At 63.3% G+C, this 57,671-nt stretch carries 51 protein-coding genes (2 of these 51 only partly in view); 35 read left to right on the forward strand and 16 right to left on the reverse strand.

From position 1 onward, the window contains the following. The 7 genes from mutM to DOM57_RS04280 all read left to right on the forward strand — a co-directional run. On the forward strand, positions 1–748 hold the 3' portion of the coding sequence (gene mutM / locus DOM57_RS04250; protein ID WP_110647989.1) for a bifunctional DNA-formamidopyrimidine glycosylase/DNA-(apurinic or apyrimidinic site) lyase. It extends 68 nt beyond the left edge of the window; the window shows 748 of its 816 coding nt (coding positions 69–816); its start codon lies off the left edge, out of view; the stop codon is at positions 746–748. Between the two features lie 244 nt (positions 749–992). Beyond that, a complete protein-coding gene (locus tag DOM57_RS04255) occupies positions 993–2,183 on the forward strand; it encodes a class I SAM-dependent rRNA methyltransferase (RefSeq protein WP_110647990.1) in 1,191 nt (396 codons plus the stop codon). A gap of 179 nt (positions 2,184–2,362) precedes the next feature. After that, entirely contained in the window at positions 2,363–2,797 is a 435-nt protein-coding gene (locus DOM57_RS04260; protein ID WP_110647991.1) for an acyl-CoA thioesterase, read from the forward strand. A gap of 159 nt (positions 2,798–2,956) precedes the next feature. Continuing rightward, positions 2,957–4,075 carry an alanine dehydrogenase gene (ald, locus tag DOM57_RS04265; RefSeq protein ID WP_110647992.1) on the forward strand — a complete coding sequence of 373 codons (1,119 nt, stop codon included), beginning with the start codon at positions 2,957–2,959 and terminating at the stop codon, positions 4,073–4,075. A gap of 108 nt (positions 4,076–4,183) precedes the next feature. After that, a complete protein-coding gene (locus DOM57_RS04270; protein WP_110647993.1) occupies positions 4,184–5,197 on the forward strand; it encodes a tryptophan--tRNA ligase in 1,014 nt (337 codons plus the stop codon). A 194-nt stretch (positions 5,198–5,391) separates the two neighbouring features. Further along, complete coding sequence (locus DOM57_RS04275; RefSeq protein WP_110647994.1) at positions 5,392–6,606, forward strand: YeeE/YedE family protein; 1,215 nt, start codon at positions 5,392–5,394, stop codon at positions 6,604–6,606. Between the two features lie 280 nt (positions 6,607–6,886). Next, entirely contained in the window at positions 6,887–8,569 is a 1,683-nt protein-coding gene (locus DOM57_RS04280) for an NAD-dependent malic enzyme (RefSeq protein WP_110647995.1), read from the forward strand. A gap of 65 nt (positions 8,570–8,634) precedes the next feature. On the opposite strand, the gene DOM57_RS04285 is transcribed toward DOM57_RS04280, so the two are convergent. From DOM57_RS04285 to DOM57_RS04305, 5 genes are read right to left on the reverse strand one after another with little or no spacing between them, the layout of a single operon-like run. After that, positions 8,635–9,567 carry an SMP-30/gluconolactonase/LRE family protein gene (locus DOM57_RS04285; protein WP_110647996.1) on the reverse strand — a complete coding sequence of 311 codons (933 nt, stop codon included), beginning with the start codon at positions 9,565–9,567 and terminating at the stop codon, positions 8,635–8,637. Continuing rightward, the gene (locus tag DOM57_RS04290) at positions 9,564–10,502 is read right to left on the reverse strand and encodes an ABC transporter permease (RefSeq protein WP_110647997.1); all 939 of its coding nucleotides are present in this window, start codon (positions 10,500–10,502) and stop codon (positions 9,564–9,566) included. The genes DOM57_RS04285 and DOM57_RS04290 overlap by 4 nt, the downstream gene beginning before the upstream one ends. Beyond that, entirely contained in the window at positions 10,499–11,458 is a 960-nt protein-coding gene (locus tag DOM57_RS04295; RefSeq protein WP_110648172.1) for an ABC transporter permease, read from the reverse strand. Before DOM57_RS04295 ends, DOM57_RS04290 begins: the two co-directional genes overlap by 4 nt. A 39-nt stretch (positions 11,459–11,497) precedes the next feature. After that, positions 11,498–12,922 (reverse strand): sugar ABC transporter ATP-binding protein, encoded by a 1,425-nt coding sequence (locus DOM57_RS04300; protein ID WP_110647998.1) that lies wholly within the window; start codon positions 12,920–12,922, stop codon positions 11,498–11,500. After that, positions 12,919–13,998, reverse strand: coding sequence for an ABC transporter substrate-binding protein (locus DOM57_RS04305; protein WP_110647999.1), 1,080 nt, complete (start codon positions 13,996–13,998; stop codon positions 12,919–12,921). The genes DOM57_RS04300 and DOM57_RS04305 overlap by 4 nt, the downstream gene beginning before the upstream one ends. Before the next feature lie 211 nt (positions 13,999–14,209). On the opposite strand from DOM57_RS04305, the gene DOM57_RS04310 reads away from it, so the two are divergent. Beyond that, positions 14,210–15,418 (forward strand): GAF domain-containing sensor histidine kinase, encoded by a 1,209-nt coding sequence (locus DOM57_RS04310; protein ID WP_204352855.1) that lies wholly within the window; start codon positions 14,210–14,212, stop codon positions 15,416–15,418. After that, positions 15,415–16,134, forward strand: a complete 720-nt coding sequence (locus tag DOM57_RS04315) for a response regulator transcription factor (protein WP_110648000.1) — start codon at positions 15,415–15,417, stop codon at positions 16,132–16,134. The genes DOM57_RS04310 and DOM57_RS04315 overlap by 4 nt, the downstream gene beginning before the upstream one ends. A 97-nt stretch (positions 16,135–16,231) precedes the next feature. Here the strand turns inward: DOM57_RS04315 and acnA are convergent, their stop codons facing one another. Further along, positions 16,232–18,976 carry an aconitate hydratase AcnA gene (acnA, locus tag DOM57_RS04320; RefSeq protein ID WP_110648001.1) on the reverse strand — a complete coding sequence of 915 codons (2,745 nt, stop codon included), beginning with the start codon at positions 18,974–18,976 and terminating at the stop codon, positions 16,232–16,234. 346 nt (positions 18,977–19,322) lie between these two features. On the opposite strand from acnA, the gene DOM57_RS04325 reads away from it, so the two are divergent. From DOM57_RS04325 to trxB, 3 genes are all read left to right on the forward strand, one after another. Then, complete coding sequence (locus DOM57_RS04325) at positions 19,323–19,529, forward strand: zinc ribbon domain-containing protein (RefSeq protein WP_239496111.1); 207 nt, start codon at positions 19,323–19,325, stop codon at positions 19,527–19,529. Between the two features lie 134 nt (positions 19,530–19,663). After that, on the forward strand, positions 19,664–20,266 hold the full coding sequence (locus tag DOM57_RS04330) for a peroxiredoxin (RefSeq protein ID WP_110648003.1): 603 nt from the start codon (positions 19,664–19,666) through the stop codon (positions 20,264–20,266). A gap of 164 nt (positions 20,267–20,430) precedes the next feature. Beyond that, positions 20,431–21,381: a thioredoxin-disulfide reductase gene (trxB, locus tag DOM57_RS04335; protein WP_110648004.1), complete on the forward strand. Its 951-nt coding sequence runs from the start codon at positions 20,431–20,433 to the stop codon at positions 21,379–21,381. 157 nt (positions 21,382–21,538) lie between these two features. On the opposite strand, the gene DOM57_RS04345 is transcribed toward trxB, so the two are convergent. Then, positions 21,539–21,817 (reverse strand): SlyX family protein, encoded by a 279-nt coding sequence (locus DOM57_RS04345; protein ID WP_110648005.1) that lies wholly within the window; start codon positions 21,815–21,817, stop codon positions 21,539–21,541. Between the two features lie 111 nt (positions 21,818–21,928). On the opposite strand from DOM57_RS04345, the gene DOM57_RS22515 reads away from it, so the two are divergent. After that, positions 21,929–22,411, forward strand: coding sequence for a cold-shock protein (locus DOM57_RS22515; protein ID WP_110648006.1), 483 nt, complete (start codon positions 21,929–21,931; stop codon positions 22,409–22,411). Positions 22,412–22,494: 83 nt separating this feature from the next. On the opposite strand, the gene DOM57_RS04355 is transcribed toward DOM57_RS22515, so the two are convergent. The 7 genes from DOM57_RS04355 to map all read right to left on the reverse strand — a co-directional run bounded on the left by DOM57_RS04355 (position 22,495) and on the right by map (position 30,213). Beyond that, positions 22,495–23,433 (reverse strand): cation diffusion facilitator family transporter, encoded by a 939-nt coding sequence (locus DOM57_RS04355; RefSeq protein WP_110648007.1) that lies wholly within the window; start codon positions 23,431–23,433, stop codon positions 22,495–22,497. Positions 23,434–23,494: 61 nt separating this feature from the next. Next, complete coding sequence (locus tag DOM57_RS04360) at positions 23,495–23,887, reverse strand: hypothetical protein (protein WP_110648008.1); 393 nt, start codon at positions 23,885–23,887, stop codon at positions 23,495–23,497. Between the two features lie 7 nt (positions 23,888–23,894). Further along, entirely contained in the window at positions 23,895–25,052 is a 1,158-nt protein-coding gene (gene dapE / locus DOM57_RS04365) for a succinyl-diaminopimelate desuccinylase (protein ID WP_110648009.1), read from the reverse strand. A gap of 23 nt (positions 25,053–25,075) precedes the next feature. Further along, positions 25,076–26,101, reverse strand: coding sequence for a 2,3,4,5-tetrahydropyridine-2,6-dicarboxylate N-succinyltransferase (gene dapD, locus DOM57_RS04370; RefSeq protein ID WP_110648010.1), 1,026 nt, complete (start codon positions 26,099–26,101; stop codon positions 25,076–25,078). Between the two features lie 44 nt (positions 26,102–26,145). Then, positions 26,146–26,493: an ArsC family reductase gene (locus DOM57_RS04375; RefSeq protein WP_110648011.1), complete on the reverse strand. Its 348-nt coding sequence runs from the start codon at positions 26,491–26,493 to the stop codon at positions 26,146–26,148. 214 nt (positions 26,494–26,707) lie between these two features. Next, the gene (locus DOM57_RS04380) at positions 26,708–29,383 is read right to left on the reverse strand and encodes a [protein-PII] uridylyltransferase (RefSeq protein WP_110648012.1); all 2,676 of its coding nucleotides are present in this window, start codon (positions 29,381–29,383) and stop codon (positions 26,708–26,710) included. Positions 29,384–29,421: 38 nt separating this feature from the next. After that, positions 29,422–30,213 carry a type I methionyl aminopeptidase gene (map, locus tag DOM57_RS04385; RefSeq protein ID WP_110648174.1) on the reverse strand — a complete coding sequence of 264 codons (792 nt, stop codon included), beginning with the start codon at positions 30,211–30,213 and terminating at the stop codon, positions 29,422–29,424. A gap of 343 nt (positions 30,214–30,556) precedes the next feature. Between map and rpsB the strand changes: the two genes are divergently transcribed. The 18 genes from rpsB to tilS all read left to right on the forward strand — a co-directional run bounded on the left by rpsB (position 30,557) and on the right by tilS (position 51,627). Further along, positions 30,557–31,291: a 30S ribosomal protein S2 gene (gene rpsB / locus DOM57_RS04390; protein WP_110648013.1), complete on the forward strand. Its 735-nt coding sequence runs from the start codon at positions 30,557–30,559 to the stop codon at positions 31,289–31,291. A 168-nt stretch (positions 31,292–31,459) separates the two neighbouring features. Continuing rightward, the gene (gene tsf / locus DOM57_RS04395; RefSeq protein ID WP_110648014.1) at positions 31,460–32,329 is read left to right on the forward strand and encodes a translation elongation factor Ts; all 870 of its coding nucleotides are present in this window, start codon (positions 31,460–31,462) and stop codon (positions 32,327–32,329) included. 161 nt (positions 32,330–32,490) lie between these two features. After that, entirely contained in the window at positions 32,491–33,237 is a 747-nt protein-coding gene (gene pyrH / locus DOM57_RS04400) for a UMP kinase (RefSeq protein ID WP_110648015.1), read from the forward strand. A 10-nt stretch (positions 33,238–33,247) separates the two neighbouring features. Continuing rightward, positions 33,248–33,805, forward strand: coding sequence for a ribosome recycling factor (gene frr, locus DOM57_RS04405; RefSeq protein ID WP_110648016.1), 558 nt, complete (start codon positions 33,248–33,250; stop codon positions 33,803–33,805). Positions 33,806–33,854: 49 nt separating this feature from the next. Beyond that, the gene (gene uppS / locus DOM57_RS04410; RefSeq protein WP_110648017.1) at positions 33,855–34,616 is read left to right on the forward strand and encodes a polyprenyl diphosphate synthase; all 762 of its coding nucleotides are present in this window, start codon (positions 33,855–33,857) and stop codon (positions 34,614–34,616) included. Further along, the gene (locus tag DOM57_RS04415) at positions 34,609–35,409 is read left to right on the forward strand and encodes a phosphatidate cytidylyltransferase (RefSeq protein ID WP_110648018.1); all 801 of its coding nucleotides are present in this window, start codon (positions 34,609–34,611) and stop codon (positions 35,407–35,409) included. The genes uppS and DOM57_RS04415 overlap by 8 nt, the downstream gene beginning before the upstream one ends. Positions 35,410–35,428: 19 nt before the next feature. Continuing rightward, the gene (gene ispC, locus DOM57_RS04420) at positions 35,429–36,628 is read left to right on the forward strand and encodes a 1-deoxy-D-xylulose-5-phosphate reductoisomerase (protein ID WP_110648019.1); all 1,200 of its coding nucleotides are present in this window, start codon (positions 35,429–35,431) and stop codon (positions 36,626–36,628) included. Between the two features lie 33 nt (positions 36,629–36,661). After that, the gene (gene rseP, locus DOM57_RS04425; protein WP_110648175.1) at positions 36,662–38,014 is read left to right on the forward strand and encodes a sigma E protease regulator RseP; all 1,353 of its coding nucleotides are present in this window, start codon (positions 36,662–36,664) and stop codon (positions 38,012–38,014) included. Between the two features lie 171 nt (positions 38,015–38,185). After that, positions 38,186–40,522 carry an outer membrane protein assembly factor BamA gene (gene bamA / locus DOM57_RS04430; protein WP_204352856.1) on the forward strand — a complete coding sequence of 779 codons (2,337 nt, stop codon included), beginning with the start codon at positions 38,186–38,188 and terminating at the stop codon, positions 40,520–40,522. A gap of 114 nt (positions 40,523–40,636) precedes the next feature. Next, the gene (locus tag DOM57_RS04435) at positions 40,637–41,140 is read left to right on the forward strand and encodes an OmpH/Skp family outer membrane protein (RefSeq protein WP_110648020.1); all 504 of its coding nucleotides are present in this window, start codon (positions 40,637–40,639) and stop codon (positions 41,138–41,140) included. A gap of 23 nt (positions 41,141–41,163) precedes the next feature. Then, positions 41,164–42,204 carry a UDP-3-O-(3-hydroxymyristoyl)glucosamine N-acyltransferase gene (lpxD, locus tag DOM57_RS04440; protein WP_110648021.1) on the forward strand — a complete coding sequence of 347 codons (1,041 nt, stop codon included), beginning with the start codon at positions 41,164–41,166 and terminating at the stop codon, positions 42,202–42,204. Positions 42,205–42,366: 162 nt separating this feature from the next. Next, positions 42,367–42,810 (forward strand): 3-hydroxyacyl-ACP dehydratase FabZ, encoded by a 444-nt coding sequence (fabZ, locus tag DOM57_RS04445; RefSeq protein WP_110648022.1) that lies wholly within the window; start codon positions 42,367–42,369, stop codon positions 42,808–42,810. Beyond that, entirely contained in the window at positions 42,807–43,574 is a 768-nt protein-coding gene (gene lpxA, locus DOM57_RS04450) for an acyl-ACP--UDP-N-acetylglucosamine O-acyltransferase (RefSeq protein ID WP_110648023.1), read from the forward strand. Before fabZ ends, lpxA begins: the two co-directional genes overlap by 4 nt. Before the next feature lie 10 nt (positions 43,575–43,584). After that, complete coding sequence (gene lpxB, locus DOM57_RS04455; RefSeq protein WP_110648024.1) at positions 43,585–44,751, forward strand: lipid-A-disaccharide synthase; 1,167 nt, start codon at positions 43,585–43,587, stop codon at positions 44,749–44,751. An 11-nt stretch (positions 44,752–44,762) separates the two neighbouring features. After that, positions 44,763–45,425 (forward strand): ribonuclease HII, encoded by a 663-nt coding sequence (gene rnhB / locus DOM57_RS04460; protein WP_110648025.1) that lies wholly within the window; start codon positions 44,763–44,765, stop codon positions 45,423–45,425. A 140-nt stretch (positions 45,426–45,565) separates the two neighbouring features. Then, the gene (gene dnaE / locus DOM57_RS04465; protein ID WP_110648026.1) at positions 45,566–49,075 is read left to right on the forward strand and encodes a DNA polymerase III subunit alpha; all 3,510 of its coding nucleotides are present in this window, start codon (positions 45,566–45,568) and stop codon (positions 49,073–49,075) included. Between the two features lie 109 nt (positions 49,076–49,184). After that, entirely contained in the window at positions 49,185–50,138 is a 954-nt protein-coding gene (locus DOM57_RS04470; protein ID WP_110648027.1) for an acetyl-CoA carboxylase carboxyltransferase subunit alpha, read from the forward strand. Positions 50,139–50,361: 223 nt separating this feature from the next. Further along, complete coding sequence (tilS, locus tag DOM57_RS04475; RefSeq protein ID WP_110648028.1) at positions 50,362–51,627, forward strand: tRNA lysidine(34) synthetase TilS; 1,266 nt, start codon at positions 50,362–50,364, stop codon at positions 51,625–51,627. 172 nt (positions 51,628–51,799) lie between these two features. Here tilS and DOM57_RS04480 read toward each other — a convergent pair whose 3' ends face one another. After that, complete coding sequence (locus DOM57_RS04480; protein WP_110648029.1) at positions 51,800–53,308, reverse strand: Ppx/GppA phosphatase family protein; 1,509 nt, start codon at positions 53,306–53,308, stop codon at positions 51,800–51,802. Positions 53,309–53,484: 176 nt separating this feature from the next. Between DOM57_RS04480 and DOM57_RS04485 the strand changes: the two genes are divergently transcribed. Further along, a complete protein-coding gene (locus DOM57_RS04485) occupies positions 53,485–53,814 on the forward strand; it encodes a thioredoxin family protein (RefSeq protein ID WP_110648030.1) in 330 nt (109 codons plus the stop codon). A gap of 26 nt (positions 53,815–53,840) precedes the next feature. On the opposite strand, the gene DOM57_RS21715 is transcribed toward DOM57_RS04485, so the two are convergent. Next, entirely contained in the window at positions 53,841–54,212 is a 372-nt protein-coding gene (locus DOM57_RS21715; protein WP_162619443.1) for a hypothetical protein, read from the reverse strand. Here DOM57_RS21715 and rho point away from each other — a divergent pair. The 3 genes from rho to DOM57_RS04505 form a co-directional block, all read left to right on the forward strand. Beyond that, entirely contained in the window at positions 54,189–55,448 is a 1,260-nt protein-coding gene (gene rho, locus DOM57_RS04495) for a transcription termination factor Rho (protein ID WP_110648177.1), read from the forward strand. The two genes, DOM57_RS21715 and rho, sit on opposite strands and share 24 nt — an antisense overlap. A 221-nt stretch (positions 55,449–55,669) precedes the next feature. Continuing rightward, positions 55,670–57,187, forward strand: a complete 1,518-nt coding sequence (ubiD, locus tag DOM57_RS04500) for a 4-hydroxy-3-polyprenylbenzoate decarboxylase (RefSeq protein ID WP_110648178.1) — start codon at positions 55,670–55,672, stop codon at positions 57,185–57,187. A 20-nt stretch (positions 57,188–57,207) separates the two neighbouring features. Beyond that, positions 57,208–57,671, forward strand: the 5' portion of a protein-coding gene (locus DOM57_RS04505) for an FAD-binding oxidoreductase (protein ID WP_110648179.1). 343 nt of this gene lie beyond the right edge of the window; 464 of the gene's 807 nt are visible here — the first part of the coding sequence; it begins with the start codon at positions 57,208–57,210; its stop codon lies off the right edge, out of view.

Genomic DNA, 57,671 nt, shown 5'->3' on the forward strand with positions numbered 1-57,671 from the left:
CGTCGAGGTGATCGTGCGTCACCGCGGCCTGCGGGTGCCGGTGCCGGCGGATCTCGAGACATCGCTGATCGGCCGGCGACTCGGCGAACTGGGGCGGCGCGCCAAGTATCTGCTGCTGCCGCTGGGTGAGCGCACGCTGCTGTGGCACCTGGGAATGTCCGGTAGCTTGCGTATTGCCCGGGTGGGCGATCTCCCCAGGAAGCACGATCATATCGATGTGGTATTCGAGGGCGGCAATGTTCTGCGCTATCACGACCCGAGGCGGTTCGGTTTCGTCGACTGGCTGGCCGGCAGCGCCGAGACGGACATCAGGCTCTCGCGCCTGGGGCCGGAGCCGCTGTCGCCCGCATTCGACGGGGAGCGGCTCTTTCGTCTCTCCCGCGGGCGCCGCGCGGCGATCAAGCCGTTCATCATGGATAACGCCGTGGTGGTCGGGGTGGGCAACATCTACGCCACCGAGGCGCTGTTTCTCGCCGGCATCGACCCCCGTCGGGTCGCCGGGCGTATCTCCCGGGAGCGTTACGACCGCCTGGCCGAGGCGATCAAGGCCGTACTGGCCGCGGCGATCACCCAGGGCGGCACCACGCTGCGTGACTTCGTCAGCGGCACCGGCGAGCCGGGCTACTTTGCCCAGCGGCTCAACGTCTACGGTCGCGCCGACCAGCCCTGCCATCAATGCGGCCGCGAGCTGCGCCTGATCGTACTCGGCCAGCGGGCCAGCGTTTACTGTCCGGGGTGTCAGACTTGAAAAGAGAGAGTAAGCGCGGCTACGCCGCTATAAGGCGCAAGCGCCGCTTCGCGGCTGGAAGAGGGAAGAAAGACCAAGAGCCAAACCATTTGTTTGGATAGAAGAGGAAGATTGTATTTCTTCCTTCTTCCTTCTTCCTTCTTCCCCCTTAATCCCGGTTTACATAGGCATTCCTCCGGTGTTTCCTTAAAATGCGCGCCGGAAAGCCTCTATTGCCGACGGAACCCTGCCCATGGAGTCCCCTGTGACCCAGACCCTGCGCCTCAAGAAAAACGCCGATCGCCGCCTCAAGGCAGGCCACCTCTGGCTCTACTCGAACGAGATCGATGTCCAGGCCACGCCGCTCAAGGAGATGGAGCCCGGCGCCCAGGCGGTCATCGAGGCAGCCAACGGCAAGCCATTGGGCGTGGCCTACGTCAATCCGCATTCGCTGATCTGCGCTCGCGTGGTGTCCCGCGATGCCGATGTCAGGCTGGACCGCTCGTTGCTGGTGCACCGCTTCAATCAGGCGTTGGCGCTACGCGAGCGACTCTTCGCCAAGCCGTTCTACCGTCTGATCCATGGCGAGGGCGACCTGTTGCCGGGGCTGATCGTCGATCGCTTCGATAGCGTGCTGGTGGTGCAACTCAATACGCTGGGCATGGAAACGGTGCGCGATGAAGTCATCGCGGCGCTGGACAAGGTGCTGTCGCCAAGCGCGATCGTATTCAAGAACGACTCCAGCGGTCGCCGGCTCGAGCAGCTCGAGTCCGAAGTGGAAGTGGTGCACGGCGAACTGCCCGACGAAGTACTGCTGGAGGAGAACGGCGTGCGCTTCGTCGTTCCGGTCATCGAGGGGCAGAAAACCGGCTGGTTCTACGACCACCGCGCCAACCGTGCCTGGCTCAACGGTCTGGTCGCCGGCAAGCGCGTGCTCGACCTGTTCAGCTACGTCGGTGGCTGGGGCGTGCAGGCGGCGGCACATGGCGCCAGTGAAGTGCTCTGCGTCGATGCCTCCGAAGCCGCGCTGGATCGGGTCGCCGAGAATGCGGCCCTCAACGGATTGCACGAGCAGGTGGCGGTGGGGCACGGCGATGTATTCGAGGCGCTCACCGCGCTGCGCGCCGAGGGTGAGCGCTTCGACGTGGTGGTGCTCGATCCGCCGGCGTTCATCAAGAAGCGCAAGGATATCGCCAATGGCGAGCGCGCCTACGCGCGGCTCAATCGCGAGGCGATGCGTCTGCTCGGACGCGATGGTCTGCTGCTCTCGGCTTCCTGCTCGATGCATTTGAGTGAGGAGCGGCTGGTCGAGTGCGTGCGCGGCGCGGTGCGCCACCAGGATCGCCACGGCCAGATTCTCTATCGTGGCGGCCAGTCCGGCGATCACCCCATCCATCCGGCGATTCCCGAGACCGCGTACCTCAAGGCGCTCGGCGTGCGCATCTTCCGCAACTGAACAGGTGCAACCGGCATGACGGAAAATATCGTCTGTGTCTTTCGTCATCCCAATGTCTTGTTGGTTGGCCATATTTCGCGATGTGCTGGAAAGCGGGAAGGCGTCTTCTACGCTTGCTGGCGATGTGGGCGGGATCGCCCGGTCGGCGCGTCGGAAGCAAAGAGGTAAGGAGGGCGATGATGTCCTGGGATCGGATGCAGCCGTTCGTGATCGACATTGAGGTCGAATCCTCGAGCATCGATCACTACGGCCATGTCAACAACGCCGAATACCTGCGCTGGATCGAGCGTGCCAGCTGGACCCACTCCCGCCATCTCGGCCTGAGCCTGGATGACTACCGTGCGCTGGATCGGGGCATGGTGGTCCATCGTCATGAACTCGACTATCTCGCGCCTGCATTCGAAGGCGATCGCCTCGAACTCGCCACCTGGATCGTGGCCTGCGATGGCCGACTGACACTGGAGCGCCGGTTCCAGCTGCGCCATGTCGAATCGGATCGCACCTTGCTGCGCGCACGCACGCGCTTTGCCTGTATCGCGCTGTCCACGTGCCGCCCGAAACGGATGCCGGCCAGGTTCGTGGAGGTATACGGCGGCGCGGTCGTGCTCGAATAGGTTATTTTTCTAAAAACGTCGCTTGCTCGATATTATTTCCCGTTAAATCGTCTTGTTTGGTTTTTATTGGCGTTTTTGGGCGTCATGCTCCGCGCTTCTTGCTGGCATGTGGCGATCGGTCCGATCCTTCGATGACAACCATCGATCGAGGACAGGACCATGCACATCGGCGTTCCCAAGGAAATCAAAAACCATGAATATCGCGTCGCCCTGACTCCGGGCGGCGTGCGTGAACTCGTTGCCCGAGGCCACCGGGTATCGGTACAGACGGGGGCCGGCGGCGGTGCCGGTTATTCGGACGACGCCTACCGCGACGCCGGCGCCGAGGTGAGCGACGACATCGAGGCGCTGTGGGCCGCAGCCGAGTTGATCCTCAAGGTCAAGGAGCCGCAGGCGGAGGAAGTCGCCCGGCTGCGTTCCGGGCAGACCCTGTTCACCTATCTGCATCTGGCCGCCGAGGAGCGGCTGACTCGCGGCCTGCTCGATAGCGGCGCGACCTGCATCGCCTACGAGACCATCACCGATGATCAGGGTGGTCTGCCGCTGCTGGCACCGATGAGCCGGGTTGCCGGGCGCATGGCGATCCAGGCCGGTGCCCACGGTCTGGAGAAGGCTCAGGGCGGGGCGGGCATTCTGCTGCCCGGCGTGCCGGGTGTCGCGCCGGCCAAGGTGACGGTGATCGGCGGCGGCGTGGTTGGCGAGAATGCCGCGCGCATGGCGCTGGGACTGGGCGCGGACGTCACCATCCTCGACAAGTCGCTGCCGCGATTGGAAGTGCTCGATCATCGTTATCAGGGCAGCATCCGCACCGTCTATTCGACCACCGAAACGCTGGAAGCCGCGGTGCGCGAATCCGATCTGATCATCGGCGCGGTGCTGGTGCCCGGCGCGGCGGCGCCCAAGCTGATCACCCGTGCCATGCTGGCGGAGATGAAACCGGGCAGCGTGCTGGTGGACGTGGCGATCGACCAGGGCGGCTGCTTCGAGACCAGCAAGCCGACCACCCATGCCGAGCCCAGCTACGTGGTCGACGGCATCGTCCATTATTGCGTGGCCAACATGCCCGGAGCGGTCGCGAGGACCTCCACCCAGGCGCTGACCAATGCCACGCAGCCGTTCGTGCTGGCGTTGGCCGACAAGGGCTGGAAGAAAGCGTTGACCGAGGACGTTCACTTCCGTGCCGGCCTCAACGTGCATGCCGGCAAGCTGACCCATGCCGCGGTCGGCGAGACGTTCGGTCTCGATGTCGTGACGGCGGAACAATTGCTGCAGGCCTGATACCGTCCGTCGAGCATGGTGCGATCAAGCGCTGCACGGTCGCTATGGGGAAGGTGGCGAGGTAAACTGCCCGCATTCGCCACTTTCCCTGACAGATTCGAAGAGTTCATGAGCAAGCGACGCGTTCTTACCGGTATCACCACCACGGGTACGCCACATCTGGGCAATTATGTCGGCGCGATCAAGCCGGCGATTGCCGAAAGCCAGAATCCCGACGTTCAGTCCTACTACTTTCTCGCCGACCTGCATGCGCTGATCAAGGCGCAGGATCCGCAGCGGGTGCAGCAGTCGCGCCTGGAGATCGCCGCCACCTGGCTGGCATTGGGCCTCGATACCGACAACGCCATCTTCTATCGCCAGTCGGACATCCCCGAGATCCCGGAATTGACCTGGATGCTCTCCTGTGTCTGTGCCAAGGGGCTGATGAACCGGGCTCACGCCTACAAGGCGGCGGTGGCGGACAACGAGGCCGATGGCCAGAGCGACCCCGATCGCGGCATCACCATGGGGTTGTTCAGCTACCCGGTGCTGATGGCCGCCGACATCCTGATGTTCAACGCCCACAAGGTACCGGTCGGCCGTGACCAGATCCAGCATATCGAGATGGCCCGCGACATGGCGGGGCGCTTCAACCACGTCTACAAGGGCGACTACTTCACGCTGCCCGAAGCGATCGTCGACGAGAAGGTCGAGGTGCTGCGCGGTCTCGATGGGCGCAAGATGTCGAAGAGCTACGACAACACCATTCCGTTGTTCGTCTCCGAGAAGAAGTTGCTCAAGCTGGTGCGCAAGATCAAGACCAACTCGCTGGAGCCGGGCGAGCCCAAGGACCCGGATACCTGCACCCTGTTCCAGATCTACTCCGCCTTTGCCACGCCGGAGGAGAGTGCGGACATGCGCCGGCGTTACCAGGAGGGCATCGGCTGGGGCGAGGCCAAGAACGAAGTGTTCGAGTACCTCAATGCCCACCTGCGTGAGCCGCGCGAGCGCTACGAGGCGTTGATGAATGACCCCGGCCATATCGAGCAGGTACTGATGAAGGGCGCCGAGCGGGCGCGGGCCGAAGCGAATACGCTGATGGAGAAACTGCGGATCGCCGTGGGCTTGGGACGCTTTCAATAAACTCAGTTACGAGCTACGAGCTACGAGCTACGAGCTACGAGCTACGAGCTACGAGCTACGAGCTACGAGCCAGCGCCGGCTTTTCTGTCATATAACCAGTTTGCCTAGATAAATACGTTTTCGTCGTTTCCGAAAGCCTGACTAAAAGACTAAAGTATTGTCCATTCGATTTTGGTCTAACAGGGGTCTTGCTTATGACAACTTTGACTCGTACGGTGCCGCCGGGTATCGGACGACTTTCACCCAAGGCTTGGGTGGCAGGCGCGCTGCTCGTCCTGGGGTCGTTGACCGTAGGCGTGGCGTTCGGTGGCAATCAGGGATGGCTGATGCTGATTGGCGGAGCGCTGGGCATCGTGCTCTACCACGCCTCCTTCGGATTCACTTCCGCCTGGCGGGTATTCATCACCGAGCGTCGTGGCCGTGGATTGCGGGCCCAGATGGTGATGCTGGCGCTGGCGGTGGTGCTGTTTTTCCCCGCGCTTGGCGCCGGCACCCTGTTCGGGCAACCGGTACAGGGCTTCGTCTCGCCGATCGGCGTGTCGGTGATCGTGGGAGCCTTTCTGTTCGGTGTCGGTATGCAACTGGGGGGCGGCTGCGCTTCGGGCACGCTGTTTACCGTGGGCGGTGGCAACGCCCGCATGGTCGTCACGCTGCTGTTCTTCATCGTCGGTTCGGTGATCGGCACGGCGCATTTCGCCTGGTGGCAGAGCCTGCCGGCGTTCCAGCCGACCTCGATGATCGACCTGTTCGGTACCGGTGGCGGCATCGTCGCCAGCCTGGTGCTGTTCGCGGCGATTGCGGCATTGACGGTGATGATGGAGAAGCGTCGCCACGGACAGCTGGAGCAGGCGCCCTCGGTCTCCGCCGGTCCCGGGCGGTGGCTGACCGGTCCCTGGCCGATCCTCGCCGGTGCCGTCGGTCTGGCGCTGCTCAACTTTCTGACCCTGTCGTTGGCCGGGCGCCCCTGGGGCATCACCTCGGCCTTTGCACTATGGGGCGCCAAGGCGTTTCAGGCCGTCGGTGGCGACGTCACCGGCTGGGGCTACTGGCAGAAGGCGAGCAACGCCCAGGCACTGGAAAGCAGTGTATTCAGCGATATCACCACGGTGATGAACATCGGCATCATTCTCGGCGCCGGTCTGGCCGCCTCGCTGGCGGGGCGCTTCGCACCCAATTTCCGCATTCCGCTGCGTTCGCTGGCGGCTGCGGTCATCGGCGGGCTGTTCCTGGGCTACGGTGCGCGCCTGGCCTTCGGCTGCAACATCGGCGCCTACTTCAGTGGCATTGCGTCGGGCAGCTTGCACGGCTGGCTATGGCTGGTTGCCGCCTTCGCCGGGAACATGTTCGGGGTCAAGCTGCGGCCGCTGTTCTTCCCCGGCCCGGCCAAGCCGGTGGCGGCGAGTTGCTGAGCCGCAGGAAGTGAACGATAAGCCTCGCTACGGCGGGGCTTTTTCGTGGCCGGCAGGCAATCATGGGAAGGATTTCCATAGCGAACATGGCATTGTCCGCACCAGATGGCATACTGGTCGACCTTCGACCAGTCGTGTGCTGGTCGCGCGCCTTGGCGGTGTTTCCGTAACCGCTCGGGCGATAACGACAATGCGCCATCCCGGGCCTGCACCCTTGACCGGTGACGCCGCCCGGCCGACAGGCGCTTTTTCATCCGTAGGTTACCGCGAGAGTCGACTCATGACCGATCACGCCAAGCGCCCGCTCTACATTCCCTATGCCGGTCCCTCGCTGCTGGAGATGCCGCTGCTCAACAAGGGCAGTGCCTTTACCAGCGAAGAGCGCGTCGAGTTCAATCTGCTGGGACTGCTGCCGCAGAACGTCGAGAGTATCGAGGAGCAGGTCGAACGCGCTTACCGCCAGTACACGCTGTGCCAGAACAACCTCGACAAGCACATCTACCTGCGTGGCATCCAGGACGACAACGAAACGCTATTCTTCCGCCTGCTCGAGGAACACCTCGAGGAGATGATGCCGATCATCTACACCCCGACGGTGGGCGAGGCATGCGAGGAGTTCTCCAAGATCTATCGCAATCACCGCGGGCTGTTCATCTCCTACCCCGATCGGCACCGCATGGACGACATCCTGCGCAGCGCCACCAAGGACAAGGTGCGGGTGATCGTGGTCACCGATGGCGAGCGTATTCTCGGCCTGGGCGACCAGGGCATCGGCGGGATGGGCATTCCGATCGGCAAGCTATCGCTGTATACCGCCTGCGGTGGCATCAGCCCGGCCTACACACTGCCGATCACCCTCGACGTGGGCACCAACAATCAGCAGTTGCTCGATGATCCGATGTACATGGGCTGGCGTCACAAGCGCGTGTCGCCGGACGAGTACGCCGAGTTCATCACGTTGTTCATGGAGGCGCTCAAGCGTCGTTGGCCTAATGTCCTGTTACAGTTCGAGGACTTCGCGCTGACCAATGCCATGCCGCTGCTGGAGCGTTATCGCGACGAGCTGTGCTGCTTCAACGACGACATTCAGGGCACCGCCTCGGTAGTGGTGGCGACGCTGCTGGCCTCGTGCAAGGCCAAGAATGCCAAGCTCAGCGAGCAGACCATTACCTTTGCCGGTGCCGGCTCCGCGGGCTGCGGCATCGCCGAGCAGATCGTCATCGCCATGACCCGCGAAGGCTTGTCCGAGGCCGAGGCACGCAAGCGAATCTTCATGGTCGACAAGAATGGCCTGCTGACCGCCGACATGACGGGACTGCATGGATTCCAGCAGCGCCTGGCCCACGATGCCAAACGGCTCGACTGGGATGGCGGCGAGCGGCAGTTGATCGACGTGGTGCGCAACGCCAAGCCGACCATCCTGATCGGTGTTTCCGGGCAGCATGGTCTGTTCACCGAAGAGGTGATCAAGACAGTCAATGCCAACTGCGAAAATCCGTTGATCATGCCGCTCTCCAACCCGACCTCCAAGGTCGAGGCGACGCCGCAGGACGTACTGAACTGGACCGACGGCCAGGCCATGGTCGCCACCGGCAGCCCGTTTCAGCCGGTGGAGATCAACGGGCGCGAGATCCCCATTGCGCAGTGCAACAACTCCTATATCTTCCCGGGTATCGGCCTCGGCGTGATTGCTGCCAATGCGACTCGCGTCACCGACAACATGCTGATGGCGGCCTCCAACGCGCTCGCCGACAGCGCACCGATCGTCAAGACTGGCGAGGGTGCCCTGCTGCCGGCGCTGGGAGACATTCGCGAGATCAGCCAGGCGATCGCCTTCGCCGTCGGCAAGCAGGCCCAGGAAGATGGCGTCGCGCTCTCGTCCAGCGACGAGGTGCTGTGGGAGGCGATCCACAGCCACTTCTGGTATCCGCGCTACCGGCAGTATCGTCGGCGTTCGATCTGACGTGATACCTTATTATGACGAAGCCCCGCCGAGTGCGGGGCTTCGTCGTTATGGATGATAGGTCATCACGTCATATTGTGACGTGTCCAGCGCTCGGCACCCTGCACATCGACGAAAATGCGATAGAGCGAGGTGGTGCCGGTAATGAATAAACGATGCCCATCAGTGCCGCCAAAACAGAGGTTGGAGACCTTCTCGGGGACATGGATCTTGCCGAGCAGCGTGCCCTGGGCATCGAAGCAGTGGATGCCGTCAGCGGCCGAGGACCAAAGATTGCCTTCGACATCCGTGCGAATCCCATCCGGCAACCCATTGTCGATCGCGGCGAAAACACCGGCATCCTTCGGCGCCGCGCCCTGCATTTCGAACTTGCGAATCACGGCAGGGACGGCATCGTCGTGGCTGGATCCGCTTTCGGCAACATAGAGCCATCGTTCGTCGGCCGAGAAGCATAGTCCGTTGGGTTGCACGAAATCCGATATCACCGGGGCCAGTCTGCCCGTGACCGGGTCGATGCGAAAGACATGACTGGCATTCTGCTCCGGCTCGGCTCGGTAGCCCTCGAAGTTGGAAATGATGCCGTAGGTGGGGTCGGTGAACCAGATGGCGCCATCGGAACTCACGACCACGTCGTTGGGGGAGTTCAGGCGCTTGCCATTATATGACGAGGCCAGCACCGTCAGTGAACCGTCGGGTTCGGTACGCACCATGTCACGCGTGCCGTGACGACAACTCACCAGACGCCCCTGGCGATCGCGGGTATGACCGTTGGCGAAACTCGAATCGGCGCGAAAGAGCCCCAGACCGTCGCTATCCGACCAGCGCAGGATGCGTTGCGAAGGAATGTCGGAGAACAGCAGGCACTGATGATCAGCGAACCACACCGGCCCTTCGGTCCAGGTGAAGCCGGTTGCCAGCTGCTCCAGCCGCGCCATGGGATGCACTAGGCGGGCAAAACGGGGATCGATGATCTCGATAGGGGCAGGGAACGCAGTCATGAGCGGCTCCTTCTCGCATTGGCGGCGATGACGATGGCGATGATGATCACGCCGGTCAACATCATGCGGGCACCAGCGTCGAAACCGTAGGCGTTGAGCATTGACACGACCAGGAACATGAACAGGGCCGCGCCCCAGAGGCCAGGAACGTTGGAGAATCCCCCGGCGATCGAGGTGCCGCCGATGACCACCACGGCAATCGAAAGCAACAGATACTGCTGGCCCATGTTGAGCGCCGCGCCGCCGGAGAAGCTGGCTAGCAGATAGCCGCTTACGGCGGCCAGCACGGCGACGCTCAGGTAGGCCCCCGCGCGGACGCTCTCCACCGGTACCCCGGCAAGACGCGCGGCCCGGGCATTCTGCCCGGTGGCAAGCAGCCAGCGCCCCCACACGCCCCGTTCGAGCAGCACCCATACCACGATTGCGAGCACGATGGCGATCAGCGCCACGTTGGGGATGCCCAGGCTGCGCCCGGTGGCGAAGTCGGCCAGCGCCACTGGCGGCTTGATGCGCAGGCCGCGGTTAGACCAGATGGCCAGCGACTGATAGATCAGCGAGGCAGCGAGGGTGGCGATGATCGGCGGCAGACGCAGCAGCCTTATCAAGGCGAAATTGACGCCACCGACGCCCATACCGACCAGCAGCGCGACGCCCAGCCCGAGCAGGGCGGTTCCCGGCTCGCCGCCCATGGCCTTGAGCGCCAGCGTGCCGGAAAGCGTCATGGCGGCCGGGATGGAGAGGTCGATATTGCCGGGGCCAAGGGTGACGACCAGCATCTGGCCGATGCCGACAATAGCGGCAAAGGCACCGAAAGAGAGCGCTGCGTACAGCAACCCGCCGGCCTGACCTGCGCCGGAAAGGGCCACCGACAGCGCGAAAACCACCGCCGATGCGAGCCAGGCCCACAGCCAGGGCCGCGATATCAAGCTACTCATGCCGTTGCCTCCTGGGCTATTGCGTTTGATGAAGCGCCGTGTCGGTTAAAGAGCAGGCGAGCCGCGAGTACCGCAATCAGCACTGCGCCCTGGGCCCCGATCTGCCAGTCGGGGGAGAGATGCATGAAGGCCAGCAGCGAGCCCGCGAGCGACAGCGTCAGCGCCCCCAGTACCGCCCCGATCGGAGAGACCTTACCGCCGACGAATTCACCGCCGCCGAGGATGACCCCGGCAATGGTCAGCAGGGTGTAACTCGATGCCACATTCGCGCCGGCGGAGGTGTAGAGCCCCACCAGGGTGAGTCCGGCAAGCACCCCGAACAGACCGGCGAGGCCGTAGGCGAGGGCGAACAGCAGCGTATCGTTCCAGCCCGCCCGGGTGACCGAGCGGACATTGCCGCCCAACCCTCGCAGCACCGTGCCAATGCCCGAGCGTATGATCAGCAGATGCGACGCCAGGCCGATCAATACCGCCGCGGCGACCGCCATGGGTACCAGCGGCGGCTTGACCGTCATCAGCGCGCGCAACCACGTGGGTGCAGTGCCGCCGGGAGCCGGCAGGATCAGCAGTGCCAATCCGTCCCAGATGAACGACATTCCCAAGGTGACCACAATGGCAGGCAGCCTAAGCTTGTGGATCAGGGCTCCTATCACGGCATAGGCCAGTACCAGCGCTGCCAGGATCAGGCAGCCGAGCCAGGGGTGCTGGACCAGAACGGTCGCGGCGATGCAGGCCACCAGGCTGACAAAAGCGCCGACCGAGAGGTCGATGTCATTGACCATGATGACCAGCAACTGGCCGATGGTGGCCAGGGCGATGGGGACGGTCAGGTTGAACAGCAGATTCAGCCCGAGATAACTCATGGCCCTTTCCTGCAACGCGAAGGTGGCGATCAGCAAGACGCTGAAGGAGACCAGCGGCAGCAGGATGCGCGGGCTAACCCATCGTTTTTTCATGGCCAGTCGTTTGTTTATGGCGAGTTGTTTATTCATGGCTCAGTTCTCCTGCATCTCGAACGAGGCGGCGAGAATGCGCTCCTCGTTGACCTCGGCACCGCTCAGTTCGGCGGAGATAGTGCCGTTGCGAAAGACGAAAACACGGTCGCACTGGCAGACTTCTTCCGTTTCGGTGGAATACCAGAGAAAGGTGCGGCCCTGCGCTGCTTCGGCGCGAATCATGGCGTAGACATCCTGCTTGGTGCCGACATCGACCCCACGCATGGGGTCGTCCATCACCACGATGGGGGCGCTGGTCGCAAGCGCGCGGGCGAACAGCACCTTCTGTTGATTGCCGCCCGACAGCGAGGTGATCGTATTGCCGAGATCGTTGGTGCGGATGCCGATGCGCTGCTGCCAGTCGGCGGCGGTCGCGGCCTCGGCGCGACGATCCACCATGCCCCAGCGCGCCGCTGCATTAAGCGTCGAGATCGAGGCGTTGCGTAGAATCGACCACAGCGGCAGCACGCCGTCCCGGGGGCGGTCACCGGCGACGAAAGCCATGGCAGGCTCGCGCCGGGCGCTCCATCCCGAGGTCGAGTCGAGATAGAGACGGGCCAACGCTTCGGCTTGGCCGTGCCCGGCCAGCCCGGAGAGGCCGACGATTTCGCCGCGCCGGGCGCTGATGCCCTCGGGGCTGGTGAGCACTTCATCGCCCAGCATCTCGGCAGTGCGCCGCGTGGCGTGGGCCTGCTGCGCGACATGGCCCATGGCCTCGACCAGGCTGGCGTGGCAGAACGCCTCGGTGGCACGGTCTTCCACCATCCGGCCATCCTTCATGACCACGATGCGGTTGGTGACCTGAAAAATCTCGCCGAGCATGTGGGAGATGAAGATCACCGCGCCGCCGTCGTCACAGAAACGCTGAATATGCTCCAGCAGCTGCCCGGCAATGCCGGCATCCAGCGAGGAGGTGGGCTCATCCAGAATCACCAGCCGCGCCTCGCTGCCACGCGGGGCGAAGCCGATGGCGATCTCGACCATCTGGCGCTGGGCAATGGAGAGCGTATCGACCTCGGCGTTCGGGTCGATATCGTGGCCGGGGAATATCCGCGACAGGCTGGCACCGATCTCCTCGCGTGCCCGTGTTCTCCAACCCGGGCCGGAGAGCCCGCCATGACAGATCCGTAGATTCTCGGCCACGCTTAGATTGGGGCACAGCGAAAGCTCCTGAAAGACCGAGCGAATGCCGCTGTCGCGCCGGTTGCGCGCGTACGGGGTGTGGATCTCGCCGTGGGTGGGCTTGAGCGTGCCGTTGATCAGGTTGACCAGCGTCGATTTGCCGGCACCGTTATGACCGACGAGCCCCAGGCATTCGCCGGGCGACAGCGTTAGGTCGATGTCATCGAGCGCCTTGACGGGGCCGAAGGACTTGGAGACGCCGGTCAGGGTCACGACCGGCTGGCGGTGGTTATCTCGGCTCATTGGCTCGCCTCCTGGCTGCGCTGGACCGCCTTGTCGCGGGCAGCGGCAATCAGTTTTTCGACATCCGCCTGGGAAAATATCTGATCGGCGACCGAGCCCTTGGGCGTCTTGGCCAGCACCGAATCCAGATCCTGCTGGCGGATATGCAACAGGGGCACGGTCAGGCGCTTGGGAACCTCCTTGCCATCGAGAATCTGCTGGGCGACCCAGAAGGCCACGGTGGCAATCCCCGGCGCATTCGAGATCGAGATGCTTTGATAGCCGTTGTCACGATCCTGCTGCGCCCACCAGGCCAGCTCGTCCTGAGCGTTCGACAAAATGATGACTGGCATCTTGCGATCCGAGGCACGAAAGGCCTGGGCGGCACCGTAGGCCTCGCCGCCCTGATTGAGTACACCGTCGATTTTCGGCAGCGAGGGCAGCACGCCGGCCACGGCCTGCTGGGTGACGTCCTGCGCCCAGTCGCCTTCGACGGAAGAGACGAGGTGGAGTTGCGGGTGTTTCTTGAGTTCGTCGACGATGCCCTGATGCAGGTCGTCGTCGACGAAGGTGCCGGGTAGCCCGCGGACTTCGAGCAAATTGGCACCCTCCGGGAAGCGCTTGGCCATATATTCGACCTCTTCGCGTCCCCATTGCCGGAAGTCGTTGACGACCTTCCAGGCGCAGGGCGCGGTGACGATGCCGTCGAAGGAGACGACCACGACCCCGGCGTCGCAGGCTTCCTGTACCGCGCCATTGAGTGCGGTGGTGGAGGCCGCATCGATCACGATGGCGTCATAGCCTTGCAGAATCAGATTCTGAATCTGAGCGGCCTGATCGGTGGGCCGGTTCTCGCCGATGGTAAAGGCGTCGGCGGCGGCGACCGTCCCGATTTTGACGGCCCTGGAGGTCTGTGTTCGCCAGGCCGACAGCATCTCCTGGCGCCAGGCGTTACCGGCATAATTGTTGGAAAGCGCAATGCGTTTGTCCGATGTGTCGCTGTAGGCTGGCACGGCGCTGACGGTCGCAATGACAAGGGTTGCGATACCCAACGCCGTGATGTGCAGTGTTCTTGATAGGGCTCTTGTTAGGGCCATGGTGATCTCCCGTTTCCCATCCCGTGCGCTCCCATCCGTTCATGGGGAATGCCGATAAAGATGGTTGGCCCGGGGCCCATATCCTGTAAAGGCGGCCCTCCGCACAAATGGTGCGGGCTCCCGCAGTTTGGGTACCAACTTATGGATGAGGGGCGGCGGCCTCGGAAGCCGTTATTCTGGCTGCTAAAGCAGGCAAGACGAGGTTTGTTGCATGATCACCGAGACGTTGCCGCCGTCGGATGAGCAGATGCGGGAGAAGGTGCTGATGCGGATCCCCGCATTGCTGGCAGAACAGTGCGAGATCCAGGCGGCACTCGAGGCGATGACCGAGCAACTGGGCCAGTTCATTCCTTTCACCCATGCGGATGTCTGTCTTCTCGATACGCCGGGCTGGGCGGTGAGTTATGAAGTGGGGATCAGTACCTACTGGTCGGAGCGACGTACGCGTGTCGATTGCGCGCCAATCAGGGACGTGCTTCAGGGAACGACGCGCTTGATGGTCAGCGGCGATGCCGTGACGGATCCGCGGCAGATCTTTCCTGGGGCCTGTAACGAGCCGATTTTGCAGCATCACCTGCGCAGTCGCATCAGTGTGGCCTTGTACAGCATGGGGCAGGTCATCGGTGCGCTCAGCATTTCGCATCGCGATGCCGAGCGTTACGATACGGCGTGCGTCGCTCTGGTATGTCGACTTGCGGAACTGGTTGCACCCACCTTCCTCGCCTTGCACATTGCCGGCAACCTGCGCCAGATCTCTCGTATTCGAGCGGAAAATCATGCCCGAGAGGAAGGATTGCGGCAGGGCTCTCTTCAACTGACCCAGGCGCTGGAGTGGGAGCGGCAGCGAATCGGCATGGATCTGCACGATCAGACCCTGGCCGATCTGACTCGGCTCAGACGCGAGCTGGAGAGTGGAGAAGCACCGCCAAGCCGGGAGATGCTCGATCAGCGTCTTGCTCGTTGCATTGATGACCTGCGTTGCATCATCGACATGACGGCGCCGAAGTTGCTCGAGCTGTTCGGCTTCCTGCATGCGGTACGTGATCATCTCGAACGGGCTACCGAAGGCGACGGCATCGATATCGAGATAGTGGATACCACCGACGGCGCCCCGGATCGGCTGGCGGAAACGACGCGTACGGCGCTCTATCGCATCGTACAGGAGGCCATCAACAACGCCACCCGACATGCCCATGCCGAGCGCATCGAGGTTCGGGTGGCGCATGATCCGAGCGGCGCACTCCACATTGTGGTACATGACAACGGCCGGGGGCTGTGCGGTGCTCGCGGGCGACAGTCGGGCATGCTCCACATGCGTACCCGGGCGCAACTGATCGGGGCGGAGCTGGATATCTTCGACCAGGACGGGACCTGCGTGGCGATCACCCTGCGCTGCGACGAGGGAGGGGCGAAGACATGAAGATCCTGGTGGTGGAGGATGACCGGTTCCATGCTTCCTTTCTTCAGGATGTCATCGGCGAGGCCTTGCCCGAGGTCTCCGAGACACTGCATGTGCAGGATGGTTTGCAGGGCGAGGCGGCTGCCCGTGCCGGACGTTTCGATGCCGTGGTGATGGACCTGCAGATGGCTCGTCGCAACGGGATAGAGACTGCGCGCACCATCTGGCACGAACGTCCGCGCACACGGATCCTGTTCTGGTCCAACTACTCCGACGAAGCCTACCTGCGTGGAGTCGCCGAAATTGTGCCGACTGACTGTGTCTATGGCTATGTGCTCAAGACTGCTACCCGCGAACGGCTCAAGCTAGTGTTGCGGGCTGTCCTGCTCGACGGTCAGGTAATGGTCGATCGTGAAATGCAACGTCTGCGGCGGCGCACCGCCTCGCCTCGCCATGTGCTCAATGACAGTGAGTATGCCGTGCTGCTGGACCTTGCGCTGGGGTTGCAGGACAGGCTCATTGCCGAACGCCGGGGCATGTCACTGAGGACGGTGCAAAATCGCCTGCTGACGCTCTACGACAAGCTGGGCGTGAGCGATGAAGAGCCGGCCGTACCGGGACTCAACAAGCGCGTTCGAGCCCTGTCTCGGGCGATCACGACTCGTATTCTGAACGTGGAGGTGCTGGAGACGGCGCAGCGCGACCTGGAAGGCTGGCTGGGAGAACAAGGCCGCTGACTAGGTCTCGTGGCATGCACCGGAAACAAGAACGCACCGCCGGCGGTAGTCGTTGACGGTGCGTGAAAGGCCGGCGATGTCTCGCCGGCCGGGGTGCTTACAGCATGCTGCGCAGTACGTAGTGGAGGATGCCGCCGTGGCGGAAGTATTCCAGCTCGTTGGCGGTGTCTATGCGGCAGAGGGCATCGATCTTCTTCTCTCCCTTGTCGGAGGCGATGGTCACCTTGACGCTGCAGCCGGGCTTGAGGTCCGCCAGCCCTTCGACGGAGATCGTCTCGTCGCCGGTCAGGCCGAGCGAGTTGCGATCCTCGCCTTCGGGGAACTGCAGCGGCAGTACGCCCATGCCGATCAGGTTGGAGCGGTGGATGCGCTCGTAGGACTCGGTCAGCACCGCGCGCACGCCGAGCAGGCGTGTCCCCTTGGCGGCCCAGTCGCGGGAGGAGCCGGTGCCGTACTCCTTGCCGGCGATCACCACCAGCGGCGTCCCTTCCTCGGCATACTTCATCGCCGCGTCATAGATCGACATCTGCTCGCCGCTCGGCACATGGCGGGTGTAGCCGCCCTCGACGTCATCGAGCATCTCGTTGCGGATACGCACATTGGCGAAGGTGCCGCGCATCATCACTTCGTGATTGCCGCGCCGCGAGCCGTAGGAGTTGAAGTCCTTCACCGCCACCCCGTGCTCCTGCAGGTACTTGCCGGCGGGACTGTCGGGCTTGATCGACCCGGCCGGGGAGATGTGGTCGGTGGTCACCGAGTCGCCGAGTTTCGCCAGCACGCGGGCGCCCTTGATGTCCTCGACCGGCTTGGGCTCCTTGTCCATGCCCTCGAAGAACGGCGGGTGCTGAATGTAGGTGGAGTCACCCGACCAGGCATAGACTTCGCTCTCCGGCACCTCGATCGAGCGCCAGATCTCGTCGCCGTCGAAGACCTCGGCGTATTCCTTGCGGTACATCTCGGTCTTGACCTTCTCGACCGCTTCAGCGATTTCGGCCTGGGAGGGCCAGATGTCCTTCAGATAGACCGGATTGCCGTCCCGGTCGTTGCCGAGCGGTTCCTTGGAGAGATCCTTGCGCACGTTGCCGGCCAGTGCGTAGGCGACCACCAGGGGCGGCGATGCCAGCCAGTTGGTCTTGACCAGCGGGTGCACGCGGCCTTCGAAGTTGCGGTTGCCGGAGAGCACCGAGGCGACGGTGAGGTCGCCGGCATTGACCGCCTTCTCGATCGGTTCCGGCAGCGGCCCGGAGTTGCCGATACAGGTGGTGCAGCCGTAGCCGACCAGGTTGAAGCCGAGTGCGTCGAGATCGTCCTGGACGCCGCCCGCGGCGAGGTAATCGGTGACGACCTTGGAGCCCGGTGCCAGCGAGGTCTTGACCCACGGCTTGGTGGTGAGTCCTTTTTCCTTGGCTTTGCGCGCCAGCAGGCCTGCGGCCATCATCACGCTGGGATTCGAAGTGTTGGTACAGGAAGTGATGGCAGCGATGACCACGGCGCCGTGATTGAGCGAGAAGCGCTCGCCTTCGTACTCCACGTCCTGGCTGTCGCCGGTGCGGTATTCGTCGTAGTCGGCGGGAGGCGCGCCGATGGCGGTATCGCCGCCTTCCGCGGTCCATTTGGCCTTCTCTTCGTGCGAGGCGTCCGGCTGGCCGCCGCCCATCAACGCCTCGAAGGTTGCCTTCATATCGGACAGTGCGACCCGGTCCTGGGGACGCTTGGGGCCGGCCAGGCTGGCTTCGACGTCGCCCATGTCGAGATGCAGGGTATCGGTAAAGGTCGGCTCGGCACCGGGTTCGCGCCACAGCCCCTGGGCCTGGGTATAGGCCTTGACCAGCTCGATCTGCGACTCCTCGCGGCCGGTCAGGCGCAGATAGTTGAGGGTCTCGTCGTCGACCGGGAAGAAACCGCAGGTGGCACCGTACTCCGGAGCCATGTTGGCGATGGTGGCGCGATCCGCCAGCGGCAGATCCTGAAGTCCGTCGCCATAGAATTCGACGAACTTGCCGACCACGCCTTTCTTGCGCAGCATCTGGGTCACCGTCAATACCAGGTCGGTGGCGGTGATGCCTTCCCGCAGCTTGCCGGTCAGCTTGAAGCCGACCACTTCGGGGATCAGCATCGACACCGGCTGGCCGAGCATGGCCGCTTCCGCCTCGATGCCGCCGACGCCCCAGCCGAGGATGCCGAGCCCGTTGATCATGGTGGTGTGGGAGTCGGTGCCGACCAGGGTATCGGGGAAGGCGTAGGTCTTGCCATCGACTTCCTTGGTCCATACCGTCTTGCCCAGGTACTCCAGATTGACCTGGTGGCAGATGCCGGTACCCGGCGGCACGACGCGGAAGTTGTCGAACGCCTGTTGACCCCAGCGCAGGAATTCGTAACGCTCGCGGTTGCGCTCCATCTCGATGGCGACATTGTCCTTGAAGGCGGAGGCATCGCCGAAATGATCGACCATCACCGAGTGGTCGATGACCAGGTCGACCGGCGACAGCGGGTTGATCCGCTCGGCCTTGGCGCCCAGTTTCTTGACTGCGTCACGCATGGCGGCGAGGTCGACGACGCCGGGTACGCCGGTGAAGTCTTGCATCAGCACCCTCGCCGGACGATAGCCAATCTCGCGAGTCGACTTGCCTTCCTTGAGCCACTCGGCCAGCGCCTGGATATCTTCTGCGGAAACGGTGGGGTCGTCGGCGTAGCGCAGCTGGTTCTCCAGCAGCACCTTGAGGGTCATCGGCAGCTTGTCGATGTTACCCAGGCTCTCGGCTGCCTTGGGCAGGCTGTAATAGTGGAAGGTCTTGCCCCCGACGTCTAGCGACGACAGGGTATGAATGGGTGCTGTAGACATAGGGTCATCCTCCTCATGGCGGTAGCGTCGGCCTCGGCTCGTGGACGTCGGCATACCGGTCCGGTTCCTTAGCTACGATTCGGCAGCGCTCATTCGGCCACCGTCTGTCCTAACTGGCGCTCGTCTTGGCGTGTCGCTCTTATGGACTCCAGTGTCTCGCGTCGAGCCGGTGATCGCCAATCGAACGCCTCAATCGTTCTGGTAGCGAGTTGTCGACAATAGACATGGGCACGATAGCACGCCTTTTCAATCGGTCGCTTGCTGCCCTGGCGGGACCGACTTGAATGTCGGCGGTATCGTCGCCACTTCAGCTTAGTTCAGGCGAGCCGCTATGCGGGAGGAAGTCATGGCCAGCGAGCCCATCCGTGAATGGCCTGTTCACTGTCCATACTGCGACGCGCCGTTCACGATGCTATTGGATTTGAGTGTCGGTAGTTACTCGACATGGGAAGACTGCGCCGTTTGCTGTCAACCGATCCAGGTAGCGGTCGAGGTGGCTACGGATGGCGAACTCAATGGCGTCACGCTGGCTTGCGATGACGACGTCATCTGAATCGACGCTGGCGAGCGCCGATAGGTATTTTCTATGCGCCTGATTACGGCAATTAAATTGGGTGCGAGAGGATTAGCCTTTAGTCTATCCTCGCATCAATTTTAAGACTCTCACACTGTACGACAGGAGACCCCATGAGCGTACTCGTAGGACGCCAGGCCCCGGATTTTGAAGCCGCAGCCGTCATGCCCGATGGCTCCATCAAGGACGACTTCCGTCTGTCCGACACCAACGGTAAGCTGCGCGTGCTGTTTTTCTGGCCGCTGGACTTCACCTTCGTTTGCCCGTCCGAGATCATTGCCCACGATAACCGTCTGGCGAAGTTCAAGGAACTTGGCGTCGAAGTCATCGGTGCGTCCATCGACTCCCAGTACACTCACTACGCCTGGCGCAAGACCTCCCCGGACGCCGGCGGCATCGGTGAAGTCGGTTTCCCGGTTGTCTCCGACGTCAAGCACGAGATCTGCCAGGCTTACGGCATCGAGCATCCGGAAGCCGGTGTCGCGCTGCGCGCCTCCTTCCTGATCGACGAGGATGGCGTCGTCCAGCACCAGGTGGTCAACAACCTGCCGCTGGGCCGCAACGTCGACGAGATGCTGCGCATGGTCAAGGCGCTCAAGTATCACCAGACCCACGGCGAAGTCTGCCCGGCGGGCTGGGAAGAAGGCCAGGAAGGCATGAAGGACACCGCCGAAGGCGTGGCCAAGTACCTCGGCACCTACGCCGGCAACCTGTAAGCGGCGTGGTGCCAGAGGCGGCCGATCCGGTCGCCTCTGTCGTTTCTGCTATCATGGCGAGCCGGTCGCAGTTTCCTGTGGCATGATCCGAACGCCGGGTCATGCCACAGGGCGTTCGACCCAGAAGAAAACGCCACCGAATCGTCCATTGAATCGAGGTAGCCATGAGCGATGCGCGCCACGAACGTCTGATCATCCTGGGTTCCGGGCCGGCAGGCTACACTGCGGCTGTCTACGCCGCGCGGGCCAATCTCAAGCCGTTGTTGATTACCGGCATGCAGGCCGGCGGCCAGTTGACCACGACCACCGACGTCGATAACTGGCCCGGCGATGATGCCGGCGTGCAGGGCCCGGAGTTGATGGAGCGCATGCGCAAGCACGCCGAGCGTTTCCAGACCGAGGTGCTGTTCGATCACATCAACGAGGTCGAGCTGCGCCAGAAGCCGTTCACGCTCAAGGGCGACAATGGCACCTATACCTGCGATGCGCTGATCATCGCCACCGGCGCCAGCGCTCGCTACCTCGGCCTCCCTTCCGAGCAGCAGTTCATGGGACAGGGCGTTTCCGCCTGTGCCACCTGTGACGGCTTCTTCTACCGCAACCAGGAGGTCGTCGTCGTCGGGGGTGGCAACACCGCGATGGAGGAAGCGCTTTATCTCTCCAATATCGCTTCCAAGGTGACGCTGGTGCACCGTCGTGACAGTCTGCGTGGCGAGAAGATCCTGCAGGATCGCTTGTTCGAAAAGGTCGAGAGCGGCAACATGGCGGTCGAGTGGAATCACACCCTCGACGAGGTGCTGGGTGACGGTAGCGGCGTCACCGGCGTACGGCTGCGCTCGACGCTGACCGGCGAGACCAGGGAATTGCCGGCCATGGGCGTGTTCATTGCCATTGGCCATACGCCGAACACGGCTATCTTCGAAGGCCAGCTCGAGATGCGCAACGGCTATATTCGCGTCCATTCCGGTCTCGAGGGCAATGCGACGGCGACCAGTGTACCGGGCGTGTTTGCTGCCGGGGATGTCATGGATCATGTCTATCGTCAGGCGATCACTTCCGCCGGCAGCGGCTGCATGGCGGCGCTTGACGCCGAGCGCTTCCTGGACGAGCTTTAATCGGCTACGAGCTAAAATTGCCAGCGACGATATCGTCGCTGGCAATTTTGCGTTCAGGGCTGCTGCATCCTGATTTTCGCGGCTCGCGGCTCGCGGCTCGCGGCTCGCGGCTCGCGGCTCGCGGCTCGCGGCTCGCGGCTCGCGGCTCGCGGCTTCATCAGTAGTGGGGTGGCAGCTCATCTTCCGGACGCGGCAGATCACCGCCCAGGTCATCAATCGCCTGCCGTTGCTCGCGAAGACGTTCCCGCAGCAGGACATTGACGCGGGTCAGGCGTTCGATTTCTCCCGCCTGCTCGCGCACCAGCTTATCCAGGGTTTCCAACCAGTCATCCTGAAAGGCCAGGCGACTCTCGAGCGCCTCCAGGCGGTCCTCCAGAGGCGTGCGCGAGGGTATGGCTGCCGTGTTAGACTTCGGAAGCTGTGTGTCATCGTTCATTCACGGCACCTTTGCGCAAGTCAGTATTGAAGTAAGCGTATAACCGTTCCCGCCCGCCGTCATAGCGGCGGTGCGCTTTCGTTGCTCCGACGTATAGAGATGTGAGAATCCATGAATAGCAAGGTCTTTCTACGCTGCACGCTAATCAGTCTACTCCTGTCGATACCCTCGCCGCTGTTGATCGGGCTCTTGATCACCCTGATCAGCAGCATGCTGGCGACCGATCTCACCTGGTTTCTGAATGTCGAAGGTGTCTCGGCCATGTACGCGGCCACGGTGCTGGCAGTCTTCATCATTCTGCTGCTGGGCACCGTGGCGGTAGCGATGCTTGCGCCGCCGACACCCAAGGCGGTAACCGCAGCCATGCTGGCGGATGTCGAGAACGACGATCGTGAGCTGGGCGAGGTGAAGTGGTTCAACGTCAACAAGGGGTATGGCTTCATTACCCGTGCCAGCGGCGAGGATGTATTCGTTCACTTCCGTGCCATTCGCGGCAAGGGACACCGTACGCTCGCCGAAGGACAAAAGGTACGTTACCACGTGGTCGAAAACGATCGCGGCTTGCAGGCCGATGACGTCACCGTCATTACCTGACGTCCTTGTGCCGGCTGACGCCGGTACTGGATGGACCGCATTCGCCCCCGGCGCTCAGGCTTCGGGGGCGTTTTCGTTTGCCGTCACTGCAGGGCGTCTGCCGGCGGTATCTCGTCGACTCCCGCTCTGGCCTCGGCCTCGACGAAAATACGTTTGACGATTTCATGCTCCTGCTTGATGCGTCGGTCGAGTGCGGCGATGGCGTGCTCGATGCGTTCGGCGGAGGCATCGCGCTGGAATCGCACGCTTAAATTGACCAGCACGAAATTGGGTCCCATGTGCATGGTCAGCACCTCGTTGACTTCGTCGATGCCCTCCGCTTCGCTCGCCAGGCGTCGAATGCTCGCGACCACGTCGCGATTGGCGCTTTCGCCGATCAACAGGCCCTTGGTTTCCATCGCCAGCCAGATCGCGGTACCACCGAGGATCAGACCGATGATCACCGAAGCGATGCCGTCGAAGATCAGAATGCCGGTCCACTGGCTCAGCGCTACACCGGCCAGCGCCACGAACAGGCCGAGCAGGGCGGCGGAGTCCTCGAACACCACCACGAACATCGAGGGATCCTTGCCCCGATGCACCGCCTCGACGTAGCTCCACTTGCCTTTGGTCTTGCGGAATTCGTTGAGCGCGAAGGCCCACGATGCGCCTTCGAACAGAATCCCCAGGCCGAGCACGACGTAGTTGACCAGCGGAGACTCGATCGGTTCGGGATCGAGGATGTGTATGACGCCTTCGTACAGCGAGACGCCGGAGCCTACCGCGAAGATCAGCAGCGCGACCACGAAGCTCCAGAAGTAGACTTCCTTGCCGTGACCAAAGGGAAACTTCGGGCTGGGCGGGCGTTTTGCTCGTTGCATGCCAAGCAACAGCAGGATCTGGTTGCCGGTATCCACCACCGAGTGGATCCCTTCGGAAAGCATCGCCGAGCTGCCGGTGACGGCAGCAGCGACGAACTTAGTGACGGCGATCAGCAGATTGCCGCCCATCGCGGCGAAGATGACCGGTTTGGATTCCGCCATTGCCAGACCTCCTTGTCTTGGCCGCGTGATTCGCGATGTCTTTACGGTACCGGAGCGTCGATTACTGGCCGGAATCAGGCCAGTCGATGATTCTTTCCTGGCCATCCGGCAGCACCTGCCAGAAGCGATCCGGATCGTCTCCCGGTTGCCAGCCACCGAGCGAACAGCGTGCCTCGCAGCCGAGCCTTCTGGCAGCCTCCCGGGCGCAGTCGGTATCCCGCGGCCAGGGCGTGGCATCACAGTCGAACCACAGGCTGGCGAAACCATCGGCAGCGCGTTCGACCAGCATGATGCCGATACGGCGTGCCTCGCCTTCGGCCTTGCCGCGCCAGATACCCTTGCCGGCGCGGACCAGCTTCAACTCGTCGTCTCCCAGTGCCTCGCGCAGCCACTGGGTGATGGCCTCGGCGTCGGCCGCGGCGAGATAGATTTCGATGTCGGGAAAACGCTCCATGGGTTCCTCAGGTAAACAGCCGCTCGAGAATCGCTTCGTACACGCGGCTCAACGTATCGAGGTCGCCGGCACGGATGCGTTCGTTGACCTGGTGAATGGTGGCATTGACCGGACCCAGTTCGATCACCTGTGTGCCCAGTGTAGCAATGAAGCGGCCGTCGGAGGTGCCGCCGGAGGTCGACAGGCTGGGGTGTCGGCCGGTGACATCCGCGCAGGCGGCTTGCGCCGCTTCGAGCAGGGCGCCGCCGGGGGTCAGAAAAGGCTCGCCGTTGAGCGTCCAGTCGAGCCGGTAGTCGAGGCCATGCTCAACGAGCAGGCGTTCCACCCGCTCGCGCAACTGCTCGTGCGTCACTTCGCTCGAGTAGCGGAAGTTGAAGGTGACTTCGAACTCGCCGGGGATGACATTGGTGGCCCCGGTGCCGGCATGGATGTTGGAGATCTGGAAGCTGGTGGCGGGGAAGAAATCGTTGCCGTCGTCCCAGCGTTCGTCCACCAGTGCCTGCAGGGCGGTCAGCCCCTGATGGATCGGATTGCGCGCCAGGTGCGGGTAGGCAATGTGGCCCTGCACGCCGCGCACGCGCAGCACGCCGCCGAGGGATCCACGCCGCCCGTTCTTGATCACGTCGCCGAGGTGGCTGGTCGAGGAGGGTTCGCCGACGATGCAGTAGTCGAGCGCCTCGTGACGCTCGCGCAGGCGCTCGACCACCGCGCGGGTGCCGTGAACCGCAGGGCCTTCCTCGTCGGCGGTGATCAGAAACGCCAGCCGACCGTCATGCTCGGGATGCGCCGCGACGAAGCGCTCGGCCGCCGTGACCATGGCCGCCAGGCTGCCCTTCATGTCGGCGGCGCCACGGCCGCACAGAAAGCCGTCCTCGTCGATCCGGGGTTCGAACGGCGGGTATTGCCATTCGCTCTCCGGGCCACTGGGCACCACATCGGTATGGCCGGCGAAGACCAGCACCGGCCCATGTTGACCGCGAGTCGCCCAGAAGTTGTCGATACCGCCGATGGTCATCCGCTCGACCTGGAAGCCGATGCGTTCCAGGCGTTCGATCATCAATGCCTGGCAGCCGTGGTCGTCCGGCGTCACCGAGGGGCGTTCGAGCAGCTCGAGAGCCAGCGCCAGGGTGGCGGAGGGCGTACTCGTCGGCGACGCTTGAGACATGCGGTTCTCCCGAAACGGCTGGATCAGTTGTGCGCGTGGAGCGCTTCGTTGAGCGCCACGGCACTCTTGTTGGTCAGGCACTCGATGCGGCCATTGAGCGAGTTGCGGCGCAGCAACAGGTCGCTCTGGCCGGCCAGATCCCGACCGCTGACGGTCCCGGCCAGCTGGCCATCGGCATCGAGCACGGCAATCTTGGAGCCGGCGGTGACGTAGAGGCCGGCTTCGACGATGCAACGATCGCCGAGCGGAATGCCGATGCCGGCGTTGGCGCCGATCAGGCAATTCTCGCCGACCGTGATGACCACGTTGCCGCCGCCGGAGAGCGTGCCCATGGTCGAGCAACCGCCGCCCAGGTCGGAGCCCTTGCCGACGAAGACGCCGGCGGAGATGCGGCCTTCGACCATGCCAGGGCCTTCGGTGCCGGCATTGAAGTTGCAGAAGCCTTCGTGCATCACCGTAGTGCCCTCGCCGAGATAAGCGCCCAGGCGCACGCGGGCGGTATCGCCAATGCGGATGCCTTTCGGCACCACGTAGTCGGTCATCTTGGGGAACTTGTCGACGCAGTCGACCGAGAGTGTGCGACCGGCGAGCCGGGCCTTGAGGCGACGGGCGGGCAGCTCCTCGACGTCGATCGCGCCTTCGTTGGTCCAGGCGATGTTCTTGAGCAGGCCGAACATGCCGTCGAGCTGGATGCCGTGCGGCTTGACCAGGCGATGCGAAAGCAGGTGCAGCTTGAGATAGACCTCCGGCACGCTGGCGGGCGCATGATCCTCGCTCAGGAAAACGGCGACCAGCGGACGCTGGGCATCGGCGAAGGCCGCGGCCAGTTCGGCCTGCTCGTCGGCGCCGGCCTCGCGCAGGGCCTGGGCCAGCCTGGCACAGTGCTCTGGCAGGAAGCTGACAACCTCGGCATCGGCATCCGCCGCGAGTGCCTGGCGTGCCGCCTGGACGATGGCGCTGTCGGGCTGGTGAAGCGGGGCGGGGTAGTAGACTTCGAGCCAGTCGCCCTGGCTGTTCTGGGTGCCGATTCCTAGCGCGAAGCTCAGCATCGCTTTAATCCTCTATGAATGTCGTCGAGTCGGAAATGGGGCGCTCAAGCGCTCAGTGCCGCGTAGCGGGCCTTGTCGAGACCGACGATCAAGCTGTCGTCCTGCTCCAGCAACGGGCGCTTGAGCAATGTCGGGTGGGCCAGCATCAACTCGCCGGCGCGCATGGCATCGAGCGATTGCTTGTCGGCCTCATCGAGCTGGCGCCAGGTCGTGCTGCGGGTATTGAGCAGCGTCTGCCAGTCGGCGCGGGCCATGAAAGCCTCCAGTCGCTGCCGGTCGAGGCCGTCCTCGCGCAGGTCATGGTAACGGTAATCGATGCCTTGTGCGTCGAGCAGGCGGCGTGCCTTGCGACAGGTATCGCAGGACTTGATGCCGTAAAGGGTGATGGTCATGACAGCCGGTCGCCAGCGTTTTTATCGAGGGCGACGATTATAGATGCCCGGGTTCGGGGGCTCAAACGACAGATGCCCGGGTTCGGGGGCTCAAACGACAGATGCCCGGGTTCGGGGGCTCAAACGGCGTGGCACGGGTGCCATTGGAGCGATAGGAGTCGTCATGCACCTCCCGATGTGGCCGGATGAGCGGATACGTTTCTCGGCTGCCGATTCAGACGTCGAGCGCCTCGCACAGGCGCTCGCGCAGGCGTGCCTGCGCGTCGGGGTCGGTCAACGGTCGGCCCTGCTTGTCGGTGATGAAGAAGACGTCCTCGACGCGCTCGCCGAGGGTCGCGATCTTGGCCGCCGACAGCGCAATGTTCTGTTCCATGAAGATTCGCCCGACCCGGGCCAGCAGGCCCGGGCGGTCGGGGGCGACCAGTTCCAGCGCGGTGCGCTCATTGGCCGGGTCCTGCTCGATGATCACTTCGATCGGCACCTTGAAGTGCTTGAGCTGGCGCGGCGTATGCCGGCTGACGATCTGGGGGTAGTCGTCCGGATCGTCGAGTTCTTCGACCAAGTGGCGGCGAATGTCCTCCAGGCGGGCGGGATCGCGGATGGCGTCGCCGTCATCGTCGAGCAGGATGAAGGTGTTGAGCGTCCAGTCGTCGCTGGAAGTGGCGATGCGGGCATCGTGGATCGACAGCCCCAGCTGTTCTATCGCTGCCGCGGTGGCGGCGAACAGATCGTCCACCGAGCGGGTGTGGATGAAGATCTTGGTGCCGCCTTCTGTCATGTCATCGCTCGGCGCGCTGACGAGGATCAGCGGCAAGCGGTGATCGTCGTGGCCGAGAATGCCCTGGGTCTGCCAGGCAATCTCGCTGGGCGTGTACTGCAGAAAGTAATCCTCGCCGAATGTCCGCCACAGCGCCTGCACCCGCTCGCCGTCCACGCCGATGGCGCGCAGCAGGCCCATCGCCTCCTCGCGGGTTTCGCTGACCCAGCCCTGACGGCCCACCGTATTGTCGAGTCCGCGGCGCAGTACACGGCGGGTCTCGGTATAGAGCTGGCGCATCAACGAGGCACGCCAGCCATTCCATAGCGACGGGTTGGTGGCACTGATGTCGGCGACGGTCAACACATAGAGATAGTCGAGATGCACTTCGTCGCGTACCGTGCGGGCGAAGGCGTGGATCACGTCCGGGTCGGAGATGTCGCGTTTCTGCGCGGTCTTGGACATCAGCAGATGATGCTCGACCAGCCAGGCGACCAGGCGGGTATCCCATGGCGACAGCGCATGGCGGCGACAGAATTCGGCGGCATCGACCGCGCCCAGTTGCGAATGATCGCCGCCGCGCCCCTTGCCGATGTCGTGGTAGAGCCCGGCGATCCACAAAAGCTCCAGTTTCGGCAGTTTCTGGATCACCTCGATGGCGACGGCGTACTCGTCGTTGTCGCGACCGTCGCGGAAGCGCTGCAAGAATTTGAGAAGATGCAGCGTATGGGCATCGACGGTGTAGATGTGAAACAGGTCATGCTGCATCAGCCCCACCGCTTCGCCGAACTCCGGCAGATACTTGCCGAGCACGCCATAGCGATTCATGCGCGAGAGCTGGGCGGGCACGTCGCCGCCGCTGCGCAGCAGCTCCATGAACAGGCTCTGATGGCGCAGGTCCTCGCGGAAGCTGTCGTCGATCAGGTGGCGATGATCGCGTATCTGGCGAATGGTGTCGGCACGGACGCCTTCGATTTCCGGGTGTTGCGCCATCAGCAGAAAGAGTTCCAGCAGCGCTCCCGGGCGGCGGATGAAGACATCGGGGCGACGCAGTTGGATGTAGCCACCCTTGGTTTCGAAGCGGGCGTTGATCGGCTTGACCTCGAGGGTCTCGCCGGCGCGCAGGATCACTTCGTCGAAATGCTGCAGCAGCATGTCGTTGAGCCCGGCCAGGGCGGTGACATGACGATAGTAGGCCTTCATGAACTGCTCCACCGCCAGTCGTCCTCGCGTGTCGACATAGCCGAACAGCTTGGCCAGCGCGCGCTGATGGTCGAACAGTAACCGGTCCTCGGCGCGGCCGGTCAGCATGTGCAGGGCATAACGCACCTGCCACAGGAACGCCTGGCCCTGGCTCAGGATGCGCAGCTCGGCGTCGTTCATGAAGCCTTGGGCGACGACGTCCTCGTAGCGCAGCGGGCCGAAATGGCGCTTGGCCACCCAGCCGATCATCTGGATGTCGCGCAGCCCGCCGGGCGCGCTCTTGATGTTGGGCTCGAGGTGATACTCGGAGTCGTTGTGCTTGTAGTGGCGGGTGATCTGCTCTTGCCACTTGCCTTCGAAGAACGCCGCCGAGGACCACATGTGCTTGGGCGAAAGACGCTCGCGCATGGCCTCGCGCAATCGCTCCGGGCCGGAGAGCGTGCGGGTTTCGAGCAGGTTGGTGATGACCGTGATGTCGCTGCGGGCTTCGCGTTCGCAATCATTGAGCGAGCGTACGCTCTGGCCGATCTCCAGGCCGATGTCCCATAAGAAGGTGATGAAACCGGTCAACGGCTCGCGGTAAGGGGTATCGTCGTCGTGCTCGAGCAGCAGCAACAGGTCGATATCGGAGTGGGGATGCAGCTCGCCGCGGCCATAGCCGCCGACCGCCAGCAGGGCGACGCCGTCGTCGGGCCAGTCGAAGCGCTCCCAGGCGATCTCGAGCAGGCGGTCCAGGCACCAGGCGCGGCCGTAGACGAGGTCGCGGATGTCGGCGCCGGCGCGAAAGCGCTCGTCGAGGCGTTCGCGAATCGTGGCGAGTGCCTGCTTGAACGGCGCGATCGGCTGGCGCTCGCGCGCCAGTTCCCCGCGCAAGGCCGCTGCATCGAAGAGAGTTTCGTCGGGCTGGAAACGGTAGTGATGCAGCAGCATGCGAGATGCGTCTCCGATGGCGGGCGTTGGCTGAAGGATCAGGACGCCAGGAAGCTGAAGTCTTCGTCGGCTCTTGCCGTCAGCACCTCGACGCCATCGTCGGTCACCAGCAGGGTGTGTTCCCACTGCGCCGACAGGCTCTTGTCCTTGGTCACAGCGGTCCAGCCATCCTTGAGCACCTTGGTGCGATAGCCGCCGGCGTTGATCATCGGCTCGATGGTCAGGCACATGCCGGCGGCCAGTTCCGCGTCGGCTTCGGGAGCGTAGCCGTCGTAGTGCAGAATCTGCGGCTCCTCGTGGAAGCCTGCACCAATTCCGTGACCACAGAAGTCGCGCACGACGGAGTAGCCGTGTTTCTCCGCGTGCTTCTGAATGACTCGGGCAATGGTCGACAGACGAACGCCGGGACGCACTTCGGCGATACCTTTATAGAGGCATTCCTGCGTGACGCGACACAGCCGCTCACCCTGAATGGTCTCGCCGATGACGAACATCATGCTGGTATCGCCGTGATAGCCGTCCGGCGTCTTCACGGTGATGTCGATGTTCATGATGTCGCCGTTCTTGAGCTTCTTGTCGAAGTCGGGGATACCGTGGCAGACGACGTGGTTGATCGAGGTGCAGATCGATTTGGGAAAGCCGTGGTAGTTGAGAGAAGCGGAGACGGAGCCCAGCTCCTTGACGATGAAGTCATCGCACAGTTTGTCGAGCTCGCCCGTGGTGACGCCGGCCCGGACATGCGGCGCGATCATCTCCATCACAGCGGCAGCCTGGCGGCCGGCTTCGCGCATTTTTTCGATTTCGTCGGGTGTCTTGCGTGGAATGTTCATGCGTTCTCGCAGCGGAATTCGGTGGGTGTCGCGAGCCGTCCTGGATGGCGGCGAGCGGGGCGCCGGATTGAATGATTCGACGACCGGCGACTTCATCTGGCATGCGTTCTATGGTATAAAGCCGCGCGCTCGACTGCAATTCCCGTTACCGGGAACGGCAAGACTGGCATGCGATATGCATCTTTCGATGTCGAGCGAGTAGCGACGGCGATGCTGTGCGAGTATCCCGTCATCAAAAACACACACGCACCGGCACATGGTCCCGGGTGCCGTGACGGTTCTACCGCGCGGTCGGATCCATGGGGTGTGTGGAGGCCCAACCCGATTCTTCAGGAGTCACACCATGGCACAAGTCAATATGCGTGACCTGCTCAAGGCAGGCGCACACTTCGGTCACCAGACCCGTTACTGGAACCCGAAGATGAGTCAGTACATCTTCGGTGCGCGTAACAAGATTCACATCATCAACCTCGAACATACCCTGCCGGCGTTGCTCGAAGCGACGGGCGTGGTCGAGAAGATGGCTTCTTCCAACAACAAGATCCTGTTCGTCGGAACCAAGCGTTCCGCCAGCAAGATCATCAAGGAAGAGGCTTCGCGCGTCGGTCAGCCGTTCGTCAACCATCGTTGGTTGGGTGGCATGTTGACCAACTACAAGACCATTCGTCAGTCGATCAAGCGTCTGCGCGAACTCGAAACCATGCGCGACGACGGCACCTTCGAGAAGCTGACCAAAAAAGAAGTGCTGATGGCGACTCGCGAGCAGGAGAAGCTCGAGCGCTCCATCGGTGGTATCAAGGACATGGGCGGTCTGCCCGATGCGCTGTTCGTGATCGATGTCGACCACGAGCGCATTGCGATCAACGAAGCCAACAAGCTCGGCATTCCGGTGATCGGTGTCGTCGATACCAACTCCAACCCGGATGGTGTCGACTACGTCATCCCGGGTAACGACGACTCCATTCGCGCCATCCAGATCTACGTGCAGGCGATCGCAGACGCTTGTGCCAAGGCGAAGGAAGGCCGCCCCGACGAGTTCGTCGAGGTCAGCGAAGCGAGCGACGTCGCCGCCGATTAAGGGCGGACGGAACGGCATCGGGTCTGCGTTGAGCATGCTCCCGCAGGGCGACGACCAGGTCGCCGATATCAGCGCAGACACAGGGGGCTCAAGAGCCCCCTTTCTTACACTCGGAGCGGCGCCTGCACGGCGCCGCTCGTCAGCAACAGCGATTTCAGAGGGACTATCATGGCAGCTATCAGCGCTTCTCTAGTCAAGGAACTGCGTGAGCGTACCGGTCTCGGCATGATGGAGTGCAAGAAGGCACTCACCGAAGCCGACGGCGATATCGAGCGTGCGATCGAAGATCTGCGCAAGAATTCCGGCCTGAAGGCCGCCAAGAAGGCCGGTCGTACCGCCGCCGAAGGCGCCATCGTCACCCAGGTCGCCGCAGACGGCAGCTACGGTGCGATGTTGGAAGTCAACTCCGAAACCGACTTCGTCGCCCGTGACGAGAACTTCAAGGGCTTTGCCATCAAGGTGTTGGCCAAGGTGTTCGAGACCAAGTCCGAGAACGTCGCCGAGATCATGGATGGCGAACTGGAAGACGCCCGCAATCAACTGGTCCAGAAGATCGGCGAGAACATTTCCGTGCGTCGTGCGGTCGTGGTCGATGCGCCGGAAGGTGGCATCGTCGGCGCCTACGTTCACGGTGATCGCATCGGCGTGCTGACCCAGATCAAGGGCGGCAATGCCGAAGTGGCCAAGGATGTCGCCATGCACGTGGCGGCGATCAATCCGGTCGTGGCGCGTCCCGAGGACATGCCGCAGGAGCAGCTGGACAAGGAGAAGGCGATCATTCTGGCGCAGCCGGACATGGCGGGTAAGCCGGCCGAGATCGCCGAGAAGATGGTTCAGGGCCGTCTCAAGAAGTATCTGGCGGAGAACAGCCTGACCGAACAACCCTTCGTCAAGGATCCGAACCAGTCCGTTGCCGAATATGCGAAAGCGGCCGGCGGTGAAGTGGTCGGTTTCACCCGCTACGAGGTTGGCGAGGGTATCGAGAAGGAAGAGGTCGATTTCGCCAAGGAAGTCATGGAACAGGCTCGCCGCAGCTAAGTTTCATGCAGTGCCCGGGTTCGACGTATCGGACGCTTGCCGTCCGGCGCCGATCCCATCGATGGCGTGCGCGAGAGCGCACGCCATCGCGTATCCGGTGAATGAAGAAATTCATTCGCCCATACCCGCCGACCCGACTCGTAAACACAGGAGAGATCGTCATGTCCGAAACCATCGACCGACCCAATAAACCCGGTGAGAAGTCGAAGTACAAGCGCATCCTGCTGAAGCTGTCCGGTGAAGCGCTGACTGGCGAGCAGGAGTTCGGTATCGATCCGAAGGTCCTGGATCGCATGGCCCTGGAGATCGGCCAACTGGTAGGTATCGGCGTTCAGGTCGGCATGGTGATCGGCGGTGGCAACCTGTTTCGCGGCGCGGCACTGCATGCGGCCGGCATGGAGCGAGTGACCGGCGACCACATGGGCATGTTGGCGACGGTGATGAACGCGCTGGCCATGCGCGATGCGCTCGAACGCTCCAATATCCGCTCGCGGGTGATGTCGGCCATTCCCATGAGTGGCGTCGTCGAACACTACGATCGGCGTACGGCCATCCGCTATCTCACTTCCGGTGACGTGGTGATCTTCTCCGCCGGTACCGGCAATCCGTTCTTCACTACCGATTCGGCCGCCTGCCTGCGCGGTATCGAGATCGATGCCGACGTGGTGGTCAAGGCGACCAAGGTGGACGGCGTCTATGACAAGGATCCGATCAAGCATCCCGAAGCTAAGAAGTACGAGCGTCTGGGTTATGATGACGTGTTGGACCAGAAGCTCGGGGTAATGGATTTGACCGCCATCTGCCTGGTGCGTGACCATGACATGCCGGTTCGCGTCTTCGACATGACCAAGCCTGGTGCACTGTTGAATCTGGTGGTCGGTGGGCGAGAAGGCACGCTGATTGATTGAGGTTTAGGACATGATCGACGATATCAAGAAAGACGCCGAAGCGCGCATGAAGAAAAGCCTGGAAGCGCTCCAGTCCAATTTTCACAAGATCCGCACCGGCCGGGCGCACCCGAGCATTCTCGATGCGGTGATGGTCGAGTATTACGGCAGCGACGTACCGTTGAATCAGGTGGCCAATGTCAACGTCGAGGATGCGCGTACATTGGCCGTCACGCCGTGGGAGCGGCCAATGGTGCAGAAGATCGAGAAGGCGATCATGACTTCCGATCTCGGCTTGAATCCCTCCACCGCAGGAACGGTGATTCGCGTGCCGATGCCGCCGTTGACCGAGGAGACCCGCCGCAACTACATCAAGCAGGCTCGCGCCGAAGCGGAGAACGCGCGAGTGGCGGTGCGCAACGTGCGCCGCGATGCCAATGGCGATCTCAAGTCGCTGCTCAAGGACAAGGAGATCACCGAGGACGACGAGCGCCGCGGTGAAGAGGAAGTTCAGAAGCTGACCGACAAGTACGTCGGCGAGATCGACAAGCTGCTGGAATCCAAGGAACACGACCTGATGCAGGTATGAGGATCGGTGGCACCGCCGGTGCCACCGTCCACCTGGCTTGCGAGATATCATGACAGACATGCAGTCGCGTGACGCTCAGGCGGCGTCGTCGATGCCTCGCCACGTGGCGATCATCATGGACGGCAACAACCGCTGGGCGCGCGCTCGGGGGCTCTCCAGCGCGCAAGGACATCGCGCTGGTGTCGAGTCGTTGCGCTCGGTCATTCGTCGCGCGGCGGAACTGCGCATCGAAACCCTCACGTTGTTCGCATTCTCCAGCGAAAACTGGCGTCGGCCGACGGCCGAAGTCAATGCGCTGATGGAGCTGTTCATGCTGGTGCTCAAGCGCGAGGTGAAGAAGCTCCACGACAACGGCATTCGCCTCACCATCATCGGCGATCGTCGACGCTTTTCGAGCTCGCTGCAGAAGCAGATGGCACGCGCCGAGGCGTTGACCCGGGACAATCCCGGGCTGCATCTCGTCGTTGCCGCCAACTACGGTGGGCGCTGGGATATCGCTGCGGCGGCACGGCGTCTGGCGCAGCGCGTCGCCAACGGCCAGCTACGGCCCGAGGCGATCGATGAGTCGACGCTGGATCGCGAAATCTGCCTGCACCAGGAGCCGCCCGTCGACCTGTGCATCCGCACCAGCGGTGAACAGCGCATCTCCAACTTCCTGCTCTGGCAGCTCGCCTACGCCGAGTTCGTCTTCACCCCCGAACTCTGGCCCGATTTCGATGGCGAGGCATTCGATGCCGCGCTGTCGGCCTTTCGGCAACGCCAGCGTCGCTTCGGTATGAGTCAGCAGCAGATCGAGGTCAACGGTGCTTAGGCAGCGCGTCCTCACGGCGCTGGTGCTGGCGCCGCTGGCGCTGGCCGGTCTGTTCGGTCTCTCCGCTGGTGGTTTCGCGCTGTTCACGGCGCTGGTGCTGCTGCTGGGGGCCTGGGAGTGGGCGCGACTGGCCGGCTTCGATAGCGTGCCGGTCCGGCTGCTCTATACGCTGGGGCTGGCCTTGCTGCTGTTGCTTACCTGGTGGGGCGACTGGATGACGGCCACTTGGCCGCTGTGGCTCGGCGCCCTGGGCTGGTTGGCCAACGCCTGGTGGGTTTCGCGCTATCCCCGTGCCACCGAACAGTGGCGCAAGCCGGTCACGCGAATGGCCATGGGGGTGTGGGTGCTGTTCCCGTGCTGGATCGGGTTCTATCAGTTACGCCAGGAGGGCAGCGAGTGGCTGCTGTTCGTACTGCTGCTGGTGTGGGTGGCGGACATCGGGGCCTATTTTGCCGGCCGACGTTTCGGGCGGCGCAAGCTGGCGCCCCATGTCAGTCCCGGCAAGTCCTGGGAAGGGGTCTTCGGCGGCTGGGGGGCCGTGGCGGTGCTGGTTCTCGTCTATGCGCTGTGGCTGCCGCTCGGCGTGGGACAGGCGCTGGGGCTGTTGCTGTTGGCGCTGGTGGTGGCTTTCATCTCGGTTATCGGCGATCTGTTGGAGAGCATGCTCAAACGCTTCCGCGGGCTCAAGGATTCCAGCCATTTGCTGCCGGGGCATGGCGGTATTCTCGATCGTATCGATAGCCTGACGGCAGCCGTTCCGCTGTTCGCACTGATTCGGCCTTGGCTGGGCTAGGGTTGAAAATAGGGCTTCCATGACGTCATCCACCGTTCAGAATGTCACCATCCTCGGCGCGACCGGCTCCATCGGCCGCAGCACGCTGGACGTGATCGCGCGCCATCCCGATGCCTATCGACTGCATGCGGTGACCGCTTACCGCTCGCGGGAAGCGCTATTCGACATCTGCCGTCGCTTCGCGCCCGCGCAGGCGGTGATCGGCACGCGGGAGGATGCCGGCTGGTTGCGCCGACAACTCGACGACGCGGGCCTCGAGCGGATCGAGGTGCTGCATGGCGACCCGGCGCTGCTCGAGGTGTCGCGGGCGGTCGAGGTCGACGTGGTGATGGCGGCTATCGTCGGCGCGGCCGGCCTGATGCCGACCCTGGCGGCGGTCGAGGCCGGCAAGCGGGTGCTGCTGGCCAACAAGGAAGCGCTGGTGATGTCCGGAGGGCTGTTCATGGATGCCGTCTCCCGTCATGACGCCACGCTTTTGCCGATCGACTCGGAACATAATGCCATCTATCAGTGTCTGCCTATGCAGCAGCGTGGCGGTCTGTCGCGTCAGGGCGTTGCACGGCTGTTGCTGACGGCCTCGGGTGGGCCGTTTCGCGAATGGTCGCTTGCCGACCTGGAAAGCGTGACCCCGGCACAGGCCTGCGCCCATCCCAACTGGTCGATGGGGCAGAAGATTTCGGTCGACAGCGCCACCTTGATGAACAAGGGGCTCGAACTGATCGAGGCATGCTGGCTGTTCGGTGCCGCGCCCGAGCAGGTCGAAGTGGTGGTCCATCCGCAGAGCATCGTCCATTCGATGGTGGGCTACGCCGACGGTTCGGTGATTGCGCAGATGGGCAACCCCGACATGCGCACACCGATCGCTTATGGCCTGGCGTGGCCGGCGCGTATCGATGCCGGAGTGGCGCCGCTGGATCTGTTCGCGGTGTCGCGGCTGGACTTCGAAGCCCCGGACGAAGCGCGCTTTCCCTGTCTGCGCCTGGCGCGGGAGGCGATGGCCGCGGGTGGCACGGCGCCGGCAAGTCTCAATGCGGCCAACGAGGTGGCGGTACAGGCGTTTCTCGACGGGCGGCTTTCGTTCCTGGGTATTGCGCGGCTGGTCGAGTCGACGTTGGAGACGATCGAGGTACGCGCAGCGGATTCCCTCGACGTGATATTGTGCGAGGATGCGCAGGCGCGGCGTGTGGCTGAAACACTGCTGCATCAACGATCTTTTTAGTGTGGTGATTCACACTCCTGGGGGGTGGGCGTGATGGATGCGCTCCAGAACGTGCTGGCGGTCGTTGTCGTACTCGGCCTGCTGATCACGTTTCACGAGTTCGGGCATTTCTGGGTCGCGCGCCGTTGCGGGGTCAAGGTGCTGCGTTTTTCGGTGGGTTTCGGCAAGCCGTTGTGGTCGCGCTTCGACCGTCACGGTACCGAGTTCGCCGTTGCCGCCATTCCGCTCGGTGGCTACGTCAAGATGCTCGACGAGCGCGAGGGGCCGGTGGCGCCCGAGGAGCTCGATCGCGCCTTCAATCGCAAGAGCGTGTGGGCGCGTATCGCCATCGTCGCCGCCGGTCCGCTGGCCAACCTGTTGTTGGCGCTGGTCGCCTACTGGGCGCTGTTCGTCTATGGTACCGCCACCGTGGCGCCCGTGATCGGCGAGGTGGCGCCGGATTCACCGGCGGCCCACGGTGGGTTGCTCAGCGGTCAGGAGATCGTCGGCGTGCGAGGTGAGCCGACGCCGTCCTGGAACGATGTCAATCTGCAACTGATCGCGGCGATCGGCGCCAATGGTGAGTTGACGATCACCACCCGTGGCGCCGACGGTGAGGCCACGACCCACGAGGTACCGGTCAGTCGCTGGTTGGTGCGCCAGGATCCGCCGCAACCGATGTCGTCGCTGGGGATCACGCCGTGGCGGCCGGCGGTGCCCGCCGTTCTGGGGCAGGTGCTGGAGGATGGACCGGCGGCGCGGGCGGGCCTCTCGCCGGGGGATCGTATCGTCAGCGTCGACGGTCAATCGATCTCGGATTGGGAAGCCTTCGTCGATGTGGTGCGTAGCCATCCCGGCCAGGCGCTGTCGCTTGAGTTCAGCCGTGACGGCGAGACGCGCGAAGTGAGCCTGACGCCGCAGCCGCGCGATGCCGAGGACGGCGAACGCGTCGGTTATGTCGGCGCCGCTGCCCAGGCGGTGGAGTGGCCCGAGGCGTATCGGCGCGAGATTCGTTACGGCCCCCTGGCGGCGGTCGGTCAGGCGCTAAAGAAAACCGGTGAGATGACTTGGCTCACGGCGGATTCGATCCGCAAGATGGTCGTTGGCTGGATCTCGCCCTCCAACCTTTCCGGGCCGATCACCATCGCCCGCATCGCCGGTGACTCGGCACGTAGCGGCGTCGAGACATTCGTCGGTTTTCTCGCCTATCTGTCGATCAGTCTGGGCGTTCTCAACCTGCTGCCGATCCCGGTGCTCGATGGCGGGCATCTGGTCTACTACCTGATCGAACTGGTGCGTGGCCGGCCGGTGTCGGAAACGGCGCAAGCCATGGGGCTGCGCATCGGCGTGGCCCTGGTGGGATGCCTGATGATGATGGCGCTTTACTTCGACCTGATGCGCTTGTAGCCAGAAACTGATGCGCCTTGCGCGACGGGAGGTCGCGCAAGGCATGCGTCGGCCGGTGCGCCGATGCCTGAAGCACCCGTGAGTGGCGAGCCGAGCCTTGTCAGTCACTGGGGGAAATGTATAAGGTGCCTGTTCGAAACGCGGGCGGACCCCAGAGAAGCGATTGATTGCATGAAACTCAAGACCATCGGATTGGCAGGACTGCTATTGGCTAGCTCCCCCGCGGCGTTGGCGGCACCTTTCGAGATTTCGGATATTCGCGTGGAGGGGCTGCAGCGCGTCTCGGCCGCATCCGTGTTCAACGCTTTTCCCGTCAGCGCCGATCAGACAGTGGACGACCGGCAGTTGGGCGAAGCGGCTCAGAAGTTGTTCGACACTGGCCTGTTCGATGACATTCGTCTCTCCCGCGACGGTGACGTGCTGATCATCAACGTCGTCGAGCGGCCCTCGATCGCCGAAATCAACATCGAAGGCAATTCGCAGATCTCCGACGACGACCTGCGCCAGGGGCTGCGCGACGCCGGCCTCGCCGAAGGTCAGGTGCTGCAGCGCTCGACGCTGGAGGAGATGCAGCGCGAGCTGGAGCGGCTGTACCAGTCCCAGGGGCGTTACAGCTCAAGCATCGAGACCTCCGTCGAGCAGCTCGAGCGTAACCGCGTGCGGGTCAATATCGACATCAACGAAGGCGCGGTGGCGAAGATTCGCCAGATCAACGTGGTCGGCAACGAAGCCTACGACGACGATACGCTGCGCGACCTGTTCCAGCTCGAGGACAAGCCGGGTTGGTTCTTCGGCTGGTTCTCCGACGACGAATACTCCCGCGAGGCGCTTTCCGGCGATCTCGAGACGTTGCGCTCCTGGTATCTCGACCGCGGCTACGTCAATTTCGCCATCACCTCGACGCAGGTGTCGATCAGTCCCGACAAGTCGCGCATCTTCGTGACCATCAATGTCGACGAGGGTAAGCGCTACAAGCTCGACCAGATCCATTTCGACGGCGATTTGAAGATGGACGAATCCACCGCGCGCGAACTGGTCACCGCCAAGCCTGGTGAAGTTTTCTCCCAGAGCAAGCTGACCGCCTCCTCGGAAGCGCTGCGCCAGAAGCTCGGCGCCGAAGGCTTCGCCTTCGCCGACATCAAGGCCGTGCCCACGGTCAACGAGGCCGACGATACCGTCGACATCACCTTCCGCGTCGATCCGGGCCGTCGGGCCTACGTGCGCCGTATCAACTTCGAGGGTAACACCACGACCCAGGACGAGGTGTTGCGGCGTGAAATGGTGCAGATGGAGGGCGCGCCGGCGTCGACCGACCAGATCACCCAGTCGCGTCAGCGTCTGGAACGCCTCGGCTTCTTCAAGCAGGTCGATGTCGACACCCGCCCGGTCGCCGGTGAGCCGGACCAGCTGGACGTGACCTACAACGTCCAGGAGCAGCCTTCCGGTTCGATCTCGGCGAGCGTCGGCTTCTCGCAGACCGCCGGGATCATCTACGGCGCGGCGCTGTCGCAGAACAACTTCCTGGGCACCGGTAACCGCGTCAATATCGGCGCCCAGCGCAGTGATACCTTCACCAATATCAACTTCGGTTTCACCGACCCGTACTGGACGCTCGACGGCATCTCGCGCGGTTACAACGTCTTCTACCGCGAGACCGATTACGAAGATTCCGACATCTCGACCTACTCGACCGACTCCTACGGCGGCAACATCAATTTCGGTTACCCGATCAACGATCTGTCGCGGCTCAATTTCGGCGTCGGCCTCGAGAACCTGTCGATCGACACCTACGACGACACGCCGGCGGAGATCGTTCACTACACCGATACCGAAGGTGAAGACTTCTTGAATTACAAGTTGACGGCGAGCTGGACCCGCAACAACCTGAACCGCGGCATCATGCCGACCGCCGGCAGCTACCAGCGCGTCTCGCTGGAAACCGCCGTGCCGGGGTCGGATGCCGAGTACTACAAATTGCGCTATCGCGGCCAGAAACTGTTCGAGCTGAACCCTGACTGGTCGCTCAAGTTCAGCAGTAACCTGGGCTACGCCGATACGCTGGGGTCCAACGATCCCTATCCGTTCTACGAGAACTTCTATTCGGGCGGTCTGGGATCGGTGCGCGGCTACACCGGTAATACTCTGGGACCGAAGACCACCCAGCGCGGCGACGGTGACGACGATACCCTGGGCGGCAACGTGCTGGTCGAGGGTTCTGCCGAACTGATCTATCCGTTCCCGTGGGTCGAGGATCGGCGCTCGCTGCAGACCAGCATATTCGTCGACGCGGGCAATACGTTCCTCACCGATTGCTACGACGTGCCGGCAAACTATACGTCGAGCTGTGAAAGCGGGGTCAATCTGGACGAGCTGCGTTACAGCGTCGGTCTGGGGCTCTCCTGGCTGACGCCGGTGGGGCCGTTGACGTTCAGTGTGGCCAAGCCGCTCAACGAGAAGGATGGCGACGACCCGCAGGTATTCCAGTTCTCGCTGGGCCAGACCTTCTAAACGACCGCGTCGTTCATCGCCACGGTCGAAAGCGGTTTCGCCGTGGCCGCGAGTCACGCAAACTCCATTCACCGAGAGAATTTTTCGAGAGTGTTTTTCTCAAGGAGGCGCCGGATGCGCAAAGTAATAGGAGCCCTCGGGCTCGGATTGTTGTCGATCGTTTCCCTGCCTGTCATGGCGACCGAGGTGGGCGTGCTGGACTGGCGTGAGGCGCTGATGTCGTCGGACTCGGCCCAGGCCTCGATGAACCAATTGAAGAACCGTATCAGTTCCCAGCAGCAGCAGGCGCAGTCGCTGAGCGAGGAGCTTCAGCAACTGCAGCAGCGCCTGCAAAAGGACGGCGACGTGATGTCGGAGTCCGAACGCAACTCGGTGACCCAGCAACTGCGTCAGAAGGGCGGCCAGTTCCAGCAGCTGCGCGGCCAGATTTCGCAGGCGCAGCAACAGGCCGAGCAGCAGTACCTGAAGAGTGCCAAGCCCAAGCTCGATCAGGCCATCCAGAAGGTGGTGAGCGAGCACGACCTCGACATGGTCATCGACCGCGATGCCGTGGTCTACTCCGAAGACAGCCTGGACATCACCAGCGAAGTGACCCAGATCTTCAACTCACTCAACTGATGATTTGAGACCGACGTCCGTTCATGAACAGTGCTGCTCAAGCTTCCTATACGCTCGGTGAACTGGCCGAGCGTATCGAAGCCCGCCTGGTGGGTGACGCGAATCTTCGCGTCAGCGGGCTGGCGACCCTGACCGATGCCGGCCCGGGTGACCTGGCGTTTCTGGCCAATCGGGCGTACCTGAAATATCTCGCCGATACTCGTGCCAGTGCCGTGCTGGTTCACCCGGCCCATGGCGAAGCCTGTCCCTGCCCCCGCCTGGAACTGGAAAACCCTTATCTGGGCTATGCCAGGCTCTCGCATCTGTTCGATCCGCTGGCCAATCAGCCGAGTCGGGGCGTGCACCCAGCGGCAACGGTGTCGCCGCAAGCCAGCCTCGGCGCGCACGTCGAGGTCGGCGCCAACTGTGTCATCGAGGCCGGCGTCGAGATCGCCGACGACTGCGTCATCGGTGCCGGGAGTTTCATCGGTGCCGACACGCGTATCGGCCGCGGCTCGCGTCTGCACGCCAATGTCACGCTCTATCACGGCGTGACGGTAGGCGAGCGTGCGATTCTCCACAGCGGCTGCGTGATCGGCGGCGATGGTTTCGGCTTCGCCCACGATGGACAGCGGTGGGAAAAGATCGCGCAGCTCGGCGGCGTTACGCTGGGTGACGATGTCGAAGTGGGCAGTTGCTCGAGTATCGATCGCGGCGCACTGGGCGACACCGTGATCGGCAACGGCGTCAAGATCGACTCTCAAGTGCAGATTGCCCACAACGTGCAGATCGGTGACCACAGCGCGCTGGCCGGATGCGTCGGCATTGCCGGCTCGACCAAGGTCGGCAGGCACTGTCTGCTCGGCGGTGGCGTGGGGTTGTCCGGCCACCTGACATTGGCCGACGGGGTCCAGATCACCGGCATGAGCCTGGTCACCAACTCGATCCTGGAGCCTGGTGTCTACTCCTCGGGGACGGGCTCGATGTCCAATAGTCAGTGGCGGAAGAACGCGGTACGCTTCAAGCAACTCGATGAGATCGCCAAGCGTTTGACGCGGCTCGAACGCGACATGCGCGATTCGTGAACGGGGCCCGGGCATCGAAGCAGGGCGCCGTGAAAGGCTGTCAGCCGGCAAGCTCGCCTGTATAATGCCCGCCCACACGGGTGAACGCCGTTTTGCCGCTCTGTGCCTGCCCTTGCTCATCAGTGTAGGGGCAGGCATTCGCTATTTTAGAGGTCGTATTTGATGATAATGGATATCAACCAGATTCGTGAGTATCTACCGCATCGTTACCCGTTTTTATTGGTAGATCGCGTGATGGAGATCGCGCTAGGCGAATCGATCGTGGCGTACAAGAACGTCAGCATCAACGAACCCTTCTTCAACGGCCATTTCCCTCATCATCCGATCATGCCGGGCGTGCTGATCATCGAAGCGATGGCGCAGGCCTGCGGTATTCTGGGCTTCAAGACCGTCAACAAGCTGCCGGCCGACGGCTATGTCTACTATCTTGTCGGTAGCGACAACGTGCGTTTCAAGCGCCCGGTGATGCCGGGTGATCAACTGCGACTCGAGGCCAACGTCATCAAGGGCAAGCGTGGTATCTGGAAATTTGCCTGTCGCGCGTCCGTCGATGGCGAGCTGGCCTGCGAGGCCGAAATCATCTGTGCCGAGAGGAAAGTCGCTTGATTCATCCCACCGCCATCGTCGATCCCGCCGCCCGCCTGGCCGATGACGTCCAGGTCGGCCCGTTCAGCGTGATCGGTCCTGATGTCGAAATCGATGCCGGCTGCGTGATCGGGCCGCACGTGGTGATCAAGGGGCCGACCCGGCTGGGCAAGCGCAACCGCATTTTTCAGTTCGCCTCGGTCGGCGAGGATTGCCAGGACAAGAAGTACGCCGGTGAACCGACCCGCCTCGAGATGGGCGACGACAATGTCGTGCGCGAAAGCGTGACGCTACACCGGGGGACGGTGCAGGATCGCGGCGTGACCACGATCGGCAATCGCAATCTGTTCATGGCCTACGCCCACGTCGGCCACGACTGCGTCATCGGTAGCGATTGCATCCTCGCCAATCAGGCGACCCTGGCCGGGCACGTGCACCTGGGCGACTTCACCATCCTGGGCGGCTTGTCGGCAATCCACCAGTTCTGTCACATGGGCGAGCACGCCATGGCCGGCGGCGGTTCGATCATCACCAAGGACATTCCCGCCTTCATCATGGTCAACGGCAATCCGGCGGCGGCCCATGGCCTGAATTCGATCGGCCTCAAGCGTCGCGGTTTCTCCAGCGAAGCGGTAAGGGCGCTGGGCGAGGCCTACCGTCTCGTCTATCGCAAGGGGCTGACCCTGGAACAGGCGATCGGCGAGATCGAAAGCCGCTTCTCGCTCGACGAGACACGCCGTTTCGTCGATTCGTTGAAGGTGTCGCAGCGCGGCATCACCCGCTAGGGGCCGCCGCGTGCGTGTCTATCTGGTCGCCGGAGAGCTCTCGGGAGATATTCTCGGGGCCGGCCTGATGCAGGCGCTACGTCGCCGTCATGGCGATATCGAGTTCCGGGGAATCGGCGGTCCGCGCATGCAGGCCCAGGGGCTGGAGTCGCTCTACCCGCTGGAAACCCTCTCCGTCATGGGCCTGGTCGAGGTGCTCAAGCATCTGCCCGGGTTGATCAAGGTCCGGCGTCATCTCAAACGCGATGCGCTGGGCTGGCGGCCGGACGTGATGATCGGTATCGATGCGCCGGACTTCAATCTGGGGCTCGAGCGCCAGTTGCGTGCCCAGGGCATCAAGACCGTGCACTATGTCAGCCCTTCGGTATGGGCCTGGCGGCAAGGGCGGGTGAAGGGCATCGCCCGGTCCGTCGACGCCATGCTCACTTTCCTGCCGTTCGAGGCGGATTTCTACGCCGAGCATCGGGTACCGGTGGCCTACGTCGGTCATCCGCTGGCCGATGAGTTGCCGCTGGTCAACGATCGTGCCGCAGCCAGGCGTGAGCTGGGGCTCGATCCCGGCACGCCGACGCTGGCCGTGTTGCCCGGCTCGCGCGGCAACGAAATCCGCTTCCAGGGCGAGATTTTTCTGCACGCGGCGGCGGCGCTGCGCGAACGCCTGGGGGGGCTCCAGGTCGCGATTCCCGCCGCCTCGCCGCAGCGCCGCCAGGAGCTGGAAGCCCTGGTCGAACGCTTTCCGCAACTGGCCCGGGACACGCTGATCGTCGAGGGGCGCTCGCGAGAGGTGATGACCGCGGCCGATGCGGTACTGTTGACCTCGGGGACCGCCGCGCTGGAGACCATGCTCTGTCATCGCGCCATGGTGGTTGCCTATCGCATGGCGCCGGCCTCCCATTGGCTGGCCAGGCGGCTGGTCAAGACGCGCTGGATCTCGTTGCCGAATCTGATCGCCCAGGAGAGCCTGGTGCCGGAGTTGATTCAGGACGCGGTGACTGTCGAAAATATCGTCGATACCTTGCTGCCATGGTTCGAGGACGAACGGGCGCGCTCGGCGCTCGAACAGCGCTTCGCGGCGCTGCATGCCGAGCTGCAGCGGGGCGCCAGCGAGCGGGCAGCCACGGCCGTCGCGTCGCTGGTTGAGCACGGGGTGCTGGACCCTGAAACTGGAAAGGTTTGACGAGAGAAGTCATGTCATCGAAGTCTCCGATTTCCGCTTGGCCGGATATCGTCATCGAGTACGATGGACACCTGATTGCCGGTGTCGACGAGGTGGGGCGCGGTCCGCTCATCGGCTCGGTGGTCGCTGCCGCGGTGATCCTCGATCCCGCCTGTCCGATCGAAGGGCTGACCGACTCCAAATGTCTCAGCGCCGCGCGGCGTGAATTCCTGGAGGCCCGGATAAGGGAATGCGCGCTGGCGTTTGCCATCGGCGAGGCAACCGCCGCCGAGATCGACACGCTCAACATCTACCATGCCACCCATTTGGCGATGCGTCGGGCGATCGATGCGCTACCGGTACCGGCCGAGTATCTGCTGGTCGACGGCAATCGCCTGCCGGGGCACGCCTGTCCGGGGCAGGCGGTGGTCAAGGGAGATCTGCGTCATCCGGCGATCAGCGCCGCCTCGATCCTGGCCAAGGTGGCTCGCGATGCGCAGATGGTGGCGCTCGATGCGCGCTATCCGCAGTACGGCTTCGCCCGTCACAAGGGTTATTCGACACCCGAACACCTCGAAGCGCTGATCCGCTGGGGGCCGCTGGAGGAGCATCGCCGTTCCTTCGCCCCGGTGAGCGCGCAGATCGAAGCGCAGACTGGGCTGCGGGCTGCGAGCGTCGGTTTCGGGACGCTGTAGAAAGCAGCTTCGAGCTTCGAGCGAAGGGATTGCGAACTTGGCCGACGATTGCCTTCGCGGCTCGCGGTCCTAGCCGTTAACATACCTGGCAGCAATAACGCTGGTTTCTTCCGATCCGCTAGCCGGAGCGCCATCTCGTCATGACAACACCCTTCGTTCATCTCCGTGTCCACAGCGAATACTCTCTGGTCGATGGCCTGGTGCGCCTCAAGCCGCTGGTTCAGGCGACCCAGGACGCTGGCATGCCGGCGGTCACCGTCACCGACGACACCAATCTGTTCGGCCTGGTCAAGATCTACAAGGCGGCCCAGGGCGCCGGGCTCAAGCCGATCATCGGCGCCGATCTCTGGCTGCACAACGACCATGACGAGAGCCATCCCTACCGTCTGACGCTATTGGCGATGAACGATGTCGGCTACCGCAACCTGACCGAGCTGATCTCGCGCGGCTGGACCGAGGGCCAGCGCCAGAACATGGCGATTCTCGACAAGGCCTGGGTGTTCGAACAGAGCGAAGGCCTGATCGCGCTCTCCGGCGCCCGCGAGGGGGAGATCGGGCGCTTCCTGATCGCCGAGCACACCGAGACCGCGCGTCAGTTGCTGGAGGAGTGGAACCGGCACTTCCCCGGACGCTTCTATCTGGAACTGCAGCGCACCGGGCGGCAGTACGACGAGGAGTGCGTTCACCACTCGGTGCGGCTGGCGAGCGAGAGCGGGACGCCGGTGGTGGCGACCAACGATGTGCGCTTCCTCAAGCGCGAGGATTTCTGGGCCCACGAGACGCGGGTTTCGATCGGCGAAGGCAAGGCGCTCGAGGATCCCCGGCGCGAGCGGCGCTACACTGAGGAGCAGTATCTCAAGACACCGGCGGAGATGGCCGAGCTGTTCGCCGACATTCCCGAAGCGCTCGAGAACAGCGTGATGATCGCCGCGCGTTGCAACGCGACCGTGAGGTTGGGCGAGATATTCCTGCCCGAGTACCCGATTCCCGAGGGCATGACCCAGGACGAATTCTTTCGCAAGGTCTCCCACGACGGCCTGAGCGAGCGTCTGGCGCAGCTGTTCGAGGGTGAAACGCCGATCTATCCGGGACGTTCGCGGGCCGAGCATGAGCCGGAGTACCGCCAGCGACTCGACTTCGAGCTCGACATCATCCTCAAGATGGGGTTCCCCGGTTACTTCCTGATCGTGATGGACTTCATCCAGTGGGCCAAGGACAACGACATCCCGGTGGGCCCGGGACGCGGCTCCGGCGCCGGCTCGCTGGTCGCCTACGCGCTCAAGATCACCGACCTCGATCCGCTGGAATACGACCTGCTGTTCGAACGTTTCCTCAACCCGGAGCGTGTCTCGATGCCCGACTTCGACGTCGACTTCTGCATGGAGAAGCGCGACCGGGTGATCGACTATGTCGCCGACCGCTACGGGCGCGACGCGGTCTCGCAGATCGTCACCTTCGGCACCATGGCGGCCAAGGCGGTGGTGCGCGACGTCGCCCGCGCCCAGGGCAAGCCCTATTCGATGGGCGACAAGCTCTCCAAGCTGATTCCGTTCGAGGTCGGCATGACTCTGGCCAAGGCGATCGAGCAGGAGCCGCAGCTCAAGGAGTATCTCGAAGCCGACGAGGAAGCCGCCGAGATTTGGGAGATGGCGCTCAAGCTCGAGGGTATTACCCGCGGCACCGGCAAGCACGCCGGGGGCGTGGTGATCGCGCCGACCAAGCTGACCGACTTCTCGCCGCTTCTGTGCGAGCCGGACGGCTCCGGGCTGGTGGTGCAGTTCGACAAGAACGACGTCGAGGACGCCGGCCTGGTCAAGTTCGACTTCCTCGGCCTGCGCACGCTGACGATCATCGACTGGGCGCTGGAAATGGTCGACGTGGTGCGCGCCCGCGAAGGCCAGGGGCCGCTCGATATCAGTACCATCCCGCTGGACGACAAACCGACCTTCGACATGCTCAAGAAGGCCGAGACCACGGCGGTGTTCCAGCTCGAATCCCGCGGCATGAAGGAACTGATCAAGCGCCTGCAGCCGGACTCGCTGGAGGACATGATCGCCCTGGTCGCGCTGTTCCGTCCGGGGCCGCTGCAGTCGGGCATGGTCGACGACTTCATCAACCGTAAGCACGGCCGCGCGGAACTCTCTTATCCACACCCGGATTACCAGCACGAACTGCTCAAGCCGGTGCTGGAGCCGACCTACGGCATCATCCTGTACCAGGAGCAGGTGATGCAGATCGCCCAGGTGCTGGCGGGCTATACGCTCGGTCAGGCCGACATGCTGCGGCGCGCCATGGGCAAGAAAAAGCCCGAGGAGATGGCCAAGCAGCGCCAGGGCTTCATGGACGGCTGTGCCGCCAACGGCATCGACAAGGACCTGGCCGGCAACCTGTTCGACCTGGTGGAAAAATTCGCCGGATACGGCTTCAACAAGTCGCACTCGGCGGCCTACGGCCTGGTCTCCTACCAGACCGCCTGGCTCAAGGCCCACTATCCGGCGCCGTTCATGGCGGCGGTGCTCTCCACCGAGATGGACAACCTCGACAAGGTCGTGCCGCTGATCGAGGAGTGCCGCCATATCGGCCTCACCGTGACGCCGCCGGACGTCAACGTCGGCGCCTACAAGTTCACCGTCGACGATGGCGGGCGGGTGGTCTATGGGCTGGGTGCGATCCGGGGCGTCGGCGAAGGGCCGATCGCGGCGATCGTCGAAGCGCGCCAGGCGGATGGCGCATTCAAGGATCTGTTCGATTTCTGCCGTCGTATCGATGGCAAGCGCATGAACAAGCGCACCCTCGAGGCGCTGATCCGCTCCGGTGCGCTGGACAACCTGGGGCCGTCGCGGGCGGTGCTGGCGGCCTCGCTGGATGCCGCGCTCAAGGCCGCCTCGCAGAACCAGGCCAACCAGAATCTGGGCATGATGGACATGTTCGGCGAGGCTTTCGTCGAGGCCGACGACGCAGGCGATATCTACGCCGACTATCGCCACGCCCGCGACTGGACCGACAAGGAGCGCCTGGCCGGCGAGAAGGAGACGCTGGGGCTCTATCTCACCGGCCACCCGATCGACGAGTACGAGCACGAACTCAAGCGTTTCGTCGCCACCCGCATCGTCGACCTCAAGCCCTCGCGGGAATCCCAGCGGGTTGCCGGGCTGGTGGTCGCCATGCGCACGATGAAGTCCAAGCGCGGCGATACCATGGCGTTCGTGACGCTCGACGACCGCACCGGGCGCATCGAGGCGTCGCTGTTCGGCGAACTGTTCGATCAGGTTCGCGGCCAGCTCAATGCCGACCAGGTGCTGATCATCGAAGGCGAGGTTTCCAGCGACGACTACTCCGGCGGTTTGCGTCTGCGCAGCAAGGACGTCACCCTGATGGCCGACGCCCGTGCGCGCTTCGGCGAAGCGATCGAGCTCGCCGTCGATGGCGCCCGCCTCAACGGCCGTTTTTCGCGCTCGCTGCACGACAGCCTGTCGCCGTGGCTGAGCGAGTCCGGCCTGCCGGTGCGGGTGCGTTATCGCAATGCCAATGCCAGCGGCTGCTTCGAACTGGCCGAGTCATGGAAGGTCTCGCCCTGCGACGAATTGATCACCGCGCTGCGCGACGTCGAAGGCCATGAATCCGTTGCGCTGCGTTATCGCGGTGGTTGACGCCGGTTGCTTACACTCGTGAGGGTGCGATAATGACGCGCGTTTTTGTCACGCCAGACGCCCGCTTGTCAGATATCGCAGCTTGCCAGGATCACACAGCAGAAGCCCTATGAATCCCAATTATCTGGACTTTGAACAGCCGATTGCCGAACTTCAGGCCAAGATCGAAGAACTGCGACTGGTCGGCAACGACAGCCGCATCAGCCTGAGCGACGAGATCGGCAAGCTCGAGGAGAAGAGCCGCAAGCTCACCGAGCAGATCTTCCGCGACCTGACCGCCTGGCAGGTGACGCAGCTGTCGCGTCATCCGCAGCGTCCTTACACGCTCGACTATCTGGCCAATATCTTCACCGAGTTCGACGAGCTTCACGGCGACCGCAACTTCGCCGACGATGCCGCCCTGGTCGGCGGTATCGCCCGCCTCGACGGCAAGCCGGTCATGGTGATCGGCCATCAGAAAGGGCGTGACGTCAAGGAGAAGGTGCGGCGCAACTTCGGCATGCCGCGCCCCGAAGGCTATCGCAAGGCGTGTCGGCTGATGGAAATGGCCGAGCGCTTCAAGATGCCGGTGCTGACCTTCATCGACACGCCCGGCGCCTACCCTGGCATCGATGCCGAGGAACGTGGGCAGTCCGAGGCGATCGCCTACAATCTGGCGGTGATGTCGCGGTTGAAGACACCGATCGTCGCCACGGTGATCGGCGAAGGCGGTTCCGGCGGCGCGCTGGCGATCGGCGTGTGCGACGAATTGCAGATGCTGCAGTACTCCACCTATTCGGTGATCTCGCCGGAAGGCTGCGCCTCGATCCTGTGGAAGAGCGCCGAAAAGGCCTCCGAGGCCGCCCAGGCGATGGGCATCACCGCCGCCCGCCTGAAAGAGCTCGGCTTCGTCGACACGCTGATCGACGAGCCGCTGGGTGGCGCCCACCGTCATCCCAAGAAGACTTCCGACAATATCAAAGAGGCCCTGCTCGGCAGTCTGGATCGGCTGGAGTCGCTGGATACCGAAGACTTGCTGGAAAAACGTTATCAACGCTTGATGAGCTACGGCGCTCCTCAGTAACGGTGACCGGCTGCGCTCATTCATACTGCGTTGAGCGCTCGCTCGGCCTGCTCATGTAGCGCACTACACTGCGCGTCCTCGCTCGCGTTCGCCTTGTCTGAATATCGCTCGCGCGGTCACGCGGACGTTGCAGGTTGTGCTCGAAGCGTCTTCGCCAGTTCTGTTGCGATATGGCGCTGGATGTTCAGCCTGGATCAGGCTATCCGTTCAGGAGGACTCCGCATTGCGCGCAACCCTCGAAGCGCTCCTCGATGACGCCCTGGCGGAGATTCTGCCGGGGCGTGTCGTTTGGGTGGCGCTTTCCGGCGGTTTGGATTCGACGCTGCTGCTGACGCTGGCGGTGCCGTCGGCGCGCCGTCATGGCGTCGTGTTGCGCGCGATTCATGTCAATCACGGCTTGCAGCAGGCGGCGGGCGACTTCGAAGCCCATTGCCGGCGGCTATGCGCCTCCCTCGAAGTGCCATTGACGGTGGCGGCGGTGAGCATGACAGCGGATGGAAAGGGTGTCGAGGCGGCGGCGCGGGAGGCGCGCTACGCGGCCTTCCGCCAGCATGTCGCTGCGGGCGACGTGCTGTGGCTGGCCCAGCACGCCGACGACCAGGCCGAGACGCTGCTGCTCGCGGCATTGCGCGGCAGCGGCGTGCGCGGCCTGGCGGGCATGCCGGCGCAACGCGAGTGGCAGGGTATCGTCTGTCAGCGGCCGTGGCTCGAGGTCGAGCGGGCCGCACTGGGAGCGGAGGCCGAGCGGTTGGGCCTGGCGTGGTGCGACGATCCCACCAACGCCGACACGCAATTCGACCGTAACTATCTGCGTCATCGGGTAATGGTGCCGCTGCGCGAACGCTGGCCGCATGCCGCCGCGTCCCTGGGGCGCAGTGCCGCCTGGCTGCAGGAAGCCGATGGGTTGCTGGCGGAACTGGCGGCGATCGACCTGGCGGCCGCCGGCGGTGATCCCGCCTGCCTGCCGCTGGCGCCAATGCGCTCTCTGAGCGAGCCCCGGCGGCGGCTGTTGATTCGTCACGCCCTGTCGCTGTCGGGATTGCCGCATCCGCCGGCGGCGCGCTTGGCCGAGCTCGTTCAGCAGTCGAGCCTGGCGGCCCGGGATCGGTTGCCCACGCTGCGCTGGCCAGGCGCCGAGGCGCGCATCTGGCGCGACCGGCTCTACCTGATGGAGCCGCTGGCGCCTCCCGATCCGCGTTGGCGGGTTCGCTGGGATGGCGTCTCGCCACTGACGACGCCATGGGGGCGCTACACGTCGACGCTACGCCCCGAGGAAGATATGGCCAGCGAGGCGACGCTGCTCGTCACGCTGCGTCGGGGGGGCGAAAGGCTGCGCATCGCCGGGCGTGGCAGCCGCGATGTCAAGCGGCTGCTGCAGGAGGCCGAGTTGCCGCCTTGGCAGCGCCAGCGGGTGCCGTTGGTGTGGTGCGGCGAACGCCTGGTGGCGGTGCTCGGCGTAGCCGTGGGCGAAGGCTGGAGAGAACAGTAAGAACCCGTTTACGATCTGCTGCGCGTCGGCCAAACGTCGTTGAAAACGCTTTCGGGATGCTCATTTAGCGCTATGTAAACTCTGCTCCCTCACGCGTTTTCGCCTAGTTTGGTTCTAGCTCGCGAGATCGTAAACGGATTCTAAGGCCAGCCACGGTGCAATGGCGATTGGCTCAAGCATCGTAGGAAAGCGCCAGCCCGGCCGCGCGCTGATAGTCGGCCTCCTGTTCGAGGTCGTTGAGCAGCAGCGGATGGAGCCGCGACTTCGGCAGCACGAGATGCAGTGCGTCGCCGTCGGCATGCAACTGGAAGTCGGTGATCGGCTGCTCCGGGCGGGCATGGTTCAACATCACCGCCAGGCGCAGCAGTCGCGCCAGCCGCCGGTAGGAAGGCTGCATGGCCTCCGGCAGCGCTTCGAGCTCCTTGTGAGGAAACTTGCGCCGGTGGGCGCGAACCAGGAATGCCAGCGCCTGCTGCTCCGGGCGGGAGAACCCGGTCAAGTCGGAATACTCCAGCAGGTAGGCACCGTGGCGGTGGAACTGACTATGCGAGATCGCCAGGCCGATCTCGTGAAGTTGCGCCGCCCAATAGAGAAACAGCCGCTGTTCGTCGCTCAGTTCCCACGCCTCTTTCACCTGGGCGAAGGCTTCGAGTGCGCTGCGGGCGACATGCTCGGCCTGCGCGCCATCCACGCTGTAACGGCGCATCATCAATTCGACGCTATGTCGCCGGGAATCTTCCGGCGTGTTGCGGCCGATCAGGTCGTACAACACGCCTTCGCGCAGGGCGCCATCGGAGTAGCGCATGCGTTCGAGATCGAAGGCTTCGAAAACCGCGCACAGAATCGCGACACCGGCGGGAAAGACCTTGGCGCGATCCTCCTTGAGTCCCTCCATGGCGACCTTGTCGAGCTGACCGAAGCCGATCAGCTTCTTGCGCAGGTTCCATAGCGCCTCGCGCTCGATCACCGAGGCATCGCCATCGCCGCTGGCGGCGATCACCGCCGCCGCGGCCTTGATCGTGCCGCTGGAGCCGATCGGGTCCTGCCAGCCCAACTGACGATACTGGCGCTGAATGTTGGCGAGTTCCGACAACGCCGCCAACTCGGCGCGACGGAAGCGTTTCTCGCTGATCTCGCCATTGGCGAAGAACATGCCGGTATAGACGACGCAACCCATATGCAGGCTTTCCAGCGCCTGGGGTTCGAAGTCTTCGCCGATGATCAGTTCGGTTGAGCCGCCGCCGATATCGACGATGAGACGCCGTCCGTGAACCTCGGCCAGGGCATGGGCGGCACCGAGATAGATCAGGCGCGCCTCTTCGCGACCGCCGATGATCTCGATGGGGTGGCCGATCACCGCCTCGGCATGATCGATCAGTACGCGTGCGTTGCGCGCGGCACGCAGGGCGTTGGTCCCGACGATGCGCATGTCATGCGGCGCGACACCCGAGAGAAACGGCGCGAAGCGCTCGAGACATGCCAGTGCGCGCTCCATGGCGGCCGGGGTGAAATTTTCGCCCCCATCCAGGCCGGCGGCGAGTTGGACCTTCTCGCCCATCTTGGCGACGACTTGCAGCTGACCGTCCCGATGATTGGCGACCAGCAGGTGAAAACTGTTGGAGCCGAGATCGATGGCGGCCAGGCGACGCGTCGCGTCCTTGGCGGTCGACTTCCCGCTCATGGCGTGGCGTCCTCGAAAGCTTGCGATGAAGTGGTAGCGGCTTATGGCGCGTTCCCTGTGCCGGCGGCCATCATAAGGGGGCTTCGGCCGGTCAAGGTTGCTGTGCGGGCCGGTCCTTGTCAATCGCCGGCGGGCTGGGCATGCTGGAGACTGGCGGGAGGTGAAGGCTTGGATACATGACGCAGCGGCAATATCTGGACGGAGAGGCGTTCGAGCATTGGCGCGAGACGCGCGAGGCGCCCTGGATTGCCATCTTCGTCGCCGACTGGTGCCAGCCCTGTGAGGCGTTGCTGTCGCGTTTGTCGGGCCTGGCAGGGGAGGTGGCGCATGGCATGGACATCGGTATCGTGGATGTGGACCGTGAGCCGGCGCTGGCTGAGCGTTATGGGGTACGCGGCATGCCGACGCTGATTCTGTTCGTTGACGGGGATTCGAAAGCCACTCGTGTCGGCGCGCTGTCGGAGAGCCAGCTGCATCAGTTTTGCGATGAAACGACACGGACTTGATAAACCCGTCCAAAGTCGCCATATATCTACTTGCGTTCGTCGAGCAGCTTGTCTACCATCTGGACGTTCGCCTGTTCCGAATGCTTCTTGACCGCCTCGCGGTCCCCCAAGTCGTCAGTCACCCCAGTTCCGATCACCGGATCGTAGTTATGTCTTGCGAATGACGCTATCCGTGAGATTACAGGCGAATCGAACCGCTCTCCCGGCATCATGGCCATTCGGCGTATCTCATGAACGCCGATAGTCCATACGGAAAGCCTGACTCTCTGGGACGACTGAACGCGCCGCGCGGCGTTTGAATTGACCGCCTCTTGTCCTTCTTTTTTCTCGGCAACCGCCATTGCCTGCGACACGAGCCATTTCTGACCGAACTCATGAATCTGACCGAACTCAAGCAAAAATCCGTCCCTGAACTGCTGGATATCGCCCGTGAAATGGGTATCGACAATCTGGCCCGTTCACGCAAGCAGGACATCATCTTCGCCATCCTGAAGAAACACGCGAAAAGCGGCGAAGACATCTATGGCGATGGCGTCCTGGAGATTCTGCAGGATGGCTTCGGTTTCCTGCGCAGTGCCGACTCTTCCTACCTCGCCGGCCCCGACGACATCTATGTCTCGCCGTCGCAGATTCGCCGCTTCAATTTGCGCAAGGGCGACTCGATCGCCGGCAAGATTCGCCCGCCGAAAGAGGGCGAGCGCTATTTCGCGCTGTTGAAAGTCAACGAAATCAACTTCGACAAGCCGGAAAACGCCAAGCACAAGATCCTGTTCGAAAACCTGACGCCGCTGTTCCCGCAGGAACGTCTGGTGATGGAGATCGGCAACGGTTCCACCGAGGACATCACCGCCCGCGTCATCGATCTCACCGCGCCCATCGGCAAGGGCCAGCGTGGCTTGATCGTCTCGCCGCCCAAGGCCGGCAAGACCTTGATGTTGCAGAACATCGCCACCTCGATCACGCGCAACAATCCCGAGTGCCATATGATCGTGCTGCTGATCGACGAGCGCCCGGAAGAGGTGACCGAGATGTCGCGCACGGTGCGTGGCGAAGTCGTGGCCTCGACCTTCGACGAGCCGCCGGCGCGTCACGTCCAGGTCGCCGAGATGGTGATCGAGAAGGCCAAGCGGCTGGTCGAGCACAAGAAGGACGTGGTCATTCTGCTCGACTCCATCACCCGCCTGGCACGCGCCTACAACACCGTGGTGCCGTCCTCCGGCAAGGTGCTGACCGGCGGTGTCGACGCCCACGCGCTCGAGAAGCCCAAGCGCTTCTTCGGTGCCGCGCGTAACATCGAGGAAGGCGGCAGCCTGACCATCATCGCCACCGCGCTGGTCGATACCGGCTCGAAGATGGACGAAGTGATCTTCGAGGAGTTCAAGGGTACCGGCAACATGGAAGCCCACCTCGACCGCAAGCTCGCCGAGCGTCGCGTCTATCCGGCCCTCAACATTCGTCGTTCCGGCACTCGCCGCGAGGATCTGATCGCCTCCGAGGAAGAGATGCAGCGCATGTGGATCCTGCGCAAGCTGCTCAACCCGATGGATGACGTCGCCGCCACCGAGTTCCTGATCGATCGCCTGAAGGATACCAAGACCAATCTGGAGTTCTTCGAGGCTATGAAAAGACGTTGATTCTGGCTGGCTGCACTCGATGATATTGCGTTGGAAAATCGCTCAAGCTGCTCATTTACTTGAGTAAACTCCGCGCTCTCGCGATTTTCCGCCTTGTCTCATCTTCGTTCGCTCAGCCAGCTCTCAGCGCTTCATGATATCTCTGAGGCAAAGCAGAAAATGGAGGGTGGCATGCTATGCTGCCCTTTTTGCATTCTTGGGCATCGGGGTGCGGCAACGGTATGAAATATCAGGACTTGCGGGATTTCATCGCGGCGCTCGAGCAACGCGGTGAGTTGATGCGCGTCAACGTCGAGGTGGATCCGTATCTGGAGATCACCGAGATCTGCGATCGCACCCTGCGCGCCGGCGGGCCGGCGCTGCTGTTCGAGAACGTCAAGGGCAGCGAGATGCCGGTGCTCGGCAATCTGTTCGGCACGCCACAGCGGGTCGCCATGGGCATGGGGCAGGAGAGCATCGAGGCGTTGCGCGAGGTCGGCAAGCTGCTGGCGTTTCTCAAGGAGCCGGACCCGCCCAAGGGGCTCAAGGACGCCTGGGAAAAACTGCCGATCTTCAAGCAGGTCATGAGCATGGGGCCGAAAACGCTGCGCTCGGCGCCGTGCCAGGAAGTCGTGCTCGAAGGCGAGGCGGTCGATCTCGATCGCTTGCCGATCCAGCACTGCTGGCCCGGCGATGTCGCACCGCTGGTGACCTGGGCGCTGGTGGTGACCAGGGGGCCGCACAAGACGCGCCAGAACCTGGGGATCTACCGCCAGCAGAAACTGGGCAGGAACCGCCTGATCATGCGCTGGCTGAGCCATCGCGGCGGCGCGCTCGATTTCCGTGAGTGGCAGCAGGCGCATCCCGGCAAGCCGTTCCCGGTGGCGGTGGCGCTGGGGGCGGATCCGGCGACCATTCTCGGCGCGGTGACGCCGGTACCGGACACGCTTTCCGAATATGCCTTCGCCGGCCTGCTCAGAGGCTCGCGCACCGAACTGGTCAAATGCGGACATGCCGACCTCGAGGTGCCGGCTTCCAGCGAGATCGTGCTCGAGGGGTTCATCTATCCGGACGATATGGCGCTGGAAGGGCCTTATGGCGACCATACCGGTTACTACAACGAGGTCGAATCGTTCCCGGTGTTTACCGTCGAGCGCATCACCCATCGCCGCGATCCGATCTATCATTCGACCTACACCGGCCGTCCCCCGGACGAACCGGCGGTACTGGGGCTGGCGCTCAACGAAGTGTTCGTGCCGATCCTGCGCAAGCAGTTTCCCGAGATCGTCGACTTCTACCTGCCGCCGGAAGGCTGTTCCTACCGCATGGCGGTGGTGACCATGAAGAAGCAGTATCCGGGGCATGCCAAGCGCGTGATGATGGGCGTGTGGAGTTTCCTGCGCCAGTTCATGTACACCAAGTTCGTGATCGTGCTCGACGATGACGTCGACGCGCGCAACTGGGAAGACGTGATCTGGGCGATCACCACGCGCATGGATCCGGCCCGGGATACGGTAATGGTCGAGAACACGCCGATCGACTATCTCGATTTCGCCTCGCCCACGGCGGGACTGGGGTCGAAAATGGGGCTGGACGCCACCAATAAATGGCCGGGGGAGACGACCCGCGAATGGGGCGAGCCGATCGTCATGGACGCCGCCGTCAAGGCACGGGTCGATGAACGCTGGGCCGATTACGGCATCGATATCGCGCCGCCGCCGGCGCGCACCGGAACCTCCTCGGACGGCGGGGTGGCATGACGGCAAACGATGAGGTGAACATGACGGTCAGAACCCTGACCTGCCAGGTGGAAACGGTCGAAGATCTGACTCCCGATGTGTTCCGGGTGGTGCTCGAAGGGCGCGCCGAGGCGATTGCCCATGCGCCGGGCCAGTATCTCGAGCTGGCGGTCGACGACGACACCTGGGTGCCGTTTTCGATCGCCTGCGCCGAGAACGGCGAGGGCCGGCTGGAACTGCATATCCAGCACTGGCCCGAGCGCACTCATTCGGCACGCTTGCGAGAGCTGCTGATTCACCGCAACCGGCTATCGGTACGCCTGCCCCACGGGGATTGCATTCTGCCGGCGGATCGTCGGGAGCCGCTGCTGCTGATCGCCGCCGGGACCGGTTTTGCCCAGCTCAAGGCCATCGTCGAGGCGGCATTGGCGGAAAATCCCGAGCGGCGGGTGTCGATCTGGTGGGCGGTGCGCGAGCGCCGTGACCTGTATGCCGAATCGCTGGC

This window comes from Salinicola peritrichatus (assembly GCF_003206715.1).
Taxonomy (GTDB): Bacteria; Pseudomonadota; Gammaproteobacteria; order Pseudomonadales; family Halomonadaceae; genus Salinicola; species Salinicola peritrichatus.

Coding starts and splice junctions, on each gene's coding strand:
- ald (WP_110647992.1), top strand. CDS start 2,957: ATGCACATCGGCGTTCCCAAGGAAATCAAAAACCATGAATATCGCGTC.
- DOM57_RS04285 (WP_110647996.1), bottom strand. CDS start 9,567: ATGACTGCGTTCCCTGCCCCTATCGAGATCATCGATCCCCGTTTTGCC.
- map (WP_110648174.1), bottom strand. CDS start 30,213: ATGAACATTCCACGCAAGACACCCGACGAAATCGAAAAAATGCGCGAA.
- DOM57_RS04295 (WP_110648172.1), bottom strand. CDS start 11,458: ATGAAAAAACGATGGGTTAGCCCGCGCATCCTGCTGCCGCTGGTCTCC.
- dapD (WP_110648010.1), bottom strand. CDS start 26,101: ATGCTGAGCTTCGCGCTAGGAATCGGCACCCAGAACAGCCAGGGCGAC.
- DOM57_RS04325 (WP_239496111.1), top strand. CDS start 19,323: ATGGCCAGCGAGCCCATCCGTGAATGGCCTGTTCACTGTCCATACTGC.
- DOM57_RS04375 (WP_110648011.1), bottom strand. CDS start 26,493: ATGACCATCACCCTTTACGGCATCAAGTCCTGCGATACCTGTCGCAAG.
- DOM57_RS04435 (WP_110648020.1), top strand. CDS start 40,637: ATGCGCAAAGTAATAGGAGCCCTCGGGCTCGGATTGTTGTCGATCGTT.
- DOM57_RS04305 (WP_110647999.1), bottom strand. CDS start 13,998: ATGGCCCTAACAAGAGCCCTATCAAGAACACTGCACATCACGGCGTTG.
- trxB (WP_110648004.1), top strand. CDS start 20,431: ATGAGCGATGCGCGCCACGAACGTCTGATCATCCTGGGTTCCGGGCCG.
- DOM57_RS04290 (WP_110647997.1), bottom strand. CDS start 10,502: ATGAGTAGCTTGATATCGCGGCCCTGGCTGTGGGCCTGGCTCGCATCG.
- lpxD (WP_110648021.1), top strand. CDS start 41,164: ATGAACAGTGCTGCTCAAGCTTCCTATACGCTCGGTGAACTGGCCGAG.
- DOM57_RS04275 (WP_110647994.1), top strand. CDS start 5,392: ATGACAACTTTGACTCGTACGGTGCCGCCGGGTATCGGACGACTTTCA.
- DOM57_RS04355 (WP_110648007.1), bottom strand. CDS start 23,433: ATGGCGGAATCCAAACCGGTCATCTTCGCCGCGATGGGCGGCAATCTG.
- uppS (WP_110648017.1), top strand. CDS start 33,855: ATGACAGACATGCAGTCGCGTGACGCTCAGGCGGCGTCGTCGATGCCT.
- ubiD (WP_110648178.1), top strand. CDS start 55,670: ATGAAATATCAGGACTTGCGGGATTTCATCGCGGCGCTCGAGCAACGC.
- rnhB (WP_110648025.1), top strand. CDS start 44,763: ATGTCATCGAAGTCTCCGATTTCCGCTTGGCCGGATATCGTCATCGAG.
- dnaE (WP_110648026.1), top strand. CDS start 45,566: ATGACAACACCCTTCGTTCATCTCCGTGTCCACAGCGAATACTCTCTG.
- DOM57_RS04260 (WP_110647991.1), top strand. CDS start 2,363: ATGTCCTGGGATCGGATGCAGCCGTTCGTGATCGACATTGAGGTCGAA.
- DOM57_RS04310 (WP_204352855.1), top strand. CDS start 14,210: ATGATCACCGAGACGTTGCCGCCGTCGGATGAGCAGATGCGGGAGAAG.
- DOM57_RS04360 (WP_110648008.1), bottom strand. CDS start 23,887: ATGGAGCGTTTTCCCGACATCGAAATCTATCTCGCCGCGGCCGACGCC.
- DOM57_RS04270 (WP_110647993.1), top strand. CDS start 4,184: ATGAGCAAGCGACGCGTTCTTACCGGTATCACCACCACGGGTACGCCA.
- DOM57_RS04315 (WP_110648000.1), top strand. CDS start 15,415: ATGAAGATCCTGGTGGTGGAGGATGACCGGTTCCATGCTTCCTTTCTT.
- DOM57_RS04345 (WP_110648005.1), bottom strand. CDS start 21,817: ATGAACGATGACACACAGCTTCCGAAGTCTAACACGGCAGCCATACCC.
- tsf (WP_110648014.1), top strand. CDS start 31,460: ATGGCAGCTATCAGCGCTTCTCTAGTCAAGGAACTGCGTGAGCGTACC.
- rpsB (WP_110648013.1), top strand. CDS start 30,557: ATGGCACAAGTCAATATGCGTGACCTGCTCAAGGCAGGCGCACACTTC.
- bamA (WP_204352856.1), top strand. CDS start 38,186: ATGAAACTCAAGACCATCGGATTGGCAGGACTGCTATTGGCTAGCTCC.
- DOM57_RS04280 (WP_110647995.1), top strand. CDS start 6,887: ATGACCGATCACGCCAAGCGCCCGCTCTACATTCCCTATGCCGGTCCC.
- rseP (WP_110648175.1), top strand. CDS start 36,662: ATGGATGCGCTCCAGAACGTGCTGGCGGTCGTTGTCGTACTCGGCCTG.
- DOM57_RS04380 (WP_110648012.1), bottom strand. CDS start 29,383: ATGCTGCTGCATCACTACCGTTTCCAGCCCGACGAAACTCTCTTCGAT.
- DOM57_RS04485 (WP_110648030.1), top strand. CDS start 53,485: ATGACGCAGCGGCAATATCTGGACGGAGAGGCGTTCGAGCATTGGCGC.
- dapE (WP_110648009.1), bottom strand. CDS start 25,052: ATGTCTCAAGCGTCGCCGACGAGTACGCCCTCCGCCACCCTGGCGCTG.
- frr (WP_110648016.1), top strand. CDS start 33,248: ATGATCGACGATATCAAGAAAGACGCCGAAGCGCGCATGAAGAAAAGC.
- rho (WP_110648177.1), top strand. CDS start 54,189: ATGAATCTGACCGAACTCAAGCAAAAATCCGTCCCTGAACTGCTGGAT.
- DOM57_RS04480 (WP_110648029.1), bottom strand. CDS start 53,308: ATGAGCGGGAAGTCGACCGCCAAGGACGCGACGCGTCGCCTGGCCGCC.
- fabZ (WP_110648022.1), top strand. CDS start 42,367: ATGATAATGGATATCAACCAGATTCGTGAGTATCTACCGCATCGTTAC.
- pyrH (WP_110648015.1), top strand. CDS start 32,491: ATGTCCGAAACCATCGACCGACCCAATAAACCCGGTGAGAAGTCGAAG.
- DOM57_RS04470 (WP_110648027.1), top strand. CDS start 49,185: ATGAATCCCAATTATCTGGACTTTGAACAGCCGATTGCCGAACTTCAG.
- acnA (WP_110648001.1), bottom strand. CDS start 18,976: ATGTCTACAGCACCCATTCATACCCTGTCGTCGCTAGACGTCGGGGGC.
- DOM57_RS22515 (WP_110648006.1), top strand. CDS start 21,929: ATGAATAGCAAGGTCTTTCTACGCTGCACGCTAATCAGTCTACTCCTG.
- DOM57_RS04300 (WP_110647998.1), bottom strand. CDS start 12,922: ATGAGCCGAGATAACCACCGCCAGCCGGTCGTGACCCTGACCGGCGTC.
- ispC (WP_110648019.1), top strand. CDS start 35,429: ATGACGTCATCCACCGTTCAGAATGTCACCATCCTCGGCGCGACCGGC.
- DOM57_RS04330 (WP_110648003.1), top strand. CDS start 19,664: ATGAGCGTACTCGTAGGACGCCAGGCCCCGGATTTTGAAGCCGCAGCC.